At 70.6% G+C, this 55,522-nt stretch carries 58 protein-coding genes (2 of these 58 cut by a window edge); 18 read left to right on the forward strand and 40 right to left on the reverse strand.

Features of this window, described 5'->3' with window-relative positions:
• From purS to UA75_RS30035, 13 genes are all read right to left on the reverse strand, one after another.
• On the reverse strand, positions 1 to 112 hold the 5' end (the start) of the coding sequence (gene purS, locus UA75_RS29965; RefSeq protein ID WP_075743079.1) for a phosphoribosylformylglycinamidine synthase subunit PurS. Its footprint begins 128 nt before the window's first position; 112 of the gene's 240 nt are visible here — the first part of the coding sequence; it begins with the start codon at positions 110 to 112; its stop codon lies beyond the left edge, outside the window.
• A 566-nt stretch (positions 113 to 678) separates the two neighbouring features.
• Positions 679 to 2,304 (reverse strand): hypothetical protein, encoded by a 1,626-nt coding sequence (locus UA75_RS29975; protein WP_075743081.1) that lies wholly within the window; start codon positions 2,302 to 2,304, stop codon positions 679 to 681.
• 292 nt (positions 2,305 to 2,596) lie between these two features.
• Positions 2,597 to 3,397, reverse strand: a complete 801-nt coding sequence (locus UA75_RS29985; protein WP_075743083.1) for an ESX secretion-associated protein EspG — start codon at positions 3,395 to 3,397, stop codon at positions 2,597 to 2,599.
• A 39-nt stretch (positions 3,398 to 3,436) separates the two neighbouring features.
• A complete protein-coding gene (locus UA75_RS29990) occupies positions 3,437 to 3,841 on the reverse strand; it encodes a hypothetical protein (RefSeq protein WP_157434509.1) in 405 nt (134 codons plus the stop codon).
• A gap of 222 nt (positions 3,842 to 4,063) precedes the next feature.
• Entirely contained in the window at positions 4,064 to 5,497 is a 1,434-nt protein-coding gene (gene purB, locus UA75_RS29995; RefSeq protein ID WP_075743085.1) for an adenylosuccinate lyase, read from the reverse strand.
• 177 nt (positions 5,498 to 5,674) lie between these two features.
• On the reverse strand, positions 5,675 to 6,559 hold the full coding sequence (locus UA75_RS30000; RefSeq protein WP_157434510.1) for a hypothetical protein: 885 nt from the start codon (positions 6,557 to 6,559) through the stop codon (positions 5,675 to 5,677).
• Positions 6,556 to 7,104 (reverse strand): RNA polymerase sigma factor, encoded by a 549-nt coding sequence (locus UA75_RS30005; RefSeq protein ID WP_075743087.1) that lies wholly within the window; start codon positions 7,102 to 7,104, stop codon positions 6,556 to 6,558. Before UA75_RS30005 ends, UA75_RS30000 begins: the two co-directional genes overlap by 4 nt.
• 145 nt (positions 7,105 to 7,249) lie before the next feature.
• On the reverse strand, positions 7,250 to 8,128 hold the full coding sequence (locus UA75_RS30010; protein ID WP_075743088.1) for a MerR family transcriptional regulator: 879 nt from the start codon (positions 8,126 to 8,128) through the stop codon (positions 7,250 to 7,252).
• Positions 8,125 to 9,447 (reverse strand): MFS transporter, encoded by a 1,323-nt coding sequence (locus tag UA75_RS30015; RefSeq protein ID WP_083690949.1) that lies wholly within the window; start codon positions 9,445 to 9,447, stop codon positions 8,125 to 8,127. Before UA75_RS30015 ends, UA75_RS30010 begins: the two co-directional genes overlap by 4 nt.
• A gap of 259 nt (positions 9,448 to 9,706) precedes the next feature.
• Positions 9,707 to 10,309, reverse strand: a complete 603-nt coding sequence (locus UA75_RS30020) for a TetR/AcrR family transcriptional regulator (protein WP_075743089.1) — start codon at positions 10,307 to 10,309, stop codon at positions 9,707 to 9,709.
• A 145-nt stretch (positions 10,310 to 10,454) separates the two neighbouring features.
• Positions 10,455 to 10,778 carry a DMT family transporter gene (locus UA75_RS30025; protein ID WP_075743090.1) on the reverse strand — a complete coding sequence of 108 codons (324 nt, stop codon included), beginning with the start codon at positions 10,776 to 10,778 and terminating at the stop codon, positions 10,455 to 10,457.
• 473 nt (positions 10,779 to 11,251) lie between these two features.
• Complete coding sequence (locus UA75_RS30030) at positions 11,252 to 11,965, reverse strand: hypothetical protein (protein WP_075743091.1); 714 nt, start codon at positions 11,963 to 11,965, stop codon at positions 11,252 to 11,254.
• A gap of 39 nt (positions 11,966 to 12,004) precedes the next feature.
• A complete protein-coding gene (locus UA75_RS30035; RefSeq protein WP_075743092.1) occupies positions 12,005 to 12,523 on the reverse strand; it encodes a SigE family RNA polymerase sigma factor in 519 nt (172 codons plus the stop codon).
• A gap of 241 nt (positions 12,524 to 12,764) precedes the next feature.
• Here UA75_RS30035 and UA75_RS30040 point away from each other — a divergent pair, with 241 nt between their 5' ends.
• On the forward strand, positions 12,765 to 13,778 hold the full coding sequence (locus UA75_RS30040; RefSeq protein ID WP_075743093.1) for a threonine aldolase family protein: 1,014 nt from the start codon (positions 12,765 to 12,767) through the stop codon (positions 13,776 to 13,778).
• 152 nt (positions 13,779 to 13,930) lie between these two features.
• Positions 13,931 to 14,548, forward strand: coding sequence for an HAD-IA family hydrolase (locus UA75_RS30045; RefSeq protein WP_075744380.1), 618 nt, complete (start codon positions 13,931 to 13,933; stop codon positions 14,546 to 14,548).
• 173 nt (positions 14,549 to 14,721) lie between these two features.
• Here UA75_RS30045 and UA75_RS34200 read toward each other — a convergent pair whose 3' ends face one another.
• Positions 14,722 to 14,895 carry a hypothetical protein gene (locus UA75_RS34200; protein ID WP_198042879.1) on the reverse strand — a complete coding sequence of 58 codons (174 nt, stop codon included), beginning with the start codon at positions 14,893 to 14,895 and terminating at the stop codon, positions 14,722 to 14,724.
• 526 nt (positions 14,896 to 15,421) lie between these two features.
• On the opposite strand from UA75_RS34200, the gene UA75_RS30055 reads away from it, so the two are divergent.
• Positions 15,422 to 16,600, forward strand: coding sequence for an aminotransferase class I/II-fold pyridoxal phosphate-dependent enzyme (locus tag UA75_RS30055; RefSeq protein ID WP_075743095.1), 1,179 nt, complete (start codon positions 15,422 to 15,424; stop codon positions 16,598 to 16,600).
• Positions 16,601 to 16,655: 55 nt separating this feature from the next.
• Here UA75_RS30055 and UA75_RS30060 read toward each other — a convergent pair whose 3' ends face one another.
• Together UA75_RS30060 and purD are read right to left on the reverse strand one after the other, a co-directional pair.
• Entirely contained in the window at positions 16,656 to 17,147 is a 492-nt protein-coding gene (locus UA75_RS30060) for a hypothetical protein (protein ID WP_157434511.1), read from the reverse strand.
• Positions 17,148 to 17,334: 187 nt separating this feature from the next.
• On the reverse strand, positions 17,335 to 18,606 hold the full coding sequence (gene purD / locus UA75_RS30065; RefSeq protein ID WP_075744381.1) for a phosphoribosylamine--glycine ligase: 1,272 nt from the start codon (positions 18,604 to 18,606) through the stop codon (positions 17,335 to 17,337).
• Positions 18,607 to 18,739: 133 nt separating this feature from the next.
• On the opposite strand from purD, the gene UA75_RS30070 reads away from it, so the two are divergent.
• On the forward strand, positions 18,740 to 20,368 hold the full coding sequence (locus tag UA75_RS30070; protein WP_075743097.1) for a Na+/H+ antiporter: 1,629 nt from the start codon (positions 18,740 to 18,742) through the stop codon (positions 20,366 to 20,368).
• Positions 20,369 to 20,515: 147 nt separating this feature from the next.
• Here the strand turns inward: UA75_RS30070 and UA75_RS30075 are convergent, their stop codons facing one another.
• Complete coding sequence (locus UA75_RS30075) at positions 20,516 to 21,808, reverse strand: adenylosuccinate synthase (RefSeq protein ID WP_075743098.1); 1,293 nt, start codon at positions 21,806 to 21,808, stop codon at positions 20,516 to 20,518.
• 60 nt (positions 21,809 to 21,868) lie between these two features.
• Here UA75_RS30075 and UA75_RS30080 point away from each other — a divergent pair, with 60 nt between their 5' ends.
• A complete protein-coding gene (locus UA75_RS30080) occupies positions 21,869 to 22,546 on the forward strand; it encodes a hypothetical protein (protein WP_075743099.1) in 678 nt (225 codons plus the stop codon).
• Positions 22,547 to 22,645: 99 nt separating this feature from the next.
• Here UA75_RS30080 and UA75_RS30085 read toward each other — a convergent pair whose 3' ends face one another.
• The 4 genes from UA75_RS30085 to UA75_RS30100 form a co-directional block, all read right to left on the reverse strand.
• The gene (locus tag UA75_RS30085) at positions 22,646 to 23,041 is read right to left on the reverse strand and encodes a hypothetical protein (RefSeq protein WP_198042880.1); all 396 of its coding nucleotides are present in this window, start codon (positions 23,039 to 23,041) and stop codon (positions 22,646 to 22,648) included.
• Positions 23,041 to 23,832 carry a hypothetical protein gene (locus UA75_RS30090; RefSeq protein WP_075743101.1) on the reverse strand — a complete coding sequence of 264 codons (792 nt, stop codon included), beginning with the start codon at positions 23,830 to 23,832 and terminating at the stop codon, positions 23,041 to 23,043. The genes UA75_RS30085 and UA75_RS30090 overlap by 1 nt, the downstream gene beginning before the upstream one ends.
• Before the next feature lie 112 nt (positions 23,833 to 23,944).
• Positions 23,945 to 24,256, reverse strand: coding sequence for a hypothetical protein (locus UA75_RS30095; protein ID WP_075743102.1), 312 nt, complete (start codon positions 24,254 to 24,256; stop codon positions 23,945 to 23,947).
• A complete protein-coding gene (locus UA75_RS30100) occupies positions 24,253 to 24,630 on the reverse strand; it encodes a hypothetical protein (protein WP_075743103.1) in 378 nt (125 codons plus the stop codon). The genes UA75_RS30095 and UA75_RS30100 overlap by 4 nt, the downstream gene beginning before the upstream one ends.
• 548 nt (positions 24,631 to 25,178) lie before the next feature.
• Here UA75_RS30100 and UA75_RS30105 point away from each other — a divergent pair.
• From UA75_RS30105 to UA75_RS32310, 3 genes are all read left to right on the forward strand, one after another.
• Positions 25,179 to 26,009 carry a helix-turn-helix domain-containing protein gene (locus UA75_RS30105; RefSeq protein WP_075765866.1) on the forward strand — a complete coding sequence of 277 codons (831 nt, stop codon included), beginning with the start codon at positions 25,179 to 25,181 and terminating at the stop codon, positions 26,007 to 26,009.
• Positions 26,010 to 26,024: 15 nt separating this feature from the next.
• Entirely contained in the window at positions 26,025 to 26,213 is a 189-nt protein-coding gene (locus UA75_RS30110; protein WP_075743105.1) for a DUF397 domain-containing protein, read from the forward strand.
• Between the two features lie 190 nt (positions 26,214 to 26,403).
• On the forward strand, positions 26,404 to 26,592 hold the full coding sequence (locus tag UA75_RS32310) for a DUF397 domain-containing protein (RefSeq protein WP_232237553.1): 189 nt from the start codon (positions 26,404 to 26,406) through the stop codon (positions 26,590 to 26,592).
• A gap of 102 nt (positions 26,593 to 26,694) precedes the next feature.
• Here the strand turns inward: UA75_RS32310 and UA75_RS30120 are convergent, their stop codons facing one another.
• From UA75_RS30120 to UA75_RS30135, 4 genes are all read right to left on the reverse strand, one after another.
• Positions 26,695 to 27,042: a hypothetical protein gene (locus UA75_RS30120; protein ID WP_075743106.1), complete on the reverse strand. Its 348-nt coding sequence runs from the start codon at positions 27,040 to 27,042 to the stop codon at positions 26,695 to 26,697.
• Between the two features lie 148 nt (positions 27,043 to 27,190).
• Complete coding sequence (locus tag UA75_RS30125; protein WP_075743107.1) at positions 27,191 to 27,538, reverse strand: hypothetical protein; 348 nt, start codon at positions 27,536 to 27,538, stop codon at positions 27,191 to 27,193.
• Between the two features lies 1 nt (position 27,539).
• Entirely contained in the window at positions 27,540 to 28,268 is a 729-nt protein-coding gene (locus UA75_RS30130) for a hypothetical protein (protein WP_075743108.1), read from the reverse strand.
• A 409-nt stretch (positions 28,269 to 28,677) separates the two neighbouring features.
• Complete coding sequence (locus tag UA75_RS30135; RefSeq protein WP_075743109.1) at positions 28,678 to 29,220, reverse strand: TetR/AcrR family transcriptional regulator; 543 nt, start codon at positions 29,218 to 29,220, stop codon at positions 28,678 to 28,680.
• A gap of 135 nt (positions 29,221 to 29,355) precedes the next feature.
• Here UA75_RS30135 and UA75_RS30140 point away from each other — a divergent pair, with 135 nt between their 5' ends.
• Positions 29,356 to 30,570 (forward strand): MFS transporter, encoded by a 1,215-nt coding sequence (locus UA75_RS30140; RefSeq protein ID WP_232237554.1) that lies wholly within the window; start codon positions 29,356 to 29,358, stop codon positions 30,568 to 30,570.
• 579 nt (positions 30,571 to 31,149) lie between these two features.
• Positions 31,150 to 31,794, forward strand: coding sequence for an HNH endonuclease family protein (locus tag UA75_RS30145; RefSeq protein ID WP_075743110.1), 645 nt, complete (start codon positions 31,150 to 31,152; stop codon positions 31,792 to 31,794).
• Positions 31,795 to 32,014: 220 nt separating this feature from the next.
• On the opposite strand, the gene UA75_RS30150 is transcribed toward UA75_RS30145, so the two are convergent.
• The 8 genes from UA75_RS30150 to UA75_RS30185 form a co-directional block, all read right to left on the reverse strand.
• Entirely contained in the window at positions 32,015 to 32,266 is a 252-nt protein-coding gene (locus UA75_RS30150) for a hypothetical protein (protein WP_075743111.1), read from the reverse strand.
• Between the two features lie 425 nt (positions 32,267 to 32,691).
• Positions 32,692 to 33,786 carry an FUSC family protein gene (locus tag UA75_RS30155; protein WP_232237555.1) on the reverse strand — a complete coding sequence of 365 codons (1,095 nt, stop codon included), beginning with the start codon at positions 33,784 to 33,786 and terminating at the stop codon, positions 32,692 to 32,694.
• 39 nt (positions 33,787 to 33,825) lie between these two features.
• The gene (locus UA75_RS30160; protein ID WP_075743112.1) at positions 33,826 to 34,446 is read right to left on the reverse strand and encodes a hypothetical protein; all 621 of its coding nucleotides are present in this window, start codon (positions 34,444 to 34,446) and stop codon (positions 33,826 to 33,828) included.
• 4 nt (positions 34,447 to 34,450) lie between these two features.
• Positions 34,451 to 34,864: a DUF3151 domain-containing protein gene (locus UA75_RS30165; RefSeq protein ID WP_075744385.1), complete on the reverse strand. Its 414-nt coding sequence runs from the start codon at positions 34,862 to 34,864 to the stop codon at positions 34,451 to 34,453.
• Positions 34,865 to 35,083: 219 nt separating this feature from the next.
• The gene (gene fbaA / locus UA75_RS30170) at positions 35,084 to 36,118 is read right to left on the reverse strand and encodes a class II fructose-bisphosphate aldolase (protein WP_075743113.1); all 1,035 of its coding nucleotides are present in this window, start codon (positions 36,116 to 36,118) and stop codon (positions 35,084 to 35,086) included.
• A gap of 79 nt (positions 36,119 to 36,197) precedes the next feature.
• A complete protein-coding gene (locus UA75_RS30175; RefSeq protein ID WP_198042881.1) occupies positions 36,198 to 37,151 on the reverse strand; it encodes a DUF998 domain-containing protein in 954 nt (317 codons plus the stop codon).
• Between the two features lie 100 nt (positions 37,152 to 37,251).
• A complete protein-coding gene (locus UA75_RS30180; RefSeq protein WP_075743115.1) occupies positions 37,252 to 37,539 on the reverse strand; it encodes a YciI family protein in 288 nt (95 codons plus the stop codon).
• Positions 37,540 to 38,017: 478 nt separating this feature from the next.
• The gene (locus UA75_RS30185; protein ID WP_157434512.1) at positions 38,018 to 38,275 is read right to left on the reverse strand and encodes a hypothetical protein; all 258 of its coding nucleotides are present in this window, start codon (positions 38,273 to 38,275) and stop codon (positions 38,018 to 38,020) included.
• A 487-nt stretch (positions 38,276 to 38,762) separates the two neighbouring features.
• Between UA75_RS30185 and UA75_RS30190 the strand changes: the two genes are divergently transcribed.
• The 4 genes from UA75_RS30190 (at position 38,763) to UA75_RS30205 (ending at position 42,148) form a co-directional block, all read left to right on the forward strand.
• Positions 38,763 to 39,362: a SigE family RNA polymerase sigma factor gene (locus tag UA75_RS30190; protein WP_075743117.1), complete on the forward strand. Its 600-nt coding sequence runs from the start codon at positions 38,763 to 38,765 to the stop codon at positions 39,360 to 39,362.
• Between the two features lie 307 nt (positions 39,363 to 39,669).
• Entirely contained in the window at positions 39,670 to 40,650 is a 981-nt protein-coding gene (locus UA75_RS30195; RefSeq protein ID WP_232237556.1) for an ROK family protein, read from the forward strand.
• Positions 40,647 to 41,819 carry an N-acetylglucosamine-6-phosphate deacetylase gene (gene nagA / locus UA75_RS30200; RefSeq protein WP_075743118.1) on the forward strand — a complete coding sequence of 391 codons (1,173 nt, stop codon included), beginning with the start codon at positions 40,647 to 40,649 and terminating at the stop codon, positions 41,817 to 41,819. Before UA75_RS30195 ends, nagA begins: the two co-directional genes overlap by 4 nt.
• 116 nt (positions 41,820 to 41,935) lie before the next feature.
• On the forward strand, positions 41,936 to 42,148 hold the full coding sequence (locus UA75_RS30205) for a hypothetical protein (RefSeq protein ID WP_075743119.1): 213 nt from the start codon (positions 41,936 to 41,938) through the stop codon (positions 42,146 to 42,148).
• 88 nt (positions 42,149 to 42,236) lie between these two features.
• Here UA75_RS30205 and UA75_RS30210 read toward each other — a convergent pair whose 3' ends face one another.
• The gene (locus tag UA75_RS30210) at positions 42,237 to 43,646 is read right to left on the reverse strand and encodes an FAD-binding oxidoreductase (RefSeq protein WP_232237557.1); all 1,410 of its coding nucleotides are present in this window, start codon (positions 43,644 to 43,646) and stop codon (positions 42,237 to 42,239) included.
• 233 nt (positions 43,647 to 43,879) lie between these two features.
• A complete protein-coding gene (locus tag UA75_RS30215) occupies positions 43,880 to 45,280 on the reverse strand; it encodes a serine hydrolase domain-containing protein (protein WP_075743120.1) in 1,401 nt (466 codons plus the stop codon).
• A 190-nt stretch (positions 45,281 to 45,470) separates the two neighbouring features.
• Here UA75_RS30215 and UA75_RS33580 point away from each other — a divergent pair, with 190 nt between their 5' ends.
• Entirely contained in the window at positions 45,471 to 45,614 is a 144-nt protein-coding gene (locus tag UA75_RS33580) for a hypothetical protein (RefSeq protein WP_157434513.1), read from the forward strand.
• Positions 45,615 to 45,730: 116 nt separating this feature from the next.
• Here UA75_RS33580 and UA75_RS30220 read toward each other — a convergent pair whose 3' ends face one another.
• Both UA75_RS30220 and UA75_RS30225 read right to left on the reverse strand, forming a co-directional pair.
• Positions 45,731 to 46,387: a response regulator gene (locus tag UA75_RS30220; protein WP_075743121.1), complete on the reverse strand. Its 657-nt coding sequence runs from the start codon at positions 46,385 to 46,387 to the stop codon at positions 45,731 to 45,733.
• A 3-nt stretch (positions 46,388 to 46,390) separates the two neighbouring features.
• Positions 46,391 to 47,617 (reverse strand): sensor histidine kinase, encoded by a 1,227-nt coding sequence (locus UA75_RS30225; protein ID WP_083683815.1) that lies wholly within the window; start codon positions 47,615 to 47,617, stop codon positions 46,391 to 46,393.
• 235 nt (positions 47,618 to 47,852) lie between these two features.
• Here UA75_RS30225 and UA75_RS30230 point away from each other — a divergent pair, with 235 nt between their 5' ends.
• The 3 genes from UA75_RS30230 (at position 47,853) to UA75_RS33585 (ending at position 51,953) form a co-directional block, all read left to right on the forward strand.
• The gene (locus UA75_RS30230; protein WP_083683817.1) at positions 47,853 to 48,581 is read left to right on the forward strand and encodes an ABC transporter ATP-binding protein; all 729 of its coding nucleotides are present in this window, start codon (positions 47,853 to 47,855) and stop codon (positions 48,579 to 48,581) included.
• Entirely contained in the window at positions 48,578 to 50,902 is a 2,325-nt protein-coding gene (locus UA75_RS30235; RefSeq protein ID WP_075743122.1) for an FtsX-like permease family protein, read from the forward strand. Before UA75_RS30230 ends, UA75_RS30235 begins: the two co-directional genes overlap by 4 nt.
• A gap of 790 nt (positions 50,903 to 51,692) precedes the next feature.
• Positions 51,693 to 51,953, forward strand: coding sequence for a hypothetical protein (locus UA75_RS33585; RefSeq protein WP_157434514.1), 261 nt, complete (start codon positions 51,693 to 51,695; stop codon positions 51,951 to 51,953).
• A gap of 241 nt (positions 51,954 to 52,194) precedes the next feature.
• Here the strand turns inward: UA75_RS33585 and UA75_RS30245 are convergent, their stop codons facing one another.
• The 3 genes from UA75_RS30245 to UA75_RS30255 form a co-directional block, all read right to left on the reverse strand.
• The gene (locus tag UA75_RS30245; RefSeq protein WP_083683819.1) at positions 52,195 to 53,406 is read right to left on the reverse strand and encodes a nitric oxide synthase oxygenase; all 1,212 of its coding nucleotides are present in this window, start codon (positions 53,404 to 53,406) and stop codon (positions 52,195 to 52,197) included.
• Positions 53,407 to 53,448: 42 nt separating this feature from the next.
• Positions 53,449 to 54,162 (reverse strand): tRNA (guanosine(46)-N7)-methyltransferase TrmB, encoded by a 714-nt coding sequence (gene trmB, locus UA75_RS30250; protein ID WP_075743125.1) that lies wholly within the window; start codon positions 54,160 to 54,162, stop codon positions 53,449 to 53,451.
• A 133-nt stretch (positions 54,163 to 54,295) separates the two neighbouring features.
• Positions 54,296 to 55,522, reverse strand: the 3' portion of a protein-coding gene (locus tag UA75_RS30255) for an Hsp70 family protein (RefSeq protein ID WP_075743126.1). It continues 846 nt past the right edge of the window; only the last 1,227 of its 2,073 coding nucleotides appear in the window; its start codon lies off the right edge, out of view — the gene reads right to left on this strand; it ends in the stop codon at positions 54,296 to 54,298.

Here is a 55,522-nt window from a genome sequence, read left to right on the forward strand (position 1 = left end):
GGATGCTCGTCACTCCCTGAAAGCCCAACCGGGGCAACGCGCCTGCCACCGCCTGGCCTTGGGGGTCGAGGATCTCCTGCTTGGGCATGACGTCGACGACGACTCGGGCCACTGCTGCTGCTCCAGCTGTTCAGGTCGGCGGAATGTGGCACCGAGGCTACCTGAGCAGTGCTTTCGACCGACGTCGCGGGCGGGGTGGGCGCAGGCACACCCCGGCTGAGACTCAACGCCTCGGCGAACGCGTCTTCCCCGCAGCGGGCGGGCGGCGGAGAGTCACCTCTCGTGCGTGTACTGGTGTCGGGCGGCGTGTTCCTCTCGAAGGCCGCGGCCGCCGAGGCGGTCCGCCGGGGGCATGAGGTGGTGTGCGCCAACCGAGGGGGTCAGCGGATCGCCGCTGCGGGGGCACGGTCGGTCGTGGTGGACCGAGACCGGCCGGACGCGCTCGCCGAGCTGGCGGGCGAGCGCTTCGATGCCGTGGTGGACGTCGCGACGTCCTCGCTGCCCCGGGTGGCCGAGGCACGCGCGGCGCTTGCCGCCGACGCCGGGCACTGGACCTTCGTCTCCAGCGTCAGCGTCTACTCCGACGCGGCGACTCGCGGCCAGACCACGGACGGGCCGTTGCTCGCACCGTTGACCGCGCCGGACCCGTACCGGACTCATGACGGGTCCGGCCGCCGGTCAGCGTTGGTCGAACAGCTCGTCGCCGAGGACGGCAGGCGCGGCGTGACCGGTGTCGCCCCACATCTCGTCGACCGGCTCCAGGTACTCCGGGGCATCGCGCTCCCGCTGGTGGGCGTGGCCGGAGCTCCTCGGCGCCGACCGGCTCGGCCCCGCATCCGGCCCCCAGGCGGGGCGGTCCAGCACCGATGGCTGGAACGGCGCCGCCGAACTCCCCGCGCTTCCCGAGCCCCCCGCCGAGTCGGCGATGTCGTACTGCCGGACGGCCTCGGGACCGAACTGCTGGGCGAGCGTGGGCTCCGCCGAGGGCTGGGTGGGCGGCGGGGCGGCCGGGGAACCGGGTGCCTGGGGCATGGGTGCCTGGAGCTCAGGCGGCTGGGCCGCAGGCGGCCGGGAGGCAGGCCCGGCGACGCTCGGACCTGGTGGGTGGAAGCCTGTTGGTGCGGGTGGATTGATCGACGTGGCCTGCGGTGTGCCGGGATGCGAGGCCGTCGCGGGTGGTGCGACCGCCCGATTCCGGGCGCCCGGAGCAGTGTGTGTCGAGCCGCCGGACCCCGCACGCGGCAGGCCCGGAACCGCCCCGCCGGGTGTCGGGCCCACGCCGGCCGACGGGGGTGCGGCCTGCGACGGGGCAGGTGTCGCCGGGCCGGAGTGGGTCCGAGCCTGCGGAGTCGCGCCGGGGGAACCTCGGCCGTGCCAGATCGCGGCCTGCGGAATCCGACCCTGCGGAGCCGGACCCGGTGGGATCGGACCCTGCGGCGGCTGGGCCTGCGGGGTCCGTGCAGCGGGGGGAGCCGGTGACGAGTGTCCGGGCACCGGCATCCCCGGCGGCGAATACGACGGGGATGGATGCGGCGCGGCCGGGTGCTGCGGTGCGGACTGGTACGGCGTTACGGTGCCCTGCGGCGTGTGCGGCGACCGGCCGGGCAGGCCCGGCCCGCTCGGTGGCCCGGCTCGACGGGCGGCCTCCCCGAGGCCGCTGATCGGCGCGGCGTGCGAGCCAGGTCGCGCGTCCGGCTGGCCCAGAGGTGCAGGCAGTCCCGCCGCCGGTGCGGGCGGGTGCGGAGCCGAGGCGCCGGGCGGCCGGTCGGTCCCGGCCGCGCCCGCAGGCAGGGCCGGGGCGAAGAGCGGCAGTTCGTCGATGGTCGTGCCCACGGTGCGTTCGTAGGCTCGCGCCAGGGCCCTGGCGCGTTCCTCGGCCTCGCGCGCCTGCCCTTCCACGGCCTCGCGGTCGGTCACCGTGCCGAGGAGCGCCGCCACCGGCTGGTCACGCCATGCCTCGTCGTCGGTCACGCGAATCGGCGCAGGCAGCTCCCGTGTGACGTGTTCGAAGGCCGCCACCCACTGATCGACGCCCGTGCCGATGCGCACCGAGGCGTCCTGCGCGTCGAGGGCGAACCGCGCCAGTGGCGACACGCCGTCGCGCATCGCCTCCGCCGCCGCCCCGTGCCAGACCGCACCGCCGTCCCGGAGGGCGCCGTCGACGAGTTCGGCGACGCGGCCGAGACTGCCGCCGACATGCTCCCGCCAGCGGACGGCCGAGGCGGTGGCCGAGTCGGTCGAGCCCGCCCGGAACCAGTCGACGAGCTGCTGGTGGGCGATGCCGTCCCAGTTGGTGGCGGTCATGTCGGCTGCCTCCCGAGCGAAGTCGGCGATAGCGGGTTCGTCAGCAGGTCGGCGAGTCCCGGCGGGCGATCGAAGGCTCGACGTGGACGGAATGCCGAACGGGTGCGGGTGGCGGCGATCACGGGGTCGGCCGCCCGGATGCGCTGGTCGCCGGCCTGGACTCGATCTGGCGGGCCGTCCGGGTGGCACCTCCGACGGTCGGTCACCTCGAGCCGACCTCGCTCGAGCCGACCGGACCCGAACCCGGGTCTCTTCGCCGAGTCCTGCTCGCCGCGCCGTCCGGGCATCCGGATCACGCCTCCTCGGTCCCGGCCTCGAGCAGTTCCCGGAGCATCTCGGCGAGCCGGGCGGAGTCCGCAGGCGCGACGGTGATCCAGTCGTCCCGATGGTGCACGGCGTATCGGCCCTGCACGGTGTCGTAGACGTCGATCACCCAGGGCGCCCGGTGAGGAACGCCCAGCCGATCCCGGCTCGTCACGCCGAGCTGGCCGCCCCGCAGCCGGGCGGTGCCAAGCATCCCGAGCACCTCCTTGGCCTCACCGGCCGGGATGCCGTGCTCCACCAAAGCGGTCTCGAACCGCGCGTCGGATGGGGGCCCGTCCGCCCCGGCGGCCTCGACGACCGGGGCGGGCAGGCGCACCATCTGGCCGGTGCCCGCCCGCATCTCGGCCAACACGGCGATCACCGAGGGGATCACGTCCGTCGGGTGGACATCGTCGACGAAGAGCCGCTCCTCGTCGAGCACGCCTCGGGCGCCGCGCCTGCCGTCTTCGGCCGCCATGGCTCGGATCTCCCGGCCGGGTTCCACCGTCCACCGCAGGTCGACGGCATGACGTGGCGCGGCGAGGCAGTGCAGCGCCGCCGCCAGCTCAGGGTGGACGGCCGGCCCGTCCAGCAGTCCGCGCTCGCGCAGGGTCGCGGCGCTGCGCCGATCGAACTCCGCAGCCTCCGCCAGGGTCACGCCGCACTCGCGAGTGGCCAGCGTCAGCGGTCTGGTGCCCAGCTCAAGGTGTCGCCACAGCAGATTCAGTTCGGATCGTTCCAAGACGATCGGCAACGCCGGGCCTCCCAGCTCGTACGACGGGCCGATCATCGCAGGGTCCCCGTGAGTCTCGGGTCAATAACGAATGAATCACTCCGAGTGGTGAGTCGAGGTGGTGCGGAGGTCGGATTGCCCCTCGTCCATCGCCTGGTGGCGGACTGCGGCCCGATCGAGCCGGGCGATCACGTCGTGCAACGCGGAGACGGCGGCGGCCACCGTCGTGGCCAGCGAACCCGCCGGATCGGTGGCCCGCCCGACGAACTCCGGCACCGCTGCGGTGCTGGCCGGATCGTCGCCCGGCGCGCTGAGATCGGTCAGCTCCTCGGCCGAACTGCCCGCCTCGCGCAGGTGCTCGATCGCGATGAGGAGCCGCTCACGCAAGGCGGGCACCGCCTCGATGTCGATCTGAAATCCCGCCGACGACACCTCGCCCGCGCCGGATGCGCTCGCAAGGGCGGCGGGCAGCGGGGCGGTGATGTTCACTTGACCGGCCATGGCCGCGACTCCCCTGCTCGATTCGCCGATTCGCCGACGGCCTCGGTGAGCACGGCGGCGACCTCCGGTGTTCACCCTGCACCCTGCCTGGGAAAACCCAGGTGAAGGGGTCGATGCCGTCCGGTGGACGTGCGCGGCGACGGGGTGTCGGAGCAGGTTGCCCGCCCTCGCCGTCACCGCCCGGCAGATCAGAAGCGACGCCCCGGGCGGGCTGCGCTCGGCTCAGAGGATCGCGCCCGGCGAGTAGGACGCGGCGCCGGGATGACGCTCGACGACCTCGCCGATCCGGGCGAGCACGGCCGAGGTCTGGCTGGTGGCCGCGCCGGTGAAGGAGAGCCGGTCGGCGAGCAGCTCCGCCAGCCTGCCGCGATCAAGCGGCAGGCGTTCGTCGGCGGCCAGCCGGTCGAGCAGGTCGTTCTGCTCGGCGCCCTGCTCCCGCATCGCGAGGGCGGCGGCCACGGCGTGCTCCTTGATGACCTCGTGCGCGGTCTCGCGGCCCACGCCGGCGCGCACGGCCGCGATGAGCACCTTGGTGGTGGCCAGGAACGGCAGGTAGCGGTTCAGTTCGCGGTCGACGACGGCCGGGAAGGCGCCGAACTCGTCCAGCACGGTGAGCATGGTCTCCACCAGGCCGTCGAAGGCGAAGAAGGCGTCCGGCAGGGCGACCCGCCGCACGACAGAACAGGAGACGTCGCCCTCGTTCCACTGGTCGCCCGCCAGCTCGCCCACCATCGACGAGTAGCCGCGCAGCACCACGGCGAGCCCGTTGACCCGCTCGCAGGACCGGGTGTTCATCTTGTGCGGCATCGCGCTGGAGCCGACCTGTCCCGGCTTGAAGCCCTCGGTGACCAGCTCGTGGCCCGCCATCAGCCGCACCGTCGTGGCCAGGCTCGACGGCGCCGCCGCCAGCTGCACCAGGCAGGTCAGGACGTCGAAGTCCAGCGAACGCGGATACACCTGGCCGACGCTGGTCAGCACCCGCTCGAAGCCGAGGTGGGTCGCGACGGTCTTCTCCAGCGTCGCCAGAGCGTCGGCGTCCCCGTCGAGCAGGTCGAGCATGTCCTGGGCGGTGCCCATCGGTCCCTTGATCCCGCGCAGCGGGTAGCGCCCGAGCAGGTCCTCCAGCCGGTCATAGGCACACAGCAGCTCGTCGGCGGCGCTGGCGAAGCGCTTGCCCAGCGTGGTGGCCTGCGCGGCGACGTTGTGCGAGCGGCCCGCCATCACCAGCTCGGAGTTCTGGGCGGCCAGGCTGCCCAGCCTGGCGAGCAGGGCGACGACGCGGTCGCGGACGTGCAGCAGGCTGAGCCGGATCTGCAACTGCTCGACGTTCTCGGTGAGGTCCCGAGAGGTCATCCCCTTGTGCACCTGCTCGTGGCCCGCCAGGGCGTTGAACTCCTCGATCCTGGCCTTCACGTCGTGCCTGCTGATCCGCTCCCGCTCGGCGATCGAGGCGAGGTCGACCTGCTCCAGCACCCGCTGGTAGTCGGCCAGGGCGGTCTCGGGAACGGCGACGCCCAACTCGGCCTGCGCACTCAGCACGGCGAGCCACAGCCTGCGCTCCAGCACGATCTTGTGCGAGGGCGACCACAGGGTGGCCAGGTCCGTCGAGGCGTAGCGGGCGGCCAGGACATTGGGGATGGGCGGCGTGGCGGTCACCCGAAGAGCCTAAGGCCTCGTCGGCTGCGGGTTCGACGGCGACGGGCTGGGCGGCTGTGGGGTTCGGCGGCAGCGGCGCCGACACGCTGCGGCCTCGGCGGTGCCACGCACAGCACCGGGGCACACCCGCGATCGGGTCTGCCCCTGGCTGGTTCACGGCTGCATCGCCATGACGTTCTAGAAGATGGTGATCGACTCGTCGGTGGCCAGCTCGATCAGCTGGTCCCAGTTCAGGCTGGGCCCGTCTCGCAGGTCCGGTACCTCGTCCCCGACGATCCGGCCGTGGTCATAGGCGCTGAACCGCACGACCTCGCCGTCCAGTCGCAGATGGTTGACGCTGGCGAACCCGGCCGTCATGGTCTGGCTCGCGTCATGCGCGTAGGCGACCAGCAACGAGCCGTCGTCGAGCAGCTGATAGCCGCAGGCGAACTGGCCGGGCTGACACAGGATGTCCCGCTCGGGCGGCCCGCCCGCCATCACCTGGACGAAGGCCATGCCGTCGCCGAGCGAATCCTCGAAATAGATCGGCGCGCCCACTGACCGCGCGTCCTCGTCGATGTCGCCGACGCCCTCCGTGCCGAAGGCCTCCGTGTAGTACGCCCCCGACGCCTCCGGCACCACCTGATCGATTCGCTCGTCCAGGTAGGGCCGCAGCGCCTGGCTCCGCTCGTACAGTTCTCCCCTCGAGTATTCGGGCGCCGACACGCCCTCAGGCGGCCAGACGAATTCCGGCTCCTCCAAGACGAACCCGTCCGGCAGGATCGCCAGCTTCTCCATGTCGGTCAGGTCGGGCAGCCGCTCGGCCGCTTCCGGGGGCGGCGGCGCCATCGAGGAGGAGATCGCCGCCGCCGACATCCCGTCCCCGCCGCCCTGCCCCGTCAGCGCCGGGGCGACCGCCACCGCGCCGAACACCGCGAGGGTGCCGACGGCCGCGCCGAACATGGACCGCCGTCGCCGGGTGTGGACCTCCGCCTTCGTCGCCATCCGATCCGGGTCCAGCCGCATCGGCGGCTCCCCGGCCACGGCGGCCCGTAGGCCTGCCCGCAGTTCGTCCTCGTTCACCACGCCATCCCTTCCACGGCCAGCCGAGGCAGGTCCTCGTCCTGGCGTTCCATCGCCGCCCGCAGGGCCGTCAGCCCTCGGGACGTCTGGCTCTTGACCGTTCCCTCTGAGCACCGCAGGATCGCGGCGGACTCGGCGACCGAGAGATCCTCGAAGTACCGCAGCACCAGGACCGCCCGCTGACGCGGTGGCACGCTGGCCAGCGCGCGATGCACGACGCCCTTGGCCCAGTCGCGCTGCCCGGCCGAGGCCGGGTCGACGGCCGGGTCCACGACCTCCGGGACGACGCCGTCGCGGTGCTCTCGACGCCGCCACGGGCGCCGGAACTCGTCGAGCCAGCAGCGCATCAACACGGTGTGGACGTACCGGTGCACGGTGTCCTTGCGCTGCACTCGCGACCATGCGCCGTGCAGCTTGATCAGCGTCGTCTGGACGAGATCCTCGGCGAGGTGCCAGTCACCGCACACCAGGTAGGCCATTCGACGTAACGACGCCGCCTTCTCTCTGGCGAAGACGCGGAACTGTTCCTCTTCCTCGGCTCGCATCGTTCTCCTCTCGCAGTACCGCCCTTTCTCACGAGCAGGCGCGCGAGATGGTTGCACGAGAGATCCCCCGACTCGGCCTGATCCGGGCCGAAGCGGTGCGCGGACCGGCCGCGTCCTGCGCTGGCAGACCGACGAGCGGAGCGGATCAGATGGTGTCGGGGTCCGCAGGCGCGGCGTCCAGGTCGGCGAAGACCCGTTGCAGGGAGCGGATGAGCCGGACGTGGGCGGGCGGCAACGAGCCAACGAAGTCTTCGAACAGGGTGGTGACCATCGCCTCGGAGAGCGAGGGGGCAGCCTGCCACTGGCTGTCTCCCCAGTGCCGCAGCAGCTCGGCATGCCGGTGCAGGAACGCGGTGGAGGCTTCGATGAGCGCGTCGACGCGGGGATGGTCCGCAGGCAGATCCCGGACGGCCTCCATCTCCGCATAGATCGCTCGACTCACCCGGCCGCCGTCCACGCCGATCAGCCGGGTGTAGACGTCGTCGAACAGGGCTTTCGCCATCGACGTCTCGGCGTCGTCGATCGGTCCGGACCGCGCGCCGGGCTCGGCCGATCCCGACCGATCGACCAGTGCGGGACGCAGCACCGCCGAGGCCAGGAGCACGATGTCTCGCTCCGCCTCGATGGCGGTGGGCGAGAGTCCCCAGGCAGCCAGCATCGTCTGGGCGTTCGCCACCGCATCCGGGAGTCGGGGGTCTCGGTCCAGCTCGCGGAAGCGCGCCAGGGCGGCCCGCCGCGTCGCCAGCCGTTCCTGCCTGCTCGCCAGCTCGGCGTCGAGTTCGTCCAGCGAGGCCCGCAGCGTCTCGGCGGGCGCGTCGAGCAGGTCGCCGATCTCGCGGAGGGCGAAGCCGATCTCGACCAGGCGCCGCACCCGCAGCACCATGATCAGCTCGGCGGAGCCGTAGCGTCGGTGTCCGTATTCGTCGCGGGCGGGCTCGGCCAGCAGGCCGATCTGGTGGTAGTGGCGGATGGTGCGGATCGAGACCCCGGCGATCTCGCTCAGCCGCCCGATGGTGAACATCATCGCCCGCCTCCCGTCGCGTCGTCGACGAGCCGGGGCTCGTCCTTCTGTCCGACGAGCATGCCTTCGCCCTCATCGCCGACGAGCACGGGCTCGTCCTTCACAGTGTCGAGGTCGCGCATGCCCCTGGCCAGGATGGCGTAGACCCCGACGAGCAGCCATGAACCCGCGATCACCGCCGTGGCGACCCGCAGGCTCGCCCCTTCGATCAGCAGCCCGGCGGCCATGACGCCCAGGGGCATGACGGCCAGCGTCGCCGCATTCTGCACGCCCATGACCCGGCCTCGCGAGGCCTCGGGCACCCGCTCGGCGAACAACACCGGCACGAGCGGACCCAGCAGTCCGGAGCCGATCCCGACGAGGAGCAGGCCGAGGGCCAACAGCAGGAAGGGCGGCAGGAACGCCACGATGGCGAGTCCGAACGAGCAGCAGGCGAGGGCGGTCAGGAAGACGGCGCGACGACTGATGCGCGCGGCCAGCACCGCATAGGCCACCGAGCCCCCGAGCATCCCGAGGGCCATCGCGCTCACCGTGTAACCCAGCAGGTCGGGGGCGCCTGCCTCGGCAAAGTAAACGGGCAGCACCAGGGCTTGCAGCGGACCCATGACCAGCACCGATCCGATGCTCAGGATGGTCAGGGCGGACAGCAGTGACGACCGGATGATGATGCGGAATCCGACGAGCAGGCCCCTCGTACCGCGCTCGGCGGGATCGGCGGCTCCGTTGGCCTCGTTCGCCGAGAGGCGGCGCACCCGACCGACCTCGGCGGGCAGCAGGCTGGTGAACAGGGCGGCCAGGGCGGGCATCACCGCCGCCGACCAGATCACCGCCTCGATCGGGAACAGGGTCAGCGCGAGCCCGGCCAGCGCCGGGCCTGCCAGGAACGACACCGCGAACAGGGACTCGCGGATGCCCGCCAGCCGATCGAGGTCGATCCGCCCGGCCGAGGCGATGTCCGGCAGCAGCGCGTCCCGCGCCGTCAGGCCGGGGACGTCGAACAGTGCCCCGAGGACGCCCAGCAGGATGAACAGGCCGAGGTCCAGGCCGAACACGGCGTCCACGGCCGGGAGGGCCGCGACGCTCAGCGCGCTGCCGAGGTCGGCGACGATGCTCATCCTCCTGCGCCCGAACTTGTCGATGAGCAGGCCGCCGAAGAACGCGGCGAGCAGGGCGGGGATCGCGGTGACGGCGGCGACCGTGCCCGTCGCGGCGGCATCGCCGGTCCGCTGGAAGACCAGCCAGGGCAGCGCGACGGCGATCACCGAGTTGCCGAGCAGGGAGGCGAAGTCCGCGCCGAGGAAGAACACGACGATGCGATTCATGCAGGCCAGCCTGCCGCCCTGACGTAGCGTCAGGGCAACTGCCGATCGGTGGCCGAGGCCGCACTGTGCCCGAGGCCGGGTGCTCCGGCGATCGACGACTCGGCGATCACGGCGGGACCCCGCTGACGTGGTGAAGCCGAGGTCGGGTCCCGCTGCGGCGCTGGGCGGGATCGGCTGCACGGTCGACGCAGCCAGTCGGGATCGTCGCCCGCCATGAGGTCCGGGGTCGAACGGCGATGCCCTGTTCGGCGGTGGCCGATCAGGAATCCGGGTAGAGCCGGACCAGCTCGGCTCGCAGCATCTCCCTGGCCGCCGACCGGGGATCCGGATCGCTGTCGATCAGTGCGTTGACCACGGCGCCGTCGACCAGCGCGATCAGTCGAGCCAGCCCGGCACGATCGACGGGCATCGCCGAGCGGGTGAAGGCCTCCGAGAGCACCTCGCTCAGGTCCTGACCGAGTTCCCTGATCAGCGGAGCGAGGGCGGGCCTGCGTCCGGTGGTGACCAGCCGCTCGTAGCGAACGAGGATCAACTCCGACTGGCTGCCGCGCGTGGCGGAGCCGAGCAGCAGGTCGAGCATCAGCTCCACCACCGTGTCCACACTGCGTCGGCGCTCGGCCAGCTCGCCGAGGCGGTCCCTGGCGCGGGTCAGCTCGACGTGTGCCGTGTGCTTGACGGCCTCGGCGAGCAGGTCATCCAGTGAGGAGAAGTAATAGGTGGTCGAGGCCAGGGGGACGCCCGCCCGCTCGGCCACCGCTCGATGCCGCACGACGTCGAAGCCGCCCTCCACCAGCAGGTCGGCCGCCGCCTGGACCAAGGCCTGCCTGCGTCGTTCCCCCTTGGGGGTGCTCGCGCTCGTCATCGGACCTCCGCCGCCGGAACACATGCGTCTCGAGAGGGCCATGCTGCCATGCGGGTGGCCGTCGCCGAACCGGCTGACCGCCGTCGGACCCGTTCTCGCTGGTCCGGGGCGGGTTCACCGATCAAAGCCGGGATCGACGGGCCAATCAGTGACCGCCGCCTGCAAGATTCAGCCCGATGATTCCCGCGACGATCAGCACCAGCGAGACGATCTTGAGGGTCGAGACAGAGTCCCCGAGCCAGATCATCCCGATGATCGCGGTGAGCGACGCACCGATGCCGGTCCAGACCGCGTAGGCGGGGCCGACCGGCAGTTCGCGCAGCGCCCAGGCCAGGCCGCTGAAACTGACGGCCGCCAGGACGGCGAAGCTCACCGTCGGCCACAGCCGGGAGAAGCCGTTCGACAGCTTCAACGAGATCGCCCAGCCCGCCTCGAACACCCCGGAGATGATCAACACCAGCCACGCCATCGTTACCCTCTCCAATTCCTGTACGGTCGTACCACTATTTCGCACCCGAGCGTATCCGACGACGACACGACGGGCTCGTCCCAGGGCGTTGGGCGGCGAGACGCTCGGAGAAAGAAGGAGAAGAGTGCAGCTGAAGGAGACCATGACTCGGCGATCTGAGCGATTCGCGGCGGCGTCAGCCGGAGCGCGACCTGCCACCTCAGGCGGCAGGCCCGCGCGGCGGCGGGAGACGTGGGACGACGGGTCGGGCGGCGCGAGACGGGCAAGGGCCGACCGGAGACGACGGCGACGGAGGACAAGGCGAGACGAGCCGACGGCGACGACCGCGAAACCGGGAAGCGCGCAGCGGCGAAGCCGAGCCGCCATGGACAGGCCGTGCGGCCGTCGGCGCGTCTCGGCACCCGCGCCGCCGTGGCCGGACCGCCGAGGCCGGCTCGCCCCGTCAGCGGCGAGCCGTCAGACCCGGATCGTCGCTACAACCGGTCCGCGAGGCGACTGAGGAGATCGCCGACCTCATCGGCATGGGGTGCGTCGCCCGAGCCCTGTCGCGGCTCCACCGTCACGGTCAGCAGCTCGCCGTTCGCCGTGGAGATGGAGGCGTTCACGCCCTCCTCGGGAAGCTCGGCGGCGGTCGGGCTGCCGGCGGGCTCCGGGGCCAGCACGACCGACAGCACCCCGATGCCCGAGTCGTCCTGGACCTCGACGCTCACCGCTCTGGCGCCGGGCAGGCAGTTGAGAGCGGCGGGCTGCGGCGTCTCGTCGGCGGTCTCGGGCAGTTCCTGGGCCAACAGATCGGCGAGCACCGGGTCCACCTCGCCGCAGCCGTCCTGGAATCCGGTCTCCGCGCTGCTCATCGGCGATCCCTCGCTCGCGGTCGGACCGGACTCCTGCGAGGACTCGGGGAGGGGTTGCACCATGACGCTGGGAGACCGCTGGTCCTCCGAGGGCGCCTCAGTCTGTGCCAGGTCGCCGCTCGGTCCTGGTCCGTCGAATCCCGGCAGCAGTCCACCCAAGACGAGACCGCCCGTCAACACGGCCACGCCGAGCACCGAACCGCCCGCCGCCGTCATCCGGCGCCGCACCGTCACCCGGTGCGACGTGCGCACGACGTCCTGCTCGTCGAACGAGGCGGGTGGCGCGTCGCCGACCGCATCGTGGAACAGCCCGGACAGCTTCTTCTCATCCATCCGAACCCACCTCCTCGCGGCACTGTGCGGCCATCCAGCTCATGATGCCGACCTCAGATCATCCAAAGCGTCGCCGAGAACACTCCGCAGCGACTCCAGACCTCGGGCGGTCTGACTCTTCACCGTGCCCTCCGTGCAGCCCAGCACCGCTGCCACGCCCGACACGTCCAGACCCTCCAGGAACCTCAGCACCAGCACGGCGCGCTGCCGGGGCGCGACCTGCTGAAGCCCGGCCAACAGGGTCTGCCTGGTGGCGACCCGGTCCGCCGTCCCCGGCGCGCTGTCCGGCTGGTCGGGCAGCTGGTCGACGAAGTGCTCTCGTCGCCACGGCCGCCGCGTCTCGTCGATCATCGCCCGGACCACGACCCGGCGGACATAGGCGTCCAACGCCTCACGGTCGCGGATCTTGTGCCACCGACGATGCAGCGTCACGAAGGCAGTCTGAGCGAGGTCGTCCGCACGATGCCAGTCGCCGCACAGCAGATATGCCATCCGACGCACCGCCTCCCGCCGAGCCGCGAAGTACGTCGCGAACTCCTGCTCCTCACGCTGGTCCACGCGGAACTCTCCGCTCCTGGTCTCTATGTCTTCAGACGGAACATCCCCGCCAGACGGTTGCATGTGCGCGTTCGGCCCGCCGAGCCGGCCTGGGCGAAGCAGGCGGACCAGCGGGCGTGGTCGAATCAGACGGTGCAGGACAAGTCAGACATGCCTTCAGGAGAATCCTCTCGATCAGGCGGCGAAGTCCCGACGAAACGCCGTCTTCGCACCGCCGTCTCGACTGTGGTGTGATCTGTTCGTGACCAAACTACCGCCTATCGATCTCCGATCCGACACCGTCACCCGCCCCGACAAGACCATGCGCAACGCCATGGCCGATGCCGAGGTCGGCGACGACGTCCTCGACGGCGACCCCACCATGCGCGCATTGGAGGAGCGCGTGGCAGGCCTGCTCGGCACGGCCGCCGCCCTCTGGGTCCCGACCGGATGCATGGGCAACGCCATCGCGCTGATGCTCCACCTCCGGCGGGGCGACGTCTTCCTCGCCGCCGAGCACGCGCACGTCCTGCACAACGAGCTGGGCACCGCCGCCTGGCTGGCGGGCGGGATGCCCCGCACCCTGCCGTGGACCGACGGAGCGGGTCGTCTCTCGCCGTCGGACGTGGCCGAGGCCGCCGCCGCCGAGGGGCCGTACTACTCGCTGCGCACCACGCTGCTGTGCCTGGAGAACACGCACAACGCCGCGGGCGGGGTCGTGACGCCGCCCGACGAGCACGCGCTGCTCGTGTCGGCCGCCTCGGCGGGCGGGCTGCGGGTACATCTGGACGGGGCTCGGCTGTGGCATGCCGCGATCGCGATGGAGGTGCCGCCTGCCGCCCTGACCGTCGGCGTCGACACCGTCCAGGTCTGCCTGAGCAAGGGGCTCGGGGCGCCCGTCGGATCGGTCATCGCCGGTTCCGTCGAGTTCATCGCCGAGGCCCGTCGCGTCCGCAAGATGCTGGGCGGCGGCGTCCGACAGGGCGGCGTCCTCGCAGCGGCGGGCCTGGTCGCCCTGGACCGGATCGACCAGCTCGGCAAGGACCACGCGAACGCGACCTTCCTGGCCAAGGGCCTGGTCGAACTGGGCTGGGAGGTCGATCTGCCGCAGACCAACATCGTGCTCGCCTCGGTAGCCGACGTCCGATCGACGCTGGAGCGGCTCGCGAGCCAGGGAGTCCTCGCAACGCCCATGGCCGGCCGGGTCCGCTTCGTCACTCACCGAGACGTCACCCGCAGCGACCTGCGAACAGTGCTGCGCCGAATCGCCCGCTGAAGCGACGTCTGCGACGACCGCCTGCCGACTCCGCCGCCGACCGCCGACTTCCGCAACGGACGCCCCTCGTCCGCGGATGACCGCCTCCGCAGCAGGCGGCAAGGATGGACGGCAGGCTCAACAAGATCGTGCCGAGACCCCTGGAGGACGCCATGCCGACGACCGAACCCGACATCCGCTGGGTGGTATTCGACTACGGAGAGGTGATCAGCCGCCGCACGGCTGCCCTGCCCGAGCTGGCCGCCACGCTCGGCGTCACCCCGCAGCGGTTCGAAGAGGCCTACTGGGCCGTCCGTGATCCGTACGACCGGGGTTGCGCGGACCTCGACTACTGGCGATCCGTGGGCGACCAGCTGGGGGTCGAGGTGGACGAGGACGTCTCCGCCACGCTGACCGGGATCGACGTCGCAGGCTGGCTGCACACGGATGCGGCGACCCTGGCGCTGCTCGCGGAACTGGACGAGAGCGGCGTGCCGTTAGCGCTGCTCTCCAACGCGCCGACGACCTTCGCGCGGACCGCCGAGCAGCAGCCGTGGACCCGGCACTTCCGCACCCTCGTGTTCTCGGGTGACCTCGGCATCGCCAAGCCCGACCCCGCGATCTGGCGCGGCCTCGTCGAGACGCTCGGCACCGAGCCCGGTCACTGCCTCTTCCTCGACGACCGTCAGACGAACGTGGTCGGCGCCAGGACGGCCGGTCTGTGGGCCGAGGCCTGGAACGACGCGGCGAGCATCCGCCGTCGGTTGACGGAGCTGGGCGTACTCGGCTGAGGCGATCGCCGAGCAGGGTCGCCCACCGACCCGCGCTCGGCGGAGCCGCCTCCCCCGCACAGCGTCCTTCCTCGCCCGTCCGCACCCGGTCGATCGCCCAGGCCGTCCTCGCCGAGCAGGCTCGCGCCGAAGGGAGGTGCGCCTGCCTCGGCGATCCGCCGAGCCGGACCCGGCTACGGAAGCTGCTTCTTGTTGCCGCTCTTGAGCGCACCAACGGCCGCCGTCACCACGAACAGCACGCCACCCACGATCGCCAGCCAGAACAGTCCCTTGACGACGGCGCCCAGGACAGAGAGTGCCAGCCAGACGACGAGCAGTACGCCGACGACCTTCCACACAGTCGACACGAAAGAGCCTCCATTCCACGGCGCGGGAGCACCGCTCCCCCAGCTTCGCATGAGCTGGTGCGGGGACAAGAAGTCGACACCAGACATCAGGGAAAGCTCAGGGCATCCCCGACCCGCCGCCGACGGGCGGGTGCGGGGCCACGGGTGCCAGGTCGCCAAGGGGACCCGAGTGGCGCGGCGCCGACGCGGAGCGGCACCCGGCGGGACCGGGCAGGCGGTGCCCGGGGCGGGGCTGCCGCCGGACGAGATCGAATCGCGTCACGATCAGGCCGGTCGATCTCGGGACTGCCCAGCCCGACTCGGCGACTTCGGGGGCGGCGACTTCGGGGGCGGCGACTTCGACCGGGCAGGGTCGAGGCGGCGGGGCGGGCAGGCCGAGGCGGGCGTCGCATACCGCGTCAGGAACGGAACCGCAGCCTCCCGACCGCCGCCGACCGGCGCGCATCGCCGGACCCCCTCCGCCGCAGGCGCCGACGACGCATCCCGCCCAACCCCGCCGCCGAACCTGCGGACCTAATCTGGCGTCATGCCAGCAGCACTCGATCCACTGCGCGTCGCGACCCGAGCGCAGGTTGCACCCTTCTACGTGATGAACGTCGTCTCGGCCGCCGCGAAGCGGGCCAGAGAGCACGGCGACGTGGTGTCACTCGTGGCGGGGCAGCCCTCCTCACCCGCCCCCACCGCCGTTCGCGCCGCCGCCGCCGAGGCGTTGAACACCACCACCCTCGGCTACACCGAGCAGCTGGGAACGCAGGAGCTGCGGGCCGCCGTCGCGGGCCATTACCGGACCCGTTACGACCTGGCCGTCGCCCCGCAGGACGTCGTCGTCACCTCGGGTGCCTCCGGCGCGTTCCTGCTCGCGTTCCTCGCCTGTTTCGAGGCGGGCGACCGAGTGGCACTGGCCCGACCCGGCTACCCGGCCTATCGCAACATCCTCCGCGCCCTGGGCTGCGAGGTCGTCGAGCTGCCCACCGGCCCCGAGACCCGGTTCCAGCCGACGGCGGCCATGCTGGCGGCACTGGACGAGCCGGTGCGCGGGCTGATCGTGGCGAGCCCGGCCAATCCGACCGGCAGCGTGGTGAGCCCCGCCGAACTGGGCGCGCTGTCCGACTGGTGCGGGGCCAACGGCGTCCGGCTGATCAGCGACGAGATCTATCACGGCATCTCCTACGGTGCCGAGACCGCGTCGGCCTGGCAGTTCAGCCGGGACGCCGTCGTCGTGCACTCCTTCTCGAAGTACTGGTCGATGACGGGCTGGCGGCTGGGCTGGGCACTGGTGCCCGAGGGCCTGCGGTCGGCCGTCTCGGCGTTGGCGGGCAACTTCACCGTCTGCCCGTCCTCGCTGGCCCAGCAGGCGGCGCTCGCCGCGTTCACCCCGGAGAGCTATGCCGAGGCCGATGCACAGGTCGTCCGCTATCGCACGAATCGAGACCTGCTGCTGCGCGGACTGAGCGAGCTGGGCATCACCCGAGTCGCCCCGGCCGACGGGGCGTTCTACGTCTACGCCGACGTCTCGCACCTCACCGAGGACAGCATGGGCTTCTGCGAGCACCTGCTGGCCGACACCGGGGTGGCCGTCGTACCGGGGATCGACTTCGACCCGATCGACGGCGGCCGCTTCGTGCGCATGTCGGTGGCCGGTTCGACGGAGGATGTCGCCGAGGCCCTGCGCAGGCTGGGCCCGTGGCTGGCCCGCCGCAGCTGACCACCCGGTCGGCGCGGCGCATCCCGCGTACCGGCGGATGCGTCGCGCCCGCTGGTCAGCGCACGATCCGGTGCAGGGCGTCCGTCAGCTCCTCGGCGCGCCGGGTGACGACGACATAGGTCGGGCCCGAGGTCGTCCGGATCTGGACGCGGGTCCCCGATCCCATGATCAGCACCCGTCCGTCCCTACTCCGGCGCCAGCCCACGCCGCCGTAGTACATGCCGGAGACCTGATCGAGCTGCTGCACGTCGCTGATGTCCTCGGCCGCGATGATCCGGCGGCTGAACGGACGCAGGCTGAGCATGAGCGAGTCGTCGGCGACCAGCACCGTGCCTGCCACCGGCAGGAGGACGACGATGATCGCCAGGCCGACGAGCCCGGCGACCAGTGCTTCTGCCAGGCTTTCCTCACCGTTCAGGTAGGTGACCACACCCGCCGTGATCGCGGCCAGTCCACCGAACACGACGACCAGCTGGCTCCACAGCGGTGAGTACCTCTTCTCATGGAACAAGGCCTCGGCTGGACGTGGTCGGCTGCCTGGTGTCATGAGTCCCTCGATGTCGTCCTGCTGAAGTCGGATTCACCTTAGGTGAACAACCGCAGCTCGAACGGCCGCTTTCGGCGATGCGGTCGTTCGATGCGGCGTCGAGGGGCAGGCAGGATCACTCCGCCACAGGGGCGGCCTGGGCCGTCTGCCGTCTTCGCCGGACGTCCCGCACGGGATTCCCGGGCGCTCAGGCGTGCGACTGCGCCGGGTCGACCACCTCGCCACGCACGGCTGCGGCGGCGATGTCCGCCCGATGGTGGGAGCCGGTGATGTGCACGCCCGCCACGCGCCGGTAGGCGTCGGCCCTGGCCTCGGCCAGATCGCCGCCGGTGCCGACGATCGAGAGCACGCGCCCGCCGGAGGAGACCACCGCGCCGTCCTCCCGACGTCGGGTGCCCGCGTGCAGCACGCCGTCCGACTCGCTGCCGCTGATGACGTCCCCGGTGCGCGGCCTGCCCGGATAACCCTCGGCGGCGATCACCACGGTCACGGCCGCACCGGGCGCCCAGTCCAGCGGCGCGAGGTCCGCGAGGGTGCCGCCCGCCACCGAGGCCAGCACGGTGCTCAACGGGGTGCGCAGCAGGGCCAGCACCGCCTGCGTCTCGGGGTCGCCGAAGCGGCAGTTGAACTCGATCACCTGCGGGCCTGCCTCGGTGAGGGCCAGCCCCGCGTACAACAGGCCGGAGAACGGCGTCCCGCGTCTGCTCAGCTCCTCGACGGTCGGGCGCACGACCTCGGCCACCACTCGGTCCACGAGGTGCTCGTCCGCCCACGGCAGCGGCGCGTAGGCGCCCATGCCGCCGGTGTTGGGCCCGGTGTCGCCGTCGCCGACGCGCTTGAAGTCCTGAGCAGGCAGCAGCGGCACCACCGTGGTCCCGTCGACCAGGCAGAACAGCGACGCCTCCGGCCCGTCGAGGAACTCTTCGAGCAGCACCGGGTGTCCGCCGTCCAACAGCGTCAACGCGTGCGCTCGGGCCTCGTCCACGTCACGGGTGACCACGACGCCCTTGCCCGCAGCGAGCCCGTCGTCCTTGACGACCCAGACCGGGCCGAACCGGCCCAGCGCCGAGTCCAGATGGGCGGGATTGTCGACCACCTCGCTGTGCGCGGTCGGGACCTTCGCCGCCGCCATGACGTCCTTGGCGAAGGCCTTGGAGCCCTCGATGGCCGCCGCGGCCTTCGTCGGGCCGAAACAGGCGATGCCTGCGGTGCGCAGCGCGTCGCCCAGCCCGGCCACCAGCGGCACCTCCGGGCCCACGACGACGAGGTCGGCCGCCCAGCTCGTCGCCGCCGACACCACGGCCGTCGGGTCGGTCGCATCGATCCCCAGCGTCTCGGCGAGCGCGGCGATACCCGCGTTGCCCGGTGAGACGGCCAGGGCCGTGACGGCAGGGTCCTGCGACAGCGCAAGCAGGATCGCGTGTTCGCGGGCACCGGCTCCGATTACCAGGATTCGCACGCCGAGCAGCGTAGTTCCGCCTCGGTCGGGGCGACCTGCGGCCCCCGGACCCACGCGTGTCGAGCCACCCGGCAGGGGCGTCCGTTCCCGTTTACGGTCGATCCGTCGCGGCGTCGAGAGGCGGGGAGCGCACGTGGGTCAGCTGCTCGTGGTGCTCTTCTGCGCCCTGCTGGTGACCGCCTTCGCGAAGAAGAACAACCTGATCGCACCGTTGCTGCTCGTCGCGGTCGGTCTGATCGTGTCCCTCATTCCGGGCCTGTCGGAGTTCGTGATCAACCCGGACCTACTGCTGACAGTCGTGCTCCCGCCCCTGCTGTACACGGCCGCGCTGGACTCCTCGCTGATCAGGCTCAGGGGCAGCGCCCGCCCGATCCTCCAGCTCGGGGTCGTGCTCGTGGTGGTCACGGCCGTCTCCCTCGGGCTCCTCGCGGACCTGTTCATCCAGGACCTGCCCTTGGCTGCGGCGCTCGTGCTCGGCGCGGTCCTGGCCCCACCCGACGCGGTGACCGCAGCCTCCGTCGGCCGCAGGATGCGGCTGCCCCGGCGGCTGATGACCGTGGTGACCGGGGAGAGCCTGATCAACGACGCCGTCGCGCTGACGATCTACCGGATCGCGCTCGCCGCAGCGCTGGGCGCCGCGACGTCGGTCTCCGGTGGATTCCTGATCTTCGCCCAGGCCGTGGTCATCGGGCTGCTCATCGGCATGGCGCTCGCCGTCGGCGTTCGACTGGCCTGGGAACGCATGTCCGGGAGCGACGTGGCGGGCCGGGTCGGCACGGCGATGAGCATCGTGCTGCCGTTCGGTGCCTACGGCCTGGCCGAGGAGTTCCACGGCTCCGGGGTGCTCGCCGTCATCGCCGCCGGGCTGCATATCGGCCACCACTCCCACAAGCTGAGCGCGCGGGAGCGGCTGGAAGTGCAGACGATCTGGCGAGCGGTGAACCTGCTGCTGGAGTGCGTGGTGTTCTCGTTGATCGGTCTGACGCTGCGGACCATCATCGCCTCGGTCCGCGACGAGGGCCGCGACCTGCTCCAACTGGTCGGCGCCTCGTTCCTCCTGCTGGTGGCCGCCATCCTCATCCGGGTGGTCTGGTTGTTCGGCACGACCTACATCCCCGTGATCTCGTCGCTGTTCGGGCCGACCAGCGGCCGACATCGACCACCGTGGCGCCAGGTGCTGGTGCTGTCCTGGACCGGCATGCGCGGCGTCGTCACTCTCGCCGCGGCGGGAGCCGTGCCGCTGACCACGCTGGACGGCAGCCCGTTCCCGGCCAGGGAATCGATCCAGTTCGCCGCCTTCGTGGTCACCGTAGGCACCCTGCTCGTGCATGGGCTCACCCTGCCGTGGCTGATCAGAAGGCTCGGGATGAGCGATCCACAGGAGGACGAACAGGACGCGGTGAGCGAGATCGAGGCACGACGCAGCGCCATGGAGGCCGCCCTGCGCAGACTCGACGTGCTGATCGCCAAGGAGGACTTCCCCAGTGAGGCGGAGGCCGAGAAGGTCGCCCGCAGGCTGCGCACCAGTGTGCGGCTGGCGGGCGACGAGGCCATCCGCCTGCTCGGGCAGAGCGAGTCGGAACGGCGGGAGAACACCCAGCGCCTGTTCACGCGACTTCGACGCGAGCTGATCGATGCCCAGCGGGTCGAGTTGATCAACCAGCGGGACACCGGCCGGATCGACGAGGAGGTGCTGCGCCGGGTGCTGCGGGAACTGGATCTGGAGGAGGCGGCTCTCTCCAACTCGTGGCGCAACCGCTGAACCGACGACGCGCCGCCGGTCGAACTCGACGCGGCCCGCCCGGCGTCGTCGATGATCGCCGCCGAACCCCTGCCGCCCACCGCGCGGCGGGCGGGCGGCCGCCGGGGCACGAACCGGCGGGCGCCGGTCCGTGCCGTCGGGTCGTCGTCAGCCGCCGAGGAGCGAGTGCCGCTGGATGGTCTGCTCCCGGCCCGGTCCGACGCCGATGGCCGAGATCCGGGCGCCGGACAGCTCCTCCAGCCGCTCGACGTAGGCGCGGGCGGCGGCGGGCAGCTCCTCGTACGTCCGGCACTGGGAGATGTCCTCCCACCAGCCGGGCAGCTCCTCGTACACCGGGACGGCGTGGTGGACGTCGGTCTGCGTCATCGGCATGTCGTCGACCCGCGTGCCGTCGACCTCGTAGCCGACGCACACCGGCACCTTCTCCAGCCCGGAGAGCACGTCGAGCTTGGTGAGGAAGAAGTCGGTAATGCCGTTGACCCGCTGCGCGTACCGGGCGATCACCGCGTCGAACCAGCCGGTCCGGCGGGCCCGGCCGGTGGTCACGCCCACCTCGCCGCCGGTCTTGCGGAGCCGCTCGCCCATCTCGTCGTTCAGCTCGGTCGGGAAGGGACCGGAGCCGACGCGCGTGGTGTAGGCCTTCACGATGCCGATCACCGTGCCGATCCGCGTCGGGCCGATGCCCGAGCCGACCGACGCCCCGCCCGAGGTGGGGCTGGAGGAGGTCACGAACGGATACGTGCCGTGATCGACGTCGAGCAGCGTGCCCTGCGAGCCCTCCAGCAGCACCGTCTCGCCGCGCTCCAACGCCTGGTTGAGCAGCAGCCGCGTGTCGGCGATCCGGCTCGCGAAGCGGGCGCCGTACTCCAGCGCGTCGGTCACGACCTCGTCGAGGTCGAGCGCGCGCCGGTTGTAGACCTTGACCAGCACCTGGTTCTTGAACTCCAGGGCCGCCTCCACCTTCTGCCGGAGGATCTTCTCGTCGAGAAGGTCCTGGACCCGGACGCCGACCCTGGCGACCTTGTCCTGGTAGGCGGGGCCGATGCCCCGGCCGGTGGTGCCGATCTTCGCCTTGCCGAGGTAACGCTCGGTCACCCGGTCGATGGCGACGTGATACGGCATGATCAGGTGCGCGTCGGCGGAGATGAGCAGCTTCGAGGTGTCCACTCCGCGACCTTCGAGTCCGGCCAGCTCCTCGAGCAGCACGGCGGGGTCGATGACCACGCCGTTGCCGATCACGTTCGTGATCTGCGGGGTGAGGATGCCGGACGGGATGAGGTGCAGGGCGAAGTCCTGACCATCGGGCAGGACCACGGTGTGCCCGGCGTTGTTACCGCCCTGGTACCGCACCACCCACTGCACACTCCCACCGAGCAAGTCGGTGGCCTTACCCTTGCCCTCGTCGCCCCATTGGGCGCCGATCAGCACGATCGCGGGCATATGGATTCTCCAACCAGCCTGAACGGGCAATGCCGGTGAACGAGGGTAAACCAGGAGCGAATGGTGGCTGTGGTCGCACTGGCCTGCGGAAACAACGAGTTCCCCGGCCTCACTCAGCGTAGCGATATCTCACTGCATCGAGTGAGCCCTGCGCCGGGGAAGACGGAGATCGATCCGCTGCTGACGGACCTTCCCGACGGCAGGCTGCTGGTCCACGGCACCGACGCCGACCTGTCCGCCGTGGTGCTCCGACTGCTGCGCCGTGAACTGCTCGACTCGGTCGCCGTCGGCTACGTGCCCGCCGAGGCGTCCTCGGTGGTGGCCGACCTGTGGGACCTGCCTGCCCGCGACCCCGGCCGCGCCCTGGACCTGGCCTTGGCGGGCGATCCGGACCGGGTCCCGTTGATCCGCGACGACGTCGGCGGCGTGCTGCTGGGCCGGGGCGTCCTCGGGCCGCTGCGCGGGGTCGCCTACTGCGACGACGAGTTGGTGCTGCGCGGCCAGGCGGGCAGGCTCGAGGTCACCCCGGACCCCGGCGCGGGCGAGGGCCTGGTCGTGCGGACCGTCCGCCGCAGCCTGTTCGGCGGCCGAGGCGCCTCGGCGGCAGGCCGCGCGGTGCAGATCGGCTGCCTGCCGACGCGCGTGGTCCGCGACGGCGTCACTCATCCCCGGCCGGTCAACAAGTGGATCTGGTACCGGCACACCGAGGACCTTCGGCTGGTCCGAGGACTGGTCTGAGCCGTCGTCGCAGCGAGACGGACTGCCGACCGGCCACAGCGCCCTCAGCCCCCGTCCAACGGACCCGACGGCACATCGGGGCTGCTCACGGCGTGGAACTCAGCGGCGTAGTCGGTTGAGGAGGGTGACGAGGACCGTTCGGTCTCGGGGTGACAGGGCGTTCGCGGGGAGGCTGTCCGCCGTCGCCGTCCGAAGGGTGTCGATGACCGCTTCGAGGAAGGCGATGCCGAGGTCGGTGAGTGCCAGTCGTTTCTCGTTGCCTCGGCCGGTGACGGTGAGGTAGCCGCGGTCGGCGAGGCGGGTGACGCTGTGGTCGAGGCTGCGGGGTGGGAGGTCGAGTGCGGTGTTGGTGATGGCCTTGCGCATGGGTCGGGGTGCGCGGGCGAGCAGGCGCAGGAGTCGGTAGTCGTAGACGGTGATGCCGTGGTTGTTGCGCAGGGCGTCGGCGGGTTGCACGGTCCAGCGTTGGACGGCGGCGATCAGCGTCTCCCACATCACCCAGGGCTCGGCCGCAACCGTGCGCGCCCCCACCGCGATGTCCAGTGCGACCGGTGGAGTGGGCGGGTCGGCGGCCGTCGGCCGACCGCCGACGAGGGGCGGCGAGGCCGTTCGCGCTGCCGGGGTCGCCGATCCCGTCGAGGACGAGCCGCCGACCCGCGAACCGGGCGAATTCGGGACAAGGCGGGCGGTGTCGGTCGGGCTGGTGTCGGACATTCGTCGTTCGCTCCTCTGGCCGGGTCGGGATGGTGTGTCGTGTCGTTCTCGGGTGCCTCGGCTAGGCAGGCACCCGACCTGCCGAGCAGGCTCGATGACGAGCGCAGCAGGCAGCGGGTGCACGGGACGCCGTCGCCGAACTCGACTCGGTCGACGGGGTCGCCGGGGTGGAACGTCACGCCGCATCGCGCGATGAGGACGGCGGGCAGCACCTCGGCGGCGGCGAGTTCGATGACGTGCACGAGGACGGTGCCGGTTCGGCGGAGGTAGGCCGGTGCCACGGGTTCGCCGTCCTCGACCAGCACCGACGGCGTGTCGACGTCATCGATGACGGCCTGGCAGTCCGCGCAGGCGGCGGTGTGGGTGGCGGGGATGCCCGGCAACACCTCAGCGGGTGGTGGCCCGATGACCACCGAGGTCCCGCACAACGCGGCGACCTGGTCGCCGTCGACCGGGATCGGCTCGCCCGCGAGCACCGGAAGCTGATGGACGTCCAGGAACAATCCCGCCGCCGGCAGCGCGGACTGCTCCAGCAGCAGCGACTCCTCGGCGATCCTCCGTCCGCCGGTCACTACCTACCCCCGGTGATCGCCAGGACATAGGGCCGGATTCGTGCCGCGCGTCGGGACGGCAACGGCCGGCTGAGGGTCAGCCCGCCTCGGCTGCGCGGTCGGCCTGCGGCGGTCATGGCGCTGCCACCGAGACGAGGGTGCGAATGCCGAGCAGGGCCAGGCAGCGCCGACATTCCTGATCGTCGTAATAGCACTGGAGAATCGGCTGCTGGTTGAGCGCCGAGAAGCTCTGTTCCCCGCAGGCGGGCCGGACCAGGGTCGAGCCTGCGCGATGCTCGGTTCGCCCGTGGTGGGTGTCGGCCTGGCGGACCGACCGGACGAACCACTCCACCGGCTCGGCGGTGCGGGCGGCGTCGTGGCCGGCCGGGCGGCCGGCCCGGCGGGGCCGCAGCCTCGTCACCGAGGCGATCCGGACGCCGGTCACGACGCCATCGCCTCGGCCAGCGCGGCCCGCATCGACTCGGCCAGCTCCGGCACCCGTGCCGAGTCCAGCAGCCACCGGCCGAGCAGATCCCGGAAGTCCATGATGGACAGCTCCACGACCTCGGCCGTGTGCAGCACCCGGACCCGCCGATCCTCGCCGTAGTGCATCGCCGCCAGCGAGATGTCCTGGCGGCCGTCCAACGCGGCGAGCAGAATCCGCGCGTCCGAGCGGGTGATCTCCGCCGCCACCTCGGGCCGATCGCCGCGATCACCGGCCACCAGCAGGCAACGCCCCGCCGGGGACACGGACACGAAGGCGGGCTGGCGGACACAGCGGACGATCCACTGCGCGGCCACCGACCGCGCCCCGCTCATCGCCGACCCGCCACAACCTGCATCCGCCACGCCGGGCGAAAACCCGCAGGCACCGACGCCGCCTCCGCCGCACACCGCGCCAGGATCGACACCGCCGACACGGTGCGGGACCGCGCTGGGCGCGGGGTCCGATACCCGCAGACCGTGAGCGGGATGCCTGCGGCGATGAGTGCCAGGGCGAGGGCAACGAGGCCAATCACAGGGCACCGCCCCATCGACGCAATGCTCCGGTGATCGCCACCGTGTCGGCGACGGCAACCGACGGCGAGGGCTGCGAGCGGCTCAAACTGCGGCACCCGTGCTCCGACGCATCCAGTGTCCAATCGCGCCTGCGGCCGGGATCAGGCCATATCGCCCAGAGCGCCGCCGACATGGCGACGACGCCAAGCAAGCCGATGATCAAGAATTGGTTACTCACCGCTAGCCTCCCGCGTGCTGAAAGTCACGGAGTCTGGATTACGTAATCAACAGTCGACTACGTAGTCACGGCATGGCAATCCCCTAATTGGGTGTATCCGTCGAGGCCGCCGCGATCTACGGTGTCGGCCATGACTGGACTCAACAAGTCACCGCGAGCGTTGGCGCTGGGGGCCGCGCTAGCCGATGCGCGCAATGCGTCTGGGCTGACGCAGCGGGGTGCCGCCGAAAAGTTCGGCGTCTCCCAAGCGGTGATTGGGCGCATCGAGGCAGCAGGGAGGACGGTCACCGTCGATGAGACAGCCGTCCTGCTCGGGATCTATGCGACACCAGCCGACGAGCGCGAGCACGTGATCGCACTCGCCCGCGACGTGGGCCGCGAGACGTGGTCGGCAACCGGCGCGAAGTCCCTGCCCCGGAGTCTGGCCGCGCTGGTGAAGTATGAGCAGGACGCTGCGAGCATCACGGAGATAAACCCGCTGGTCATCCCAGGTCTCTTGCAGACGTACGACTATGCCCACGCCATCATGGCCAGTGGGAGGCTGCCAGCCCAGGAGATTCAGACTCGTGTGGCTAACAGGATGGCCAGACAGGAAGTCCTGAGATCACGTCGCCCGCCGAACTACACCGCGATCATCGATGAGTTCGTCCTCATGCGTCCTGCTGGTGCACCAGAAGTAATGCAGCACCAGGCGCTCCGCCTGATCGAGTGGTCGCACCGACCGCATGTGGACATCAGGATCATTCCGAAGACCGTGGGCCTGTATCCATCCCTGGCCGGAGGCTATGTGATCTTCGAGTTCGACAATGGACCACCCGTCGTGCATCTTGAGCACAGAGGGCTAGGGACGTGGCTGCACCAGCAGCGGGACACCGCACCTCAGATCGAGTCACGCTCAGCCCTGCTGGACATCACGCTCGGGCCGGACGAGTCCCGAGCGACGATCCAGGCATACACATGATGGGAGCAGGACAGGATGAACCATCACCTCCGCCACTGGCGGACGTCGACCTACACCGAGACATCCTCGACCTGCGTCGAGATCGGTGAAGCTCCCGGTCTGGTCGGCATCCGAGACACCAAGAACCGGGACGGCGGCACCCTCATCGTCGACCGCCGAGTGTTCGCCGCGTTCGTGGCGTCCGTGAAGGATGCCCACCGCTGAGCGCATACCCACAACCAACACGAGACCACCAGGCCCGGCGGGCAGTGGCCTGACGACAACGTCCCCGCCACCAGCGCACCGGCGGCGGGGACTCTTCATGCCCCGTCAACCTGTCAGCCCCAGACAAAGGGATCGGTTCGGCACACGGTGCCCGGCTGATCGATCACGTCGCAGCAGAGATGGTGGATCAGTGAACACGAGCGTGCCCGTCATCACCGCCTGGCGAGTGTCAACCCATAGTGGAGGCGAGGGGAACTGCGTCGAGATCGGCCAGACTCCCGGCCTGGTGGGCATCCGCGACACGAAGAATCGTGACGGCGGCACCCTCCTCGTCGACCGGGCGGCGTTCATCGCCTTCCTTACGTCGATAACCCGGTGACATCAGGCCACCAGCATGGCGGCGCTCACCCATCGCCCGCCAGCCGTGACGGCACTCGATCCGACGGAGTCCCGATGCCCTCGGAAGTCCTCTTTCCGCAGTTCAGAATACGCATTCCCCCCGCTCCATCGACCCGTTCGCCTGATAGTGCACGGTGATGTCCATGGGCGATTCCCGCTTGATCCGAGCAGCCAGCTCCCGCCCCCGCTCCACCCAAGCACGTTCGATTTCGACGGAGGGGAACCCGGAATCCTGCGGGACGTCGGGATTGTAGTATGACTGGTATTCATCGTCCCAGTCGGTGAGGTCTTTCGTCAGACCATCACTCAATCCGAGGAATTCTTGAGCGCTATCGATGAAATGATTCGTTCCCCGATGCTTCCCCGTCACATAGAAGAATGGGCCTTCTACGAAACCGGCGTGCAAGGACACGTTGAGCACGTCACTCATCTCCTACTAGTCCCCGATCGGGCTCCGCGCTGCTCGCCGACCGGATACACTGTCGTCGTTCAGGCCGCCGGTCCCAACCACGTCAAATATCGCGCCCATCACTCGGCCAATAGAATCTTGCCGTGCTCGGAAGTCATCCTTCCGCAGCTCAGAAAACACAGTCCCCCCGCTCAATGGACCCGTTCGCCTGGTAGTGAACCGTGATGTCCTTGGACGATTCCTGCTTGATTCGCGGGGCCAGCTTCCGACCCCGTTCCACCCAAGCGCGCTTGACCTCGACAGACGGGAATCCGGAATCTTGCGGCACGTCGGGATTGTAGTACGACTGGTATTCGTCATCCCACTCCGTGAGGTCCTTCACAAGATCATCACTCAACCCGAGAAATTCTTGGGCTTCATCAATGAAGTGATTGGTTCCCTCATGCCGTCCTGTCACGTAGAAGAACGGCCCCTCTTCATAACCGGCGTGCAATGACACATCTAGCATGGCGATCACGTCACTTTCTGCGGTGCGGTCGAATTTTGCGCCCTAGTTTTATCGGGTATGCCGTGACGATGTACCCGTTACTTCCGATGACAACCAGCAATCGTCCTTGACAACCATCTATCTCTACGTCGTACACTTCGCCGCTGCGGCCGAGGTATCCAACAGGCTTTCTGGTCTCAACCAACTCAAATATCGTGTCTACCACTCGTTCCGGCGGAATCCCGATGTCATCGAAGTTGCCCTTCCGTTCCGGTCGCATGATATGCGCACGGCCAGATTCATCAATGTCGCCGGTTTCCAGCCACACCAAGTGCCCCTCGAAGTGCCGCCCCATACGTACTACCCGTTCGGGACTGATCTTAGTGCCGGAACGGAGAAGCTCGGCGATCCACTCGCCGTAGCGGCGCTCGACGCTCTCGGGCGGCGTTTCGGCGACCGGTGCCCCGATGGTCGGGACGGTCGCGGTCGGCGTGCTGGACGCGGCGTCGATCCCGTGTCCGGCGATGGTCCAGCAGTAGCCGTCGATGAGGTCCTGGGCTTGGACGAAGAGCGCCCGTGCCGCGCGCACGTCGTCACCGGACGCGGCGGCACAGTGCGCGATCCACTCGACCTCGGGCTGAGTCGATCCGATGGTGGCGGCGGCGAACAGGGCGGCACCCTCGTCGATCGCCGTCTCGGCGTCGGTCGTGGCGCGGTAGGCCTCGGCGAGGAGGGCGTGAGCGCGTCGGAGGGCCGTCACGACGGCAGTAACAGACAAAGGCGACCTTCCGTGACGTGATGTCCGATGGACATCAACGTACCGCGCACAGATCGGCACCGTCAGTGACATTCGAGCTTCTTCGCGGCAACACCGCGCACAGATGACGACGAACCCGAGGAGCAGACGTGTCGGTCACCGCCTACGTGGCGGGCGCACCGTCCGGATGGAGCGCGGCAACGGCGACTCCGGGCTCGGCCACATGCTTCGCCGAGGGGCCTGGCGAGTTCGAGGCTTTGGGTACACGATGAGACCTGATCACCGAGCTGATCTTCGCTGCGTCCGTTCGCGCGCTGCCCTTGTCGTTGCGACAGAAGTCAGAGCTCGGTCGCCGTCGCCTGCAATTACCGTGTCGGCTCATCCACAGTGGACTGAACCGCTGCGGTGGCGTTCACCGGTCCAGGAGCGCCAAGGCCATGGTCTTGGCCTGCCGGGCGGCTCGATCGGATCGTTCATAGAGTTCGGTGACCGCGGCGCCGTCCATCAGGAGCAGGAGCTGCCGGGCCAGGTCCGTGTCGTCGGGGTATCCGGCCTCGGCCAGCAGCAGGCGCAGGTAGTCGGCGACGGCCTCCTTGTGCTGATTGGCCATGGCACGGATCTGGCTGTCCGGTTCGGCGACCTCGGCGATGGCATTGATGAAGGCACAGCCACGGAAGCCAGACGTCTTGGCATGTTCGATCAGCGCGTCGAAGGCCGCGATCGGGGTGCCGCCGAGGGCCGTGGTTCGTTCGGTCAGCCACGTTCGGTAGGCCTGGTCGTAGTTGCTCAGCATGGTCACGACCAGGTCGTCCTTACTGGCGAAGTGACGGTAGAACGAGGCGCGCCCGACTCCGGAGTCGGCGAGCAGCCGCTCCAGGCCAACGGCCTGGATTCCTTCGGCATAGAAGAGCTTCTCCGCAGCGTCCAACAGTCGCTGACGAGCGTTGGTGGCCATCGTTCGACTCCTTCAGGATGCATCCTTGACACAGACGGTACCGATCAGTACCGTCCAAAAACGGCACCGATCGGTACCATTTTAGCAGTGCGGATGGTCGTGTCGACCCACTCCGCGCAGGGAAGGACGCAGCGCATGACGCACCCTCCGCAGGCTCTGAGCGAGCAGACCTCTTCCGGAGGAATGGGACGGGTGGCGGTCCTGGCCCTGGGTGTGTTCGCGGTCGGCACCGGCGAGTTCGTGTTGGCCGGGCTGCTGCCGATGCTGGTCGAGGCATTTGAGATCTCCGTGGCAGGCGCGGGGCAGATCGTGACGGTGTTCGCGCTGACGTGCGCGGTGAGCGCGCCGGTGCTGACCGCGCTGACGGCGGCGTGGCGGCGTCGCACCGTCTTAGTGACGGCGACGGTCATCTATCTACTCGGAGCGGTCGGCACGGCGTTGGCCGGTTCCTACGGTCAGATCCTCGCCGCCCAGATCGTGGCCGCAGCCGGGGTGGGGTTGTTCATCCCGAACGCCTCGGTGACCGCCGCGACCTTGGTCGCGCCGCGCTTGCAGGGCCGGGCGATTGCGCTGGTGGTGACCGGCTTCACCGCCGCGGTGGCTTTCGGTGCTCCGATCGGCACCGCTTTGGGCGGGCTGCTGGACTGGCGGGCGACCATGTGGTTCACCGCCGCCTTGGCGGTCACCGGTCTGGTCGGCGTCTGGGTGCTCGTGCCCAAGCACCTGCACGTTCCCTCGGCCGGTGGGCTTCGTGCGCAACTCCGCCCGCTGGGAGACCGTCGCGTCTTGTTGCTGCTGGTGACGACATTGGTGGCTTTCACAGCAGTATTCGTCCCCTACACCTACATCGGCGTCATCTACGCTCCGGCAACCGGCGGCAGCGGTGTGGCACTGGCGGTGCTGATGCTCACCGGCGGCATCGCCGGTGCGGTCGGCAATCTCGCCGCCGGATTCCTGACCGATCGTCTCGGCGGCGCTCGTGTGGTCGCTGTCGCGCTCAGCTGGTTGACGGCGGGGCTGCTCGTAGTGCCCTTGGCGGTCGGGCATTTCGGCGCCGCGCTCGCGGTCGTCGGGTTCTACGTGGTGGGCGCCTTCGCGATCACCACCCCCCAGCAGCATCGGCTGATCGGCCTACGGCCCGATGCCACCCCGATCGTGATCTCGTTGAACCAGAGCGTGCTGTACCTGGCAATCGCGATGTCCGGGCTCGTCGGAGGCGCCGGAATCGAACTCCTCGGCAGCCGGTATGTCAGCCTCTTGGCCGCCGCTCTCGCGCTGCTCGCCTTGGGAGCGTCCCTCTGCGCGCAGCGCCTGATCCGACCGACGAGCGGGCGGGGCGCCGGAGTGTGAACGAACAATCCGCCACCGGCCGTTCTCATCGGAGCCCGACCGCGCCGAGGCATTCGGCCGATCGCCAGGTGTTCGGGTAGTCGTTTCAAGCCGGGTTCGCGCGGTGGTTCCCTTGCCCGATGATCCGATCCCTGAGCACCAGGCACTCCAGCAGGGAATGGACAGCCAACTACAAACTAACTTTAGTTTTGCGCTACCCGACACCCGGAAACTATCAAAAAACTTGCCTTGGGCGGCTACCTGAGGCGTACTCCACGGCTCGGGACCGATCTTCGTGCCGGTGCGGAGCGGTTCGGTGATCGACGCGCAGTAGCGGCGCTCGGCGCCCCCGAGCCCCGCGTCGGCACCCGAGCAGCCCCACCGGAGCCGGGCGGCGAGGTTCCCAGGGTCCTCGACGGTGCGCTCGACATCGACGCTGCCCGGCAGGCGACCGCCGCGAGATCCGGCGCGTCGGCTGCCTGCCACCCCGGCACGACTCTTCCGCGCGCGGTGATCCGTTGTTCATTCACGGGTCTTGCCAGATCAATGTGGACAGGTAACGGTGGACGGGTCTTCCCACGACGGGGATAGGAGCGCCCGATGACGTCTCGCCGTTCGACCCGGTTACGCAGGCTGAGCCTGCTCGCCCTACTGACCTCTCTGCTGTCGCTTGCCCTACAGGGGCCCGCCTCCGCCGCACCGCCGGGAATCCCGAGCGAGGCGACCGCCCGCAGTCAGCTCGCCTCGCTGACCGTGGCCCCGGAAGGCTCGATGGACGGTTACTCCCGCGATCTGTTCCCCCACTGGAATGCCGTGGAGGGCAACTGCAACACCCGCGAGATGGTGCTGCGGCGCGACGGTGACAACGTGCAGGTGGGCAACGACTGCTACCCGACCTCCGGCAGCTGGTACAGCGAGTTCGACGGCCAGACGCGGACCGTGCCCTCGGAGATCAGCATCGATCACGTCGTGCCGCTGGCCGCCGCGTGGCGGTCCGGGGCGTCCTCCTGGAGCGCCTCCCGCCGGACCGCCTTCGCCAACGACCTCACCAACCCGCAGCTGATCGCCGTCACCGGCAGCGTGAACAGCTCGAAGGGCGACCAGACGCCCGACGAGTGGGTCCCGCCGCGCACCGCCTATCACTGCACCTACGCCCGGATCTGGATCGGCAGCAAGCACGCCTGGGATCTGACGGTGACCTCCAGCGAGCGCTCCGCACTCACCGGTCTGCTCGACACCTGCTGAGTTCGACCTGCTGAGCACGTTGGGGCCGGGCCACGCGATGCCGTCGCGGGCCCGGCCCACCTCCTCGGACAGGTCGGGATCAGCATCGGCAGGGGTCCCGGCACGAAGTCGCCCGACCTCGCGGGAGACGTCCGGAGGGCACCGCAGTCGTCGGCACCCCGGCACCACGCTCCCGTCGGCTTCGCCCGCGAGGCCGGGCGCATCGGCGGAATCGGCCGGATCAGCCCTCGGGCCGATTCAACACGCCGACGAGGGACTGATGCAGGGCCTGGTGATCGCGGGCATCGTGCAGCGTGCAGCCGGCCGCCGAGAGGGCGTACAACTCGTCGGCGCCCAGGTAGCGCACGGAGACCCGTACCTGACCGTTCTCGTCACACGAGGTGCAGAGTTCCAGCTCGCCGGTGATCACGCCGACCTCGTCGGTCATCACGCCGCCCCGAGCCACCGTGATCTTCGTGCACAGTTCCGCCATGGGAGTCTCCTCCGCTGCCCGACGTCTCGTCCGTCTCGCACGGCCGCGCGGGACGTCGAACGCCACGGTAGCCGTCCGAGGCGGCTCATGAGCCCATCGCTCGCAGCCGTGCCCTGGCGTGTCGTCGGCGGGCGTGCACCGAGGACTACGGCCGCGGAACGTCGTCGCCCCGCTGCGTGGCCCGGTCGGAAAGGGGCAGGCGGCCGGAGACGGGCGCGACGACGCTCCTGGGCATCAGCCCGAGATCCGGCGTCCTCATCGGCCCGGCGTCCTGCTCAGGCCCGACGGCGGCCGGTCGCGAACGCCGGATCGCCGCTCTCAGTCATCGCGGTCCGAAAGCCCGCTCCGGCGCCGAGCCTGCACCGGCGACAGGCCCACTGCCGCCGCAGGCCCGCACCGCTGCTGCTCCGAACCCGCCCGCAAGGTCACTCGTCAGTGCGGCCACTGCGCAGCGGCGGCAGCACCGCCACCGCCTCGTCGCGGCTGAGACCCCCTGCCTGCAACAGGTCCACCGAGATCGACCGCAACTGGGCGATGACGACCCGCATGGAGAAGCCGCTCGCGCCGATGAGATCGGCCGCCGACAGCCGGGCGACCGCCCGAGTGGCGGCCCTGGCCTGGACGGGGTCCCGGCCCGCCGACAACTCGTCTCGGAGCAGGACGACGGCGCCCGCGAGCTGTTCGAGGAGGATGGGCAGCCGTTCCGGCACCCGTTCGCCGTCGCGCAGCGCGGCCTGAGCGCGCCGCGCCAGCACCCTGGTGTTGCGCAGCGCGTGATCCAGCCGCACTGCGGCCTTCTGGTACCGATCGAGGTCCGCGCGACGTCGCCAGCGCAGCGGCGAGATCTTCGCGATCTCGGTACCCGCCGCGAGCGCGGTGGTGAACTCCTCGACGGTGTCCTGGGCGTCCCGCGCGCTGGACAGCACGGCGCCCGCCCGTGCCGGATCGCCGATGGACACCGCCACCGCCGTGGCGCGCAGCGCGTCGGCGAGCACGCCGAGGACCACCCGGCCCTTCTGGTGGACGACGGCCAGCGGATTGGCGGGGAGCAGCGCCGCGACCGCCAGGCCCACCAGCCCGCCCACCAGCGCGTCGATGAAGCGGTCGAAGCCGCCGACGGCGCCGGGGGGCAGCAGAGTGGCGATCAGCACGGCGGAGGAGCCCGCCTGCATGGCGATGACCGTCCCACTGTCGAGCAGCACGGCCACCGACATCGCCAGCGCGACGACCAACGCGATCTGCCAGGTTCCGGAACCGATCACCGAGATCAGCAGGTCGCCGACGAGGATGCCGACGCTGACCCCGACGACCAGTTCGGCCGACCGGCGCAGCCGCTCGCCCAGCGACACGCCCAGGCTGATCACCGCCGCGATGGGGGCGAAGAACGGCCGTTCGTGTCCGATGACGTGGAAGGCGATGAACCAGGCGATCCCCGCCGCGATGGAGCACTGCAACACGGGGATCAGGTTGCGCAGCAGTCTGCGCAACCGCCGTGTCGCCTCCACACTCACCCGGTCCACGGGTCGATTGTCCGCCCCCTGGCAAGATCCGCAGGACGACTAGCCGCCGGAACGCGGGTGACGCGCGCTGCGTCGGGCCCCCGCTCGTCTGACGAGGACGGCCGCGCAGGCCGTCAGTGCAACCGCTCCCCCTGCGGCGATCAGCACCGACGAGGTCGGAGTCGGGGGGCGGGGCGGCGGAACGGCGTCCCCGGCCCGGCGCCGGAGTTCGAGCACCAGGCTCTCCTCGCCCATCCGCATCGCCCAGTCGTGGTTGGCCTCGAAGACCGGCTTCAGCCAGCTCGGGCTGCTCCGTAACAGGGGCTTGTCCGCACGGATCTTCCAGGTGAAGTCCACCTGGGTCTTCTCGTCGCCGAGCTCGACCAGCCGCCACACGCCTCGGCCGACGAAGTCGCCGGTGGCGGTGAAGGAGCAGCCGTGCTCGGCGACCGACTCGACGTGGAGCTGCCACCGCAGGGTGTAGGGCAGCCTGCCGGTGGTGAACAGCTCATAGGACGAGCCGACCCCGCCGTCCTCGGCGCGCCGCAGCGTCTGGACGTCCAGATAGACCGACGGCCACCATCGAGACAGGTCGGCCGGGTCGAAGAGGGTGTCCGCCACCTCCCCGACCGGCGCCGGGATCAGCCAGCGGGTGTGGAAGTCATAGGAGCTGTCCGCCATCGACTCAGGCCAGTCCGACGGCGGCGGGCGCCTTCGGGTCGGAGTCCGCGAGGAACGTCAGGCAGCGCTGGTGCTCGTCGTCCTCGCCGATCGCGCCCGCGGCCCTGGCCAGTGCGGCGAGGCACCGGAGGAAGCCCTGATTGGGTCGGTGCTCCCACGGCACCGGTCCGTGTCCCTTCCAGCCTGCTCGGCGCAGCGCGTCGAGGCCCCGGTGGTAGCCGGTGCGCGCGTATGCGTAAGCGGCCACCGACTCGTCGGCGGCCAGTGCCGCCTCGGCCAGCGCGGCCCAGGCCTCGCTGAAGGTCGGGTGCTGCGCGGCCACCGTCGCGGGGTCGGTGCCTGCGTCCAACTCCTGCTGCGGCCCCGGCAGGTCGGGCAGCAGGGTGGGCTCCGGGCCGAGCAGGTTCGCGTGGGTCATGACCTCATTCTGCCAACGGTCGCCTCGGCGTCCCTCGGTCGCCTCCGTCACCGGCTCGACGCCGGGCGGACGCCGCACAACGTCCCGCTCGACACCACCGAGGATCAGCGGCGTTCCCGCCTCGGTCGGCAGGTCCCCGACCGAACACGCGAGCGGGGGCGCCTCGGCCTGTTTCGCCGAGACGCCCCCGTCAAAAGCCTTGCGTCGATGCGGTGCGGGTCAGCCCGCGAGCATGCGGCCTGCGGACCGCAGGTTCTCGCACGCGTGCGCCACCCGAGCCGCCATGCCCTGCTCGGCGGCCTTGAGGTAGCTGCGCGGGTCGTAGACCTTCTTGTTCCCGACCTCGCCGTCGATCTTCAGCACGCCGTCGTAGTTGGCGAACATGTGGCTGACGATCGGACGGGTGAAGGCGTACTGCGTGTCGGTGTCGATGTTCATCTTCACCACGCCGTAGCTCAGCGACTCGTGGATCTCCGAGAGCAGCGAGCCGGAGCCGCCGTGGAAGACCAGGTCGAACGGCTTCGAGCCCGCGGGCAGGCCGAGCTTCTCGGAGACGACGTCCTGGCCCTGCTTGAGGATCTCCGGACGCAGCTTCACGTTGCCCGGCTTGTAGACGCCGTGCACGTTGCCGAAGGTCGCCGCGAGCAGGTAGCGGCCTCGGTCGCCGCTGCCCAGTGCGTCGAGCGTCTTGAGGTAGTCCTCCGGCGAGGTGTACAGCTTGTCGTTGATCTCGTTGTCGACGCCGTCCTCTTCGCCGCCGACGACGCCGACCTCGATCTCCAGGACGATCTTGGCCTTCGCCGAGAGGGCGAGCAGGTCGGCGGCGATCTCCAGGTTCTCGTCGACCGGCACCGCGGAGCCGTCCCACATGTGCGACTGGAACAGCGGGTTCTCGCCCCGGTCGACGCGCTCCTGGCTGATCGCCAGCAGCGGCCGGACGAAGCCGTCCAGCTTGTCCTTGGGGCAGTGGTCGGTGTGCAACGCGATGTTCACCGGATACTTCGCGGCGACGACGTGAGCGAACTCGGCCAGGGCCGTGGCACCGGTGACCATGTCCTTGACCTTGGTGCCGGAGGCGAACTCCGCGCCGCCGGTCGACACCTGGATGATGCCGTCGCTCTCGGCTTCCGCGAGTCCGCGCAATGCCGCGTTGAGGGTCTCGGACGAGGTGACGTTGATGGCCGGGTAGGCGAACTCGTTCGCCTTGGCCCGGTCAAGCATCTCCGCGTAGACCTCGGGGGTTGCGATGGGCATCGGTCTTCCTCCTGTGGTGCCCGGCGCAGCGTGTCCGCGCTGATGGCTGTCGTTCGGCTACCCGGTGAGCATCCTACGATCAGACCCGCTCGCGGTCTCCTGCCGGCTGAGGATCATCCGCCCCCGTCGCGACCAGCAACTCCTCCCGAGTGGATCGATCCAGCGCGATCCGCTCGATCTCCTGGCCCTCCGCAGCAGGCACGCCCGACCCCGCTCCGGCCGCCGCACCTGCGGTGACGGCGCCGACGAGGCTCGGCTCGGGCTTCACCGCGTCGGACGCGGCGAGGAACTCGGGACCCGGCTCCGGCGCCCGCGCGGCCGTCACGAAGGCGGCGGGCACCCGACGCGCCTGGGTCAGGTAGATCAGCCTGCCGATCCAGAGCACCAGCATCGCGACCTGGGTACCGAGCATGGTGCGCTCGACGAAGCCTCGGACGAGGAAGTCGGCGAAGAGCTGTGCGCCCCACAGCCGGGGCGTGACGATCGGCATCGAGGCGAGCAGGAAGACGATGAACTGGACGAAGGTCAGACCCCCGAGCACTCGGGTCCAGCCCGCGACCGGCCGCCAGATCGCATGGTCGCGGAAGCGCTCCGACATGATCAGCCCGGCGACGGCCAGGCTCAGGAACGCGATGCAGGCGGAGAGCCGATGCGTCCAGCCGGAGAAGGTGAGTGCCGCGTCGGGCAGGTCGGCCGGGAAGAACGCGCAGAGGACGAGGCCGACGCCCCAGAGGCCGACCAGCACCGGCAGCAGCCTGCCGTCGAGCGCGCCGCTGCCGCGCAGCAGCGGCAGCAGCACGAGCGAGCCGAGGCCCAGCGTGACCATGCTGATCGGGATCAGCGACGCGCCGCCCTCGACGTAGACGAGTTCGCTGAGCGTCTGACTGACGGCGTCGAAACCGTCGCCGAAGCCGACGTGCATCGCGGTGAAGGCGATGGCGGAGAGCAGGATTCCCAGTAAGGAGAGCCCGGCCACCGCTCGCACGGCAGGAGCCGGCCAATGATCAGTGTCGGCCACAGTCGCGTCACGCATGCCGACGATTGTTGACGCTGTGACCATCGGTCGGCTCAGGGATTGTCCTGATTCGAGCCCTGACTCGCCGCTCCCTCGGCGCGTCGACAACGACACGCCGTCAGGTAGCCGTTAACCACGCCCCGATCAGCGGGGTCCACTCCCTGATGATCACCTCGGCGACCACTTCGGCGGGCCAGTAGGGGTCCTCGTGCAGCAGTCGCTGCAGCTCGTTCTCGTCTGCCACGTCGTACACGAGCAGCGCGCCGGTGTCGTCCGCCCAAGGGCCCGCTACGAGCAGCGAACCCTTCTCCGCGAGCGTGGTGAGGTAGTCCCGATGCGCCGGGCGGACGCCGAGCCGCCGCTCGGTGTCCGAGGTGAAGACGAGCTGGACTGCGAATCTGGCCATGCCGTTGTCTCTCCCGCGATGTCGACAGCGTGTCCTGACGGGAGTCGACGCTACCGCCGCTCGGCAGGCCCGCCGTCGCTGCGTCGGCGGTGCGAGGCCGCGCGGGCAGGCCGGAACCGAGGGCCTCCGCAGCCGACGCAGACCGAGGATCTGGGGCGTGCCGAGCCTGCCGCCGGAAACGGTCCGAGAATGGCGAGCCGCCAGAGACGACGGCACCCGGCGGGGCAGCCTGACGCGGGTGCGCGACCAGCGGAGAAAATGTCGATCAATCGCCGCCGGAGACCCGACGGCAGCCGAGAAGCAGTAATTCGATCAACCGGATCGAGCCGCCGGAGACCACTTGGAACGCGGCAGTCGTTCGGCATCGAATTGATCAGAAGAAAATGATCAGAAGGCCGACCTGCCGGCATAAAAAAATGATCTCGATGAATCGAGGTGCTGATTCATCGAGATCATTTTCAGCGCGCCATGAGATCGATCAGAAGTCGATCGAGGCGAACGCGAAGTCGCCACCCTCGAACTCGAAGCCGGTCTTGAAGTCGACCTTGACCTCGAGGTCGCTGTAGACCTTGTAGGTGTTCCACTCGCCGACGTCGAGGCGGAACTCCTGTCCCTTGCCCTTGTCGTCGTGGCCCTTGTCGTACTCGCCCGCCATGGCGGGGGTCGCGGCAAGAACGGGGGCCACCACGATGGCGCCTGCAATGAGCGTCTTGGCGAGCATCTTACGAATCTGCACGGTCTGACCTCCGTATTGATTTTCTCCGACCGGCTGGTCCCGAATCCCAACCGAGCACAATGTTGACCCCGCGCCGGTACCGCCGCCACACCACCCATGCCAGTTAGCTCCACGAGGTGAATCTGACTCGGAGTTGCGCGAATTCACCGAAATGGCAGGATGAGCCGACTCGAATAAATGATCTCGACCGCCGATCGGCAAACTCCAGGTCATCAGCGGCCAGACTCCGTCGCGGCAGCCGCCTGCGACGCGACGGCCGGGACCTCGACGCGGTGCTACCGCGCAGTAGTGACCCGAAAGAGACCCTTTCGGCGTGCCGAACCCGCCGTCGTGCGGCCCCGAAAGGGCCGAGATCCTGTTGACAGCATCCACACCATGTGTCCATTCGGTCACGGGGAGCTGACGAAGGTGTGACGAAGTCCGGCAGTCCTGGGCACGAGCTCGCACTGCCTACGACGGGGAGCGGCCTCCTGGGTACCTTGCTCGAGTGGCGGCGGACAGATTCCACCCAGGCGTCGGCGATGGCAGGAACAACCCGGTCGAACGGACGTTCGGCCATCTCAGAACGCTCGACTCGCCCTTGCCACGCTCCGGGGAACAGCAGCCGCTGACGCTCGAAGATCTCTACCGACAGCACCGGATGCGCATGGTGCGCCTGGCGATCCTGCTGGTCGACGACATCTCCACCGCGGAGGACGTGGTCCAGGAGGCCTTCACCGGCCTGCATCGCAACTGGTCCGGGCTGCGAGACGCCACCGCGGCAGTGGGCTACCTGCGCACCGCCGTGGTCAACGGCAGCCGCTCGGTGCTGCGCAGGCGTAAGACCGCCCGGGAGTACACACCGCCCCACAACCCGAACGCCCGCTCCGCCGAGTCGCTGGCCATGCTGACCGCCGAACATCAGACCGTGGTGCGCGCACTCGCCCAGCTTCCGCCGAGACAGCGCGAGGTACTGGTGCTGCGCTACTACGGAGACCTCTCCGAGGCCGAGATCGCCGAGGCGACCGGCATCTCCCGAGGCACCGTGAAGTCCACCGCGTCCCGCGCGCTGGACGCCCTCCAGGCGATCATCCGTTCCGGGCGCTGAGCCCGGCGGCACGGGGTCCCCATCGGTCGGGGCCCGGCCGTCGACCTGAGCAGACCTCGTCGGCGGCCGAGCGGGGCGATCCGGACATCGCGCCTGCTCACAGGGCAGATCACCCGGTCCGCCGACGGCGGGGAATCGTGAGGACGGCGCGCGGACACCGGGTCTGATCCGGCTCACCCGCCGTTCCCTGCGGTGTGCTCGACCGCCGAATCCGACGGGAGGCGACATCCTGCCGATTCGGTGACGAACCCAGATCTTTCGTGGGTTGTATAGACCAATGTGGGGTACGTGCCGCAGGATCCTCCTCGTGGGCATCACCCGTGAGGACACCCGTCAGGTGGTCGCCGTCGACGTCGGCGGCACCGACATCAAGGCCGCGCTCGTCTCCGTCGGCCCCGAGAGCGCCGTCGCGCTCCTCCGTCGACGACGACGCACGCCACGCGCCGCGATCGACGAGAACGCCCCGGACGACGCCAGGGCCGCCGCCGGGGCTCGGACGGCCGAACTCGTCATCGAGGCGGTGAGCGAGCTGATCGACGAGCTGCGTGCCGAGGCCGACGGCCCGGTCCACGCGGCGGGCGTCGCGGTGCCCGGCATCGTCGACGAGGATCGCGGCGTCGCGGTCTACTCGGCGAATCTCGGCTGGCAAGACGCGCCGCTGCGCGAGCTGCTGCGGGCCAGGACCGATCTCCCGGTCGCCTTCGGTCACGACATTCGCGCGAGCGGCCTGGCCGAGGTCCGGCTCGGCGCGGCCCGAGGCTGTCGCGACGCGGTGGTCCTGCCGATCGGCACCGGCATCGCGGCGGCGCTGCTCGTCGACGGCAGGATGCTGCGCGGCGGCGGCTTCGCCGGGGAGATCGGCCACGTCGACATCGGCCACCACGAACGCTGCACCTGCGGAGCCGTCGGCTGCGTCGAAGCGGTGGCGTCCTCCGCCGCCCTGACCCGCCGCTACGCCGAGCGGGTCGGACGGCCGGTGTCCGGCGCCGCCGAGGTGGCCGTCCAGGTCGAGGCGGGCGATCCCGCGGCCGTCGAAGTGTGGAACGACGCGCTGGACGGGCTGGCCAGGGGGATTCTGCTGCTCGTCACGCTGCTCGCCCCGGAGGTGATCGTGCTGGGCGGCGGCCTCGCGTTGTCGGGCGACCTGCTCGTCGCCCCGCTGCGCGAGAGACTCACCGCGTTGATCTCGTTCCAGCGCGTCCCCGTGCTTCGCACCGCCGAGCTCGGGGACGAGGCGGGATGCCTCGGCGCGGCACTGTTGGCAGCAGGCATTCAGGAGGACCGATGACTCAGGCTCACACCACCGCCCCCCGCACCGAGGTCGACCTGGTGCTGTCCGGCGGTCGCGTCGTCACCGCCGAGGGAGTGCTCGACGACGGCTGGGTGGCCATCGCGGCCGGGCGACTGGTCGAGGTCGGGCAGGGTGTCGCGCCCTCGGCGGCGCGCACCGAGGCCGTGGACGGCGCCTGGGTGGTGCCGGGTTTCGTCGACATCCACTGCCACGGCGGCGGAGGCGAGTCCTTCAGCGGCGGCTCTGCGGAGCGGGTCGAGACGGCGATCCGCACGCACCGCGCCAGGGGCACCACCACGATGCTCGGCAGCCTCGTCTCGGCCTCGGTGCCCGAGCTGGCCCGACAGGTCGGCAGTCTCGCCGAGCTGGTCGAGGACGACCTGCTCGCGGGCATCCATCTGGAAGGCCCCTTCCTGTCCGCCGCCCGCTGCGGAGCGCACGCGCCGGAGCTGCTGCTGCCGCCCGACCGCGACGCGGTGGCCCGGCTGCTGACGGCCGGGCGCGGGTCGGTGCGCATGGTGACGCTGGCGCCCGAACTGGACGGCGCCGTCCGAGCGGTCGGCCAGCTCGTCGACGGCGGTGCGATCGCGGCGCTCGGACACACCGATGCGGTCGAGGAGCAGGTGCTGCCCGCCGTCGCCGCAGGCGCCACCGTCGCCACTCACCTGTTCAATGCGATGCGCCCGCTGCACCATCGCGAGCCGGGGCCGATCGGAGCGCTGCTCGACGACGAGCGGGTCACCGTGGAGCTGATCTGCGATCTGGTGCACCTGCATCCCACCACCGTGCGGCTGGCCGCCCGGCACGCAGGGCCTGCACGGACGGTGCTGGTCACCGATGCGATCTCCGCCACGGGAATGGGCGACGGCCAGTACGAGCTGGGCGGCCTGCGAGTGACCGTCACCGACGGGGTGCCGCTGCTGGACGGCGGCACGCTGGCGGGGAGCAGCCTCACCATGGACGTCGCGTTTCGCAACCTGGTGGAGGTCTGCGGCCTGACCGTCGAGGAGGCGGTCGCCGCGGCCTCGGCGCGGCCCGCCGCCGTGCTCGGCATGGACAAGGAGATCGGGCAGATCGCCCCCGGTCACCGGGCGGACCTGGTGGTCCTTGACGAGCAGCTGCACGTTCGGAACGTGCTGCGTCGCGGTGAGGTGGTCGAACGCTGAGTCGCGTCGGCGTCCGGCACCGGTCGGGCGCCGGCCCGGGTCGAGACACCGCCGGATCGCCGGACGGCGAGCGTCGGCCGGCGGTCCCGGCCGTCGTCGGGGTCGGTTACGGTGCCATGGTGAGCACCGCCCGCGATCCGGAACAGCTGCTGTCCCAGGCGCTGCGTGCGCAGGCGGTCAGCGGCGGTTCCGGCACGCATCCGGCCGAGGCCGCCCCGCCGCGCCGACGCAGGCACGAGCCGAGGCCGCTCCGGTGGACCGGCTGGCTGCTGATCCTGCTGGTGGGGCTGCTGGCAGGCACGTTGGCGGGACTGGTGTCGCTGCTCTAGCGACTGCGCGACCTCAAGGACACTGTGCCGCACCGGACTCCGGGTGCGCTGGAACTCCGGTGCGCAGGCGTCACCCGATCGCCGCCGATCAGTCCATCGAGAACATCGAGCCAGGGTTGAAGAGGTTCTCCGGATCGAGGGCCCGCTTCACCGCGCGATGGGCACGGAGGCCGACGGGGCCGATCTCCGTCGCCAGCCAGTCCTGCTTGATCTTGCCGACGCCGTGCTCGCCGGTGATCGTGCCGCCGAGTGACAGGCCCAGCGCCAGGATCTCGTCGAACGCCTGACGGGCCGCCGCCTCCTGGGCCGCCGAGTCGGGGTCGTAGACGATCGTGGGATGCATGTTGCCGTCGCCCGCATGGCCGACCACGGCGATCGTCAGCCCGATCCGATCGGCGATGGCCGCGCAGCCGCTGATCAGCTCGCCGATCCGGGTGCGCGGGACGCAGACGTCGTCGGTCAGGCCTCGGCCGAGCAGCTCCAGCGCGGGCAGCACCGCTCGGCGGGCCGCCAGCAGCAGGCGTCCCTCGGCCAGGTCGGCGGTGCTGTAGGTGAACTCGGCTCCGCTGTCAGTGCAGACCCGTTCGAGCGCCTCGATCTCGGCGCGTCCGGCGTCGCCGCCGACATCCGACTGGGCCAGCAGGAGTGCGGCGCTGCCGGCTCCCGCGCCGAGTTCGGTGTTCAAGTGCCGTTCCACCGCGTCGATCGACACGGCGTCCATGATCTCCAACAACGAGGGCACCATGCCCTCCCGGACGATGCGGCTGACCGCCGAGGCGGCCGTCTCGGTGGCGGCGAAGGTCGCGACCAGCGTCGCGGGTGCCTGGGGCAGCGGACGCAGCGCGAGGGTGGCCTTGGTGATCACGCCGAGCGTGCCCTCGCTGCCGACGAACAGCTTGGTGAGGTCGTAGCCCGCGACGCCCTTCATGGTGCGTCGGCCGGTGCGCAGCAGCTCGCCGTCGGCGAGCACCACCTCCAGGCCCAGCACGGAGTCGGTGGTGACGCCGTACTTGACGCAGCACAGCCCGCCCGCGTTGGTGGCCAGGTTGCCGCCGATGGTGCACCAGTCGTAGCTGGAGGGGTCGGGAGGATAGAAGAGTCCGTGCTTCTCGACGGCACCGCGCAGTTGGAGATTGATCACGCCCGGTTCCACCACCGCCACGCGATTGTCCGCGTCGATCTCCACGATCGACCGCATCCGTGCGGTGGACAGCACGAGACAGCCGTCGATCGCGTTGGCGGCGCCCGACAGCCCGCTGCCCGCGCCACGCGGCACGATGGACACCCCGGCGGCGGCAGCGGCTCGCACGATGCGCTGCACGTCGGAGGTGGTGGCGGGCAGCACCACGGCCAACGGGTGCCCGGCCGAGGCGAGCGGCATCATGTCCCGTCGATAACCCTCGACGACGTCGGGATCGGTCAGGACGGCGTCGCGCCCGAGCACGGCACGCAACTCCGCCAGTAACGCCGCGTGTCCGGTGACCTTCACGCCTGTCACGGTAGACCTCCCTGCGGTCTCCGTGCGAGATCTGATCGTGGCGACAAGCCCGCCGTCACCCGCGTCGTGTGTCCAGAGCCGACACGACGCGGGTTCCTCCCCAGACGCGAGTCCGACGACTCGCGGAGTTTCGATGTTCTTCGCCGATCCGCAGCAGGCGGGTGCCGCCGTCGGACCGGCGGGCGACCGGGCCTATAGGCCGCGACGACCTAGAGCGCGGGCCGCCCGGGGGTTCAGTAGGTCGCCGAACCGCGCCAGCCGCCCGGGTCGACGTCACCGGGGATCGGGGCCGTCGGGTCGTAGGGCGTCCTGGCGAAGATGAACGTGTTCAGGTCCAGGTGGCTCACCGTGCCGTCGGATCGACGGACCACCCGCAGGTGTTCGCCCGCGTAGTAGCCGTCCAGGCCGATCCAGCCGTCGTCGACGGCCCGGAACCGCGAGGTGCGTCCCCGGCCGCCCATCGGGGTCAGGTTCAGCATTCCGTCGGGGAGCAGCCGGAGCACGTACGCCGCAGTGCCCCAGTACCACTCGCCGGTCAGTGCCAGCAGTTCCGGATCGGGCTGCGTCGCCTGCGGCCGCCATTCGGCAGGCACCCTCGGCTCCTGCTCGACGAGGATGTCGAGCAGGCCGATCGCCAGGGCGCCGCCGATGCCGGAGGTGGCGTTGGCCAGGAACACGACGCCGCTCTTCTCGGTGCGATCCGCCCACACCGTGGACAGGAAGCCTGGCATCGATCCGCCGTGTCCGACGAGCCGCCTGCCCTGGTGCCGCAGCAGTTGGAGTCCGAGTCCCTGGCCGGAGCGCCAGCCGTCCCCGTCCTCGACCACCACGGGGTCGGACATCTCGGCGAGGGTGTCCGGGTGCAGGACCTCGGCCGTGTCGCCGCCGAGGAACGTCGACCAGCGGAGCATGTCCGTCACCGTCGACCAGAGCTGGCCCGCCGGTCCCATCGCGCCGCCGTCGTGCGCGGGCTCCGGCAGCAGCACGTCCGCCCACGGGTGCACGGCCCAGCCCTGTGCATGGGGGGCGACGGGCATCGCCGTGGTGCGGGTCAGCTCCAACGGCACGAGGATCTCGCGGTCCAGTGCGGCGAGCCAGTCCTCGCCCCGGATACGCGCCACGATCTCGCCCAGCGCCGCGAAGCCGAGATTCGAGTAGTGGTGCCTGCGGCCTGCTCGATGCGGGGTGGTCTCGGCGCTGAATCGGTCGGCGAGCTCCGACCAGGAGGTGCCCTGGGTCCGCTCCCACCACGGGCCGGGCGGCTCGGCGGTCAGACCGCCCGCGTGCGCCAGCAGGGCCGCGACGGTGCGATCGCCGAACGTGGTGCCGGGCAGGTGCTTCTCGACCGGGTCCGACAGTTGCAGAAGGCCCTCGTCACGCAGTCGCAGCACCAGCACGGCGATGAAGGTCTTGGTGATCGAGCCGATCCGGTACTGGGTGTGCGGCGTGGGCGTCGCGTCGTTCACGCGTCCCCGCGAGCCGGTCCAGACGGTCGTCTCGTCCCGGACGAGACCGGCCACCACCGAGGGCACCCGGCCGTCCCGCTGTTCGGTGGCCAGCCGACGGGTCAACGCCCGTATGGTCGCCGCCGAGGGCACCTGCTCGTGATCCGGACTGTTCACAGGATCGATCATGTTCGGCGCTCACTCTCAGTGTCAAGCCACCAACCAGGATGGCGGTGGCCGAAGTGGCAGGCCGCCGCAGACGACGGGTCGTCAGTCGGTCGGTGGTCGAGGGGACTCCCCATTCCTGGTCATCGCTCACGCCAGAACGATCGCTACCGGACGACGGCTACGGGCTCTATGAACAGTGATTTCGTCGGCGATGACCGAGACCGCAGCGAAGTGGAAGATCAACGGACTGCGGCGAAAGACCGGTCAGGAGGGCACCGTCGAGGTCGAGTTCGCTCGGCCGGATCACGACGTCCGTCGGCGGCGCAGACGACGGTCCGCCGGAGGATTTCGCTAGCGCTCGGTGAGCATCGGCAGGCAACGCCGCAGCAGGCACCGCATCACGATCGGTCGAGAACCCCCTCCGGGCCGCGCAGGCGACCCGGAGTCCGCCGATCCCCTCGACCAGCGCGGTCAGTCGTCCGCCATCATCCCGGAGCGCCAGGCCCAGGCGGCGATCTCCACCCGGTTACGGGCGCCGAGCTTCTGCTGGACGGCCGCCAGATGGGTCTTCACCGTGGACAACGACATGAACAGCTCGCCGCCGATCTCGGTGTTCGTACAGCCCCGTGCCACCTCGCGCACCACGTCGATCTCGCGTTCCGTCAGCGCGTCGACGGGCTGACGGACGGTCGACTTGGCCGGGGCGCTGAAATGCTTCAGCAGCCGCACGGTGATCTGCGGAGACACCAGCGCGTCGCCACGCACCGCAGCCTTGATCGCCTCCACCAGCAGCGCGGGGCCCGCGTCCTTCAACAGGAAGCCGCTCGCCCCGCCCGCCAGCGCCGCCGCGACATACTCGTCGAGGTCGAAGGTCGTCACGATCACGACCTTGAGCGGATCGGCGACGTCGGGACCGGCCAGTCTGCGCGCCACCTCGAGGCCGTCCAGCTCCGGCATCCTGATGTCCAGCAGACAGACGTCGGGCCGCAACTCCTGGGCACGACGCAGTGCCTCGACGCCGTTGGGAACGTCCGCGACCACCTCGATGTCGGGCTGGGCCTCGAGGATCATCCGGAACCCGGCGCGGACCATCTCCTGGTCGTCGGCGATCAGCACTCTGATCGTCATGTTCTACTCCGCTTCAACATCCTGCATGGGCAGCAGGACCTCCACCCGCCATCCGTGGTGTGGTCCCGGCCCCGCGCTGAACTCGCCGCCGAGCAGATCGACCCGCTCGCGCATCCCGATGAGACCGTAGCCACCCGAGCCGCCGACCGGCTCCTGCACCCCGCCGTCGCCGTCGTCGGTCACCAGGATCCGCAGACCCGACTCGGTGCGATACACCGCGACCAGCGCCAGGGTGATGTTCCTGGCGTGCTTGCCGGAGTTGGTCAACGCCTCCTGCACCAGCCTCAGCACCGAGCGGCCCACCTCGGGCGGCACGTCACCGCCGGGCACGGCGTCCAGCCGGGCGGGAATGCCGCTGCGCCCGGCGCGATCGACGAGCGCCCGCAGGTCGGAGTCGAGGTCCATCGTCGCCTGCGTGGCGGCGGAGTCGCCGGGTGCGGTGCCCTCCCGCATCGTCCCCACCAGCCTGCGCATGGCCGTCAGCGCCTCGGTTCCGCTGTGCTCGATCAGCTCCAGCGCCTTGGCGACCGCCTCCGGATTGTTCGCCGCCACGATCCTGGCGGCCTGCGACTGCACCACGATGCCGGTCACGTGATGCGCGACCACGTCGTGCAATTCCCTGGCCAACGCCATCCGCTCCGCCTGCTGAGCGGCGAGGACCTTCCGCCCGGTGCGCTGATCACGCTCCCGGTCGGCACCTCGGAAGTACAGGCCCGTGATCAGGGACGGCACCACCATCAGACCGGCGAAGAGTTGCAGGGCCAGGAATCCCCGCACCAGGTCTCCGAGATCGGACGCATGCCTGACCAGCTCCGGCGCCATGCTCATCTCGAGGGAGACGATCAGCGTCACGACGCTCAGCCGGGCCTGCGCCTTCTCCAGGTAGCGCACCGAGTACGCCAGGACCGCCATCGCGCCGCAGAGCCCCGCGAGGCTGTACTGCAGGGTCGAGTGGCCGCCGACCGCCGTCATGAGGACCGCGAAGCCCACCAGCAGCAGCGAGGTGACCATCGCCGCCCGGAAGGGCCGCAACGGCGCCACCACGGCCGTGACCACGAGCACCGCCGAGAGACCCACTCCCATCTGCGCCGACGGCCCGAAGCCGAGCGCGCCCAGCTGGAGCAGCAGGAACAGTCCCAGCGCCAAGGCCAGCGGCCACTGTTGCCGGGCCAGTGCCCGGTATCGCGACGGCATGCCCTCTATCCACCCTGCCAACAGCCCCCGTTTCATGCCGGTGACCGTACGTCCTGGCCGTCGATGTCGACCTCGGCCGTTCGGCCTGCGCTCGCCGACCGAACGGCTGAGGCGCGGCAGAGATCGCCGGCCGTTGGACCGAAGCGTCCCGCAGGTGCGCCCGGGCACTGTGATGTCCGGTCCCGCACCACGGCGATGCGCGCTCGCCGCGTCGATCAGGCGCCGGGACCTCCGTCCGACGCGAACCCGAGGTGAACCGACCGTGCCACCGATGACCACCGCACCTGAGGCCGCAGATCACGGGACCTCCACGCCAGGAGGCCGCGAGGCGACGCTGCTCGTCGGGAACGGCCTGACGAAGCGCTACGGCGAGCAGCATGCCCTGGCGGGCGTCGACCTGACCGTGAACCGGGGCGAGGTCGTCGCGATCGTCGGGCCGTCCGGGTCCGGCAAGACCACCCTCCTCCACGTCCTGGCAGGCATCCTGCCGCCGGACGGGGGCGAGGTGCTCCTGGCTGATCAGCGGATCGACAAGCTGCCAGAACGCAAGCGCAGCGAACTCCGGCGCAGCGCCTTCGGGTTCGTGTTCCAGGCCGGGATGCTGGTCCCGGAGCTGACCTGTCTGGAGAACGTGGCGCTGCCGCTGCTGCTGGGCGGCACGAACCGGTCCGCCGCGCTGACGACGGCCCGGACCTGGCTGCATCGGCTCGGGCTCGCCGCGCTGGAGCAGCGCAGGCCCGGCGAGGCATCCGGCGGCCAGGCTCAACGGGTCGCCATCGCCAGGGCGCTCGCGCATGAGCCAAAGGTGATCTTCGCCGATGAGCCGACCGGCGCGTTGGACACGCACACCGGGCAGGAGACGATCACCGCCCTGCTCGACGCCGCGAGCACGACCGGGGCGGCCGTCGTCATCGTCACCCATGACCCCGCCGTGGCGGATCGGACCGGGCGTCGGGTGGAGATCCGCGACGGCCTCGTCGCCGGACGGCCCTCGGCATGAACCCCGTCGGGCTCGCCCTGCGCATCCTTCGCTTCGACCGGCGGAGTCGGATCTCCGCCGCCCTGACCTCGGCAGGCGTCGCGGTCGGCACCGCACTCGTCGTCCTGCTGCTGACCCTGCCCGACGCGTCGGCGGCACGCGGCGAGCGCTTTGCCTGGCAGTACGTCGGTTCGCACGGCACCCCGACCTCGACGGCCGCGCTGGTCGATCAGAGTTCCGACGTCGTCGGAACGCAGCCGATCACCCGGCTCGACGTGGCGGTGCAGGACGACGCGGCGCCGGACACCGTCCCGGTCACGGCGGGGATCCCCGGTTTCCCCGCTCCCGGCGAGGTGCTGCTCTCTCCCGCCCTCGCCGATCTGGCGGCACAGCTGCCGCCCGAGGAACTCGCCGACCGGTTCCCCGGGGTCGTGGTCGGGAAACTCGGTCAGGAGGCCCTCGCCTTTCCGGAACAGCTGGTGGCCGTGGTCGGACACCACGAGGCTGATCTCAGTGCGGACGCCGATGCGATCTCGGGACTGATCAGCGACCGAGGCGGCCCGGACATCTTCCTGCTCACCCTCGCGATGATCGGCCTGGCCGTCCTGGCGGTACCGAGCCTGGTGCTGGTCGCCTCGACCGCCCGGCTGACCGCCGCCCGCCGGGAACGCAGGCTCGCCTCGATGCGGCTGGCGGGTGCCGCCCCGGGGCAGGTGCTGTTCCTGACCGCCGTCGAGTCCGGGATCGCCGCCGTCGCGGGCACCGCACTCGGGCTGTTGCTCGGCATCCCGGTGCCGGGCCTGGTCGCACGGGTCTCCTGGCAGGGCGGGACCTGGCTGCCCGGCGACTTCACGCCCGCCGCCTCGACGCTGCTGCTCGTCGGACTCGGCATCCCGCTGCTCGTGGTCCTCGCCGCCGTTCTCGGCCTCCGTCGGGTGGTGGCGAACCCGCTCGGTGCGGTGGCCGCACGACGCCGCCGAGCACCGAGCACGTGGCGACTGGTGGTCCTGGTCATGGTGGGGGCCTTGTTCGCCGCAGGCCTGCTCGTCGCCCAGAACGGCGGCGGCCCCGGTCTGCTGATCCTCTCGATGGCCGCGATCGTCCTGTCCGCCTCGACGGTGGGCCCGTGGCTGACCTCGATGATCGGCCTGCTCTTCACCACGCTGTGGCGCCGACCGTCGACGCTGCTCGCGGGGCGACGGCTGCGAGACGACCCGCAGGCGGCCTATCGGTCGTCCTCGGGTGTGGTGTTGGCCGTGTTCGTCGGGGCGCTGGCGTTGACCGTGCTGCCCAGCCTGGCGAACAGCAGTCCGGTCGGACGTTCGTTCCAGTCCGACGTCCTGTACGCCGACGTGCCCACCGCCGACGCCAAGGAGATCGCCGAGCGGCTCCGCATCGGCCTCGCCGAGCACGAGGTGCCCGGCGAGGTGGTCACCGCAGGCCGGGCGCGGCTCCGCACCGGCGACGGCAACCACGAGTACCCCGCGCTGGTACTGGCGTGCGCGCCTGCGGCGGAACTGACTCGGCTGCCGATCGGCCGCTGTGCCGAGGAGCCGGGGGTCTGGGTGGGCAGCGAACTGTTCCTGCCCGATACCGGCCTGCGACTCCAGAACGTTCGGACCGCCCGAGAACCGGAGCAGGCCGGGCCCGCAACCGAAGACGGGGCCGGGACGAGTCCCGACGACGCAGCGCAGGACGAGTCGGTGCCGGGGGTGCCGCTGGCCGACGGGGAGCCGGTCACCGTGCATGCCATGGCGGGATCGACTGCGGAGCTGGCCGGGTCGGTGCTGGTCGATCCCGCTCTCGTCCAGGACTCCGCCGCGATCGCCGAGACCTCCGTGCTGGTCAGTGCGCCCGCCGACCGGACCGAGGTGGTCCGCACCGCGTTCGGCCGGGCTGCGCCCGGAGTCGAGGTGGACAGCGTCGCCATGACCGAGGTCCAGAGCCGCATCCTGCTCGACGATCTACGCCGGGTGACGATCATCGGTCTGAGTATCGCGGCCCTGCTCGCCTGCGCGAGCACCGTCGTCACCTCGGCGGGCTCGGTGTTGGACCGCCGCCGGACTCTGGGCGCGCTGACCGCCACCGGGGCCTCGGTGCAGGTCCTGGCCCGGGCCTTGCGGACCGAGGCCGCGCTGCCTGCATTGGTGGCGTCCCTCGGCGCGGCTCTCGCGGGTTTCGGCGTGGGCGCGGGCTTCGTGCGGCTGTTCGGCCTGGAACTCGTGATCCATCCCTCGCTGGCGGTTCCGGTGGCGCTCGGTGTCGCCGTCGCCGTGTCGGCCGCCTGGGCGGCGGGCCGGGTGCTGCGCAATGTGAGTGACGAGCCCTTCGCCGAGGAGTGACCGCCGTCCTGGCGGCAGGCGGCCGGTGCTGATCGTTCGACACGACGGCGGGTGTCACCGGCCGCCAGGACAGGCGACCGCACGATCGGTCGTCCCGTGGGCAGCGTCTCGGCACGATCGCGGATAGCAGGGCGCGAGAGTCGCCTGCGTCGTGGAGCGCACGGTGCGCCCGCTTCGCAGGCGCGGCCTGCGAGTCGGACGTCGGCTTCGCCCTACGGCTCGTGCGGAAGCGGGCGACTCCTGATCGCCGGGGAGAGCGCCGAGCCCGTCGTCTCGTCCCGCGTACTCGCGAGGACGACCGCCCGATCCGCCTGGTCGACGACCATGCCGCAGCCGGATCGCGGCGCGTCTTCTAGAGCCTGTCTTTGATCCCCCTGGAGTCGTGAGCGGAGATCAGCGTGGACGAGCCGCCAGGCGGAGGAAAGAGGCATAACGGAGTCATGTCCACTGACGACAACGCCACAGATCGCCGCCGCCTGCCCCGCGCAACAGGGAAGTGGGGATTGAAGACAGGCTTTGCGAACGGCACGGTCGCAGGCCGCCGCCGTCCGCTGCGGTGCCCGCGCGCCGAACGGCGGGGGTCGCCGCCGCTGCGCTTCGTCGTCCACAGTGCACGACCGTGCCGCGCCGCCGGACGCTGCCTGCCGAGGCCCAGCCGAGGCCCCGCCGGACAGGTCGTCGCTCGGCCCCGGCCGATCGGTCGGGTGCAGACCAGCCGATCGGCCCGTCGATCTCGGCCGTCCGACCGATCCGGACCGGCCCCCTCGAGAGCGAGACTCGTAGCACGACGATGACCCAACGAACTCGGGAGCCGAAGATGATGAACATCGTGTTGACCTGGACCGCAGGCGTGCTGGCACTGACCATGCTGCTGCTGATGGCGCTGAGCACCCTGCTGCCCGACCTCACGGAGCGGCGAGCCGAGGGTCCGCGCGTCGCAGCCAGGAAGGCGGCGGCCGAGGGAGTCACCGCGCAGGGCACTTCGCAGCGGACCGCCCGCCGCTCGAGCCTGTTCGAGCCCCGCCTCGCCGCCGCCGTCCGTCATCAGTGAGGCCCGGCGGTGGCACGAGACGCGGCGACGGAGCCACGGAGCCGCCGGCGCGACCGGGCCAGGCAGGCGGCCGACCGTAGCGGCAGAGCCTGGCCCGACCCGCCCGGCCCCGCCGCCACGGCAGCGCCGTCGACGCAGCCTCGGACGGCCTGCGTCACCCCGGTCGGCGGTGTCACCGGCCACGACCGCCCCGGCGCCGCTGCCACCATCGGCGCCAACCGCCGACTGCACGAGAAGGCCCTCAACCGCCTCGGACGTAGCAGGCATGACGTCCACCCGGCCGATGCCAGGCCCGCAGCCAGGCCATCCGCTGCGCGGCCTCGGCATCCTGATCGAAGAGCGGGATGCCTGCGGCGCCGAAGGAGTGCAGCACGGCGCGATCCAGCTCGGCACAGGCCCGCTCGTACCAGCCGGTGTGCTCGCTCGTGGTGTCCAGCCCCATTCGGCGGGCCACCGGCAACGCCATGGCGTAGGCCTGTTCGGCACCGAGGTCACGGCTGCCGACCGTTCCGCCGATGAACCAGGTGTTGAACGGCGCGGCCGGATAGTCGATGCCTCCGACGCACAATCGCATGTCGCTGATCACCGGGACCGCGTACCAGCGAAGCCCGAACTCCACGAACCAGGGCAGTTCCGGGTGCTCCAACGGAATCTCCGCCACGACGTCCCGAGGCAGCGGAAACAGCCGGGGTCCCTCCTGCTCGGTCGCCACGACCAGGGGCAGCTGGTCGAACCTCGTCCGTCCGACCGGCGGCTGCCAGCCGAGTCCTCGAACCGCCTCGGTGAACTCGGCCTGCCGGGGATCACCGAGCACCCTGCCGTCGCCGTCGACGTGTCCGGCGTAGCCGACGAGCTGTTGATTCCAGATCCTCGGGCCGTAGCCCATCGGCGTGTCCGGGGCGAAGATCGTGACCATCGGTGTGACGCCGGTCTGGTTGACGACGAGTCGCAGATGCTCGAAGCACTGCATCGCCACCGCTGAGGCGGTGTGCACGGCGCGAAGGTCACGAACCTGGGTGGCCCACCATGGCACGCCGCTGCCGCACCAGCCGCTGTCCCGCAGCGCGATCCTGGCCCCGTAGGCCAGTTCGGCGGGGAGATGTCGGTAGGTCCCGGTCGCATCGATCTCGGCGTGCACGCTCGCCAGCCGTTCCGCCATCGAGCCCGCCCTCGGATGCGCCTCGTGAAAGGCGCGGACGAACTCCTCGGCAGCGGCGTGATCGGTCGTCCGCGCCGTGCTGCCCTGCTTCTGCTCGATCGAGATGGGATCACCCCGCTGTCCACGGTCGTCAAGGATCGGAAGTCGTCCAAGCGGGCTTCCTACGTTCTGCGCCCATCGACCGGCGACCGCTCGCTGCGGTCGAGGACGAGTGGGGTGGATGCTCCGATAGTCGGGCCCGGCCGGGTCCTCGCTCGGTGTCGTGCGATCGGGTGCCTGCCTGCGGACCGCGATCGAGCATCCCGCCCGGACAACCTACTGCCCGCCGGCGAGTATTCAGTCCCGGCGTTCGAAGATCAGGTCGCGCGAGATCCGTCCCTCGGCTCTCGCGCGCTGCTCGAACTTCGTCACCGGTCGCCAGTCCGGCCTCGGTGCCCAGCCGCCCGGCTCGGCGGCGTACCGATTCCGCAGGGTCGGCTCCGCCGAGCAGACCTCCGCCATCTGATCGGCGTAGTCGGCCCAGTCCGTGGCCAGGTGCAGGGTCGCCCCCGGCGCCAGCCGGGTGGCGAGCAGCGCAACGAAGGCGGGCTGGATCAGCCGCCGCTTGTGGTGGCGTGTCTTGGGCCAGGGATCGGGAAAGAAGATTCGTGCCCCGGCCAGCGACGCTGGCGGCAGGTGCGCGTTGAGCAGGTCGACGGCGTCGCCTCGCAGCGCACGCAGGTTGGTCGCGCCGAGTTCCACGCTGCGCATCAGCAACTGCGCCAGGCCCGGCTTGTAGACCTCGATCGCCAGGTAGTTCACCGCAGGCTCCGCCGCAGCGAGCTGTGCGGTGGTCTCGCCCATCCCGGAGCCGATCTCCAGCGTCAGCGGCGCCTGCCTGCCGAACCAGTCCTCGACCGGCAGCTCGCCTGCGTCCAGCGTCGCGAGATCGCGCCCCAGGGTGCCCCAGTGCTGTCGCCAGGCACGCTCCTGGCCTGCGGTCAGCCGCTCGCCTCGACGCACATAGCTGACCACCGTGCGGTGGTGCGCCTGCTGATCAGTGGGTGACATGACTGGTCACGCTCCTCTCCCGAGGAAGAGACTGTGCCATCCGACCGCTCCACGCTGTGCACCCGCCCGGACTGCGGAGCGTGTCCGCGCCGCATCGCGGACCGGTGCGGCGAACGAGGCGGCTCGGCGCCCGTCAGCTCCCGGGCCGGATCGTGGACTCCCAGAAGGCCACGACCTCGTCCGCCGTGCGCGGGTCGTCCTCGGCGTTGGTGGCGTCTCCGCAGATCGTGCCGCCGTCGTCCGGCCGGTAGAGCAGGTGCTCGGTGCCGTCCGTCGGCATCAGCTGCTGTACCCAGTCGCCGGTCATCCCCGCGCCGGACCACTCACCGGTCTCGCCGGAGCCCATGATGGGGCTGAAGATGAGATCGCAGGCCGAGCCGTCGTAGAAGTACGCCTCGAAGTCGCCATCGGCCGTCGCGTAGTCGCAGCGCACGGCCGCGTCGACCAGGTAGGAGTACGTCTCGTCGTCGCTGACGTCGGTGCAGGAGTCCGCCCGCTCGACCGCGACCCCCGCGAACTCCCGCAGTTCCTCGGCGTCACCGAACGCGTCGGACCCGTCCGCGGGATCTTCGCCGCCGGAGGACGTCGAATCCGGGTCCGGGTCGGGCGGGCGGGGATCTCCGGTCGTCGGGTCGTCCGCTCCGGATCCCGTCGTCAGCCCGTCGCCGCCCGCCATCGGGTCCTCCCGGTTGCTCAGCGACCACACGGCCACGCCCGCCACGGCGAGAGCGGCGACGGCGACGACCGCAGTCAGAACGATCCACAGCGCGCCGGGCGAGCGTCGAGGCCGTTTCGGCGCGTTCATCACGTGAGTGGGCCCCTCGGGGACCTGCGAACCCACCGGCTCGTCGGGCCCCGAGGACCCGGTGGACTGGTCGGAGGCGATCGGCTGCCACCTCGTCGCCTGCCACCCGGCTGGCGATTGCACCGGGACCGGCTCGGACGACGGCGGTCGGGACCGCCCCTGCCCTGCGAGGTTCGGCGGCCCGGCGGGGTGCGAACCGACGGCAGGCCCGGCAGTGCCCGACGCCGGGGAGACCGGCCTGGTGAGGCCAGGCCTAACTTGCCCTGGCACGCCGCCGAGCGGACTCGCGCCCGCGGGAGTCCGCTCCCTGGGATCGGTGAAGTCGCGAGCGGGCGGCGCGGACAAGGCCCCGAGCACCACACTGTTCTCCGGCGACTCCACCGCCACCGGAATCAGCCCGAGGCGCTCGGAGATCGACTGCGCGACGGCGGGCATCCTGGACGCACCGCCGACCAGATAGACGCCCGCGAGCTGACCGGAAGCCAGGCCTGCGCTGTTGATCGTGCTGGACAGCATCGCCACGGCCCGTTCCAGCTGCGGTCGGACCAGCGCCTC

Source organism: Actinoalloteichus sp. GBA129-24 (assembly GCF_001941645.1).
Classification (GTDB): Bacteria; Actinomycetota; Actinomycetes; order Mycobacteriales; family Pseudonocardiaceae; genus Actinoalloteichus_A; species Actinoalloteichus_A fjordicus.

Excerpts from the sequence above, each read along its gene's own strand:
- UA75_RS29975 (WP_075743081.1), bottom strand. The coding sequence starts at position 2,304 with ATGACCGCCACCAACTGGGACGGCATCGCCCACCAGCAGCTCGTCGAC.
- UA75_RS29985 (WP_075743083.1), bottom strand. The coding sequence starts at position 3,397 with ATGATCGGCCCGTCGTACGAGCTGGGAGGCCCGGCGTTGCCGATCGTC.
- UA75_RS29990 (WP_157434509.1), bottom strand. The coding sequence starts at position 3,841 with ATGGCCGGTCAAGTGAACATCACCGCCCCGCTGCCCGCCGCCCTTGCG.
- UA75_RS30005 (WP_075743087.1), bottom strand. The coding sequence starts at position 7,104 with ATGCGAGCCGAGGAAGAGGAACAGTTCCGCGTCTTCGCCAGAGAGAAG.
- UA75_RS30010 (WP_075743088.1), bottom strand. The coding sequence starts at position 8,128 with ATGATGTTCACCATCGGGCGGCTGAGCGAGATCGCCGGGGTCTCGATC.
- UA75_RS30015 (WP_083690949.1), bottom strand. The coding sequence starts at position 9,447 with ATGAATCGCATCGTCGTGTTCTTCCTCGGCGCGGACTTCGCCTCCCTG.
- UA75_RS30020 (WP_075743089.1), bottom strand. The coding sequence starts at position 10,309 with ATGACGAGCGCGAGCACCCCCAAGGGGGAACGACGCAGGCAGGCCTTG.
- UA75_RS30025 (WP_075743090.1), bottom strand. The coding sequence starts at position 10,778 with ATGGCGTGGCTGGTGTTGATCATCTCCGGGGTGTTCGAGGCGGGCTGG.
- UA75_RS30030 (WP_075743091.1), bottom strand. The coding sequence starts at position 11,965 with ATGGATGAGAAGAAGCTGTCCGGGCTGTTCCACGATGCGGTCGGCGAC.
- UA75_RS30045 (WP_075744380.1), top strand. The coding sequence starts at position 13,931 with ATGCCGACGACCGAACCCGACATCCGCTGGGTGGTATTCGACTACGGA.
- UA75_RS30055 (WP_075743095.1), top strand. The coding sequence starts at position 15,422 with ATGCCAGCAGCACTCGATCCACTGCGCGTCGCGACCCGAGCGCAGGTT.
- UA75_RS30060 (WP_157434511.1), bottom strand. The coding sequence starts at position 17,147 with ATGACACCAGGCAGCCGACCACGTCCAGCCGAGGCCTTGTTCCATGAG.
- UA75_RS30075 (WP_075743098.1), bottom strand. The coding sequence starts at position 21,808 with ATGCCCGCGATCGTGCTGATCGGCGCCCAATGGGGCGACGAGGGCAAG.
- UA75_RS30080 (WP_075743099.1), top strand. The coding sequence starts at position 21,869 with ATGGTGGCTGTGGTCGCACTGGCCTGCGGAAACAACGAGTTCCCCGGC.
- UA75_RS30085 (WP_198042880.1), bottom strand. The coding sequence starts at position 23,041 with ATGTGGGAGACGCTGATCGCCGCCGTCCAACGCTGGACCGTGCAACCC.
- UA75_RS30100 (WP_075743103.1), bottom strand. The coding sequence starts at position 24,630 with ATGAGCGGGGCGCGGTCGGTGGCCGCGCAGTGGATCGTCCGCTGTGTC.
- UA75_RS30105 (WP_075765866.1), top strand. The coding sequence starts at position 25,179 with ATGACTGGACTCAACAAGTCACCGCGAGCGTTGGCGCTGGGGGCCGCG.
- UA75_RS30110 (WP_075743105.1), top strand. The coding sequence starts at position 26,025 with ATGAACCATCACCTCCGCCACTGGCGGACGTCGACCTACACCGAGACA.
- UA75_RS30120 (WP_075743106.1), bottom strand. The coding sequence starts at position 27,042 with ATGAGTGACGTGCTCAACGTGTCCTTGCACGCCGGTTTCGTAGAAGGC.
- UA75_RS30135 (WP_075743109.1), bottom strand. The coding sequence starts at position 29,220 with ATGGCCACCAACGCTCGTCAGCGACTGTTGGACGCTGCGGAGAAGCTC.
- UA75_RS30140 (WP_232237554.1), top strand. The coding sequence starts at position 29,356 with ATGACGCACCCTCCGCAGGCTCTGAGCGAGCAGACCTCTTCCGGAGGA.
- UA75_RS30145 (WP_075743110.1), top strand. The coding sequence starts at position 31,150 with ATGACGTCTCGCCGTTCGACCCGGTTACGCAGGCTGAGCCTGCTCGCC.
- UA75_RS30150 (WP_075743111.1), bottom strand. The coding sequence starts at position 32,266 with ATGGCGGAACTGTGCACGAAGATCACGGTGGCTCGGGGCGGCGTGATG.
- UA75_RS30160 (WP_075743112.1), bottom strand. The coding sequence starts at position 34,446 with ATGGCGGACAGCTCCTATGACTTCCACACCCGCTGGCTGATCCCGGCG.
- UA75_RS30165 (WP_075744385.1), bottom strand. The coding sequence starts at position 34,864 with ATGACCCACGCGAACCTGCTCGGCCCGGAGCCCACCCTGCTGCCCGAC.
- fbaA (WP_075743113.1), bottom strand. The coding sequence starts at position 36,118 with ATGCCCATCGCAACCCCCGAGGTCTACGCGGAGATGCTTGACCGGGCC.
- UA75_RS30175 (WP_198042881.1), bottom strand. The coding sequence starts at position 37,151 with ATGCGTGACGCGACTGTGGCCGACACTGATCATTGGCCGGCTCCTGCC.
- UA75_RS30180 (WP_075743115.1), bottom strand. The coding sequence starts at position 37,539 with ATGGCCAGATTCGCAGTCCAGCTCGTCTTCACCTCGGACACCGAGCGG.
- nagA (WP_075743118.1), top strand. The coding sequence starts at position 40,647 with ATGACTCAGGCTCACACCACCGCCCCCCGCACCGAGGTCGACCTGGTG.
- UA75_RS30205 (WP_075743119.1), top strand. The coding sequence starts at position 41,936 with ATGGTGAGCACCGCCCGCGATCCGGAACAGCTGCTGTCCCAGGCGCTG.
- UA75_RS30215 (WP_075743120.1), bottom strand. The coding sequence starts at position 45,280 with ATGATCGATCCTGTGAACAGTCCGGATCACGAGCAGGTGCCCTCGGCG.
- UA75_RS33580 (WP_157434513.1), top strand. The coding sequence starts at position 45,471 with ATGACCGAGACCGCAGCGAAGTGGAAGATCAACGGACTGCGGCGAAAG.
- UA75_RS30220 (WP_075743121.1), bottom strand. The coding sequence starts at position 46,387 with ATGACGATCAGAGTGCTGATCGCCGACGACCAGGAGATGGTCCGCGCC.
- UA75_RS30225 (WP_083683815.1), bottom strand. The coding sequence starts at position 47,617 with ATGAAACGGGGGCTGTTGGCAGGGTGGATAGAGGGCATGCCGTCGCGA.
- UA75_RS30230 (WP_083683817.1), top strand. The coding sequence starts at position 47,853 with ATGACCACCGCACCTGAGGCCGCAGATCACGGGACCTCCACGCCAGGA.
- UA75_RS30235 (WP_075743122.1), top strand. The coding sequence starts at position 48,578 with ATGAACCCCGTCGGGCTCGCCCTGCGCATCCTTCGCTTCGACCGGCGG.
- UA75_RS33585 (WP_157434514.1), top strand. The coding sequence starts at position 51,693 with ATGACCCAACGAACTCGGGAGCCGAAGATGATGAACATCGTGTTGACC.
- trmB (WP_075743125.1), bottom strand. The coding sequence starts at position 54,162 with ATGTCACCCACTGATCAGCAGGCGCACCACCGCACGGTGGTCAGCTAT.